The organism is Aporhodopirellula aestuarii (assembly GCF_023701485.1).
GTDB lineage: Bacteria > Planctomycetota > Planctomycetia > Pirellulales > Pirellulaceae > Rhodopirellula > Rhodopirellula aestuarii.
Genome location: NZ_JAMQBK010000030.1, coordinates 1 through 44,903 on the forward strand (window position 1 = coordinate 1; position 44,903 = coordinate 44,903).

Sequence of the window (44,903 nt, forward strand, 5' to 3'; positions counted from 1 at the left end):
TTCAACGTGCGATTGCCCTGCCCGAGGCTCGAGAAGAGAGCATCGCCCGCAGTGTTCGGTCTCGGGGAAACCGAGCTACGTGAACCGTGACGCTGCCCAGATCGTTAGCCTACTGTTTTCTACTTTTCTTGACGGCCTCATTAATCGCTTTGAGTTGCTTAAATTGAAAGGAAGCCAGTGGAGCATCTTTTCCTTTGGCATCGGCAAGCGCGACGGCCCATGTAATGGCTCCCCCCGCTTGAACAATGCGCATCGTCCAGTCAACCGCCTGCTCCGTCTCGAATGCGGGTTTTCCGGAGTTCCACGTTTCCTGCATGGGCGGGAAGAAATGTCCTAACGAACCATTGATATAGTTGTCCTTCTCAATCAGTTTGATCGCGACCTCATTCCCTTTCCAAGATGGACTGTGCCGTTTCATCGGCGTGGGGTGGCCTGCGGTGAAGTCGGATTCCGGACAGGTCAACAACTCGGGAGATCCCCCTACGTTGAATGTCAGGACAGCCTCTGGATTTCCGGCAAGCGCCGCCTTTTCCAACGCTTTAATGTCTCCGTAGGACGCATGGTCAAACCACCAGCCTGATATTTTCGTTCCGTAACGCAACGAATATTCTTTGACAATGATCTCAGCGACAGCTTGCTCAGGTGTCATCTCCCGAGATTTTGCGTACTCCTTCCACGTTTCGATAACACCCGGCAAGGCCTTGTCTGGATGTTTGCCCATCGTAGGGCCTTCCGTGGCGAAATAGACCATTACCTTGAAGTCTTGCTCGATGAGTGCGTCGAGCATTTCTCCAAACAGGTCGCGCTGAGGGACGATGTCAGGCGATACATGCTTGGCCAGTTCAGCATGTGGCGACGTGTAAAATGAACCGTTCGCTCCTTGCGTGATATTGATTTGCACCCATGCCGCAGTGTCCAGAACCTTGATCTGATCAATCATTTTCTGTACATCAAATTCAGCGAGCGCTTCGGCCTGTTTCATGCCTGGCATATTGAAGCGGAATCCCCATTTTCCTTCCATCCATGCTGCTCGACGGTCGGTGGGTTTAGCTCTGTCTTTGCTTTTTTCTGCACGTCTCCGGATATATTTTTGGTCTTTAGAGCTGAGTATTTCGATGGGGACCGATACTGTTTGGTTGTTATCAGCTCTGCGCAGGCGGACGATGTCATCCTCGCTGTCGACAAATTCTGCTTCGACAGAAAACTTCCCGTCAGCCGATTTCCAAACGCGAGGCTCTTCAGCGGAAGAACTTGCTGTCGCTGCGCAGAAAATGGTCAAGAGCGCGAGCAGCGTTAGCATCCATATCGGTCGTATTGAGTTCATCGAAAACAGAGTCGGCCTTCGATCGGATGTCATAGTGTGCGCTGCCGTGTCGAATAGATGGTTGCGGAAAAGTCGTCGTGTGCGGAGCTCGTTTCGAGAGCATTCTTGTTGCTCATCGAGACGGGCGCGAGCATCACCCCACGACTAACGAGCAAGCTGAATGTCGCTGACAGTTTGGTAGTTGTTTTCGTCGATCAACAGAAAGCAGAAGGCGTCGATTCCTTCCGGGATCTGAGCGGCGACCGTGTTGCCGGATGCGGCGATCGTGGCGGGCATCTTCATACCGATGCGCACATCGAATGATTCCTCACCACGCATCGCTTTCTGTTTACCCACACCCGGCGGATTGCGATAAATCACATACGCGGTCTTGATCGCGGGGCCAGAGCTTCTCAGCCTCACGCTTGCCCGACGGCTCTCCGCGATGAACGCCAACTTTTGAATCTCTGCGGACGGTTTCGCTTTGCCCTTAAACGCTGGATTGAGGTACGGGCCCTCCACTTGGTTTTCGACGAGTTGGCGTTCCAGGTTTTCTGAAAGCCGCTTGAGGACTGGAGCGTACTCGGGGTCCGCCGCCAAATCCTTCATTTCCTCAAGGTCGTGGCGTTGCCCATCTTGATAGAGTCGATACAGGCTGTAGTCACGCGTTTCGTAATTCTTGTAGAGCTTGAAATCCCCTTCACGAATGGCGGCTTTCATTGCGCCGATGTTGTGCGGGAAATGCCAAAAAAGATTCTCTCGTTCCACGCCTTGCGCATCCACAATCTGCTGGGCACTATCCAATAGGACCGGGGTGATGTCCAAACCGCTCAACTCCTTTTCAGCTTCCGCTGCAATTTGAGAGCGAGTCAGATTGAGAATCGTCGGAAAGAAATCGAGTTGGTTTACTAACCCGTCAAACTGTGTCCCCTTCGGAATCCCAGGCCCCACAACCACCATCGGGATACGAATCCCACCTTCTTCGTCATGAGCTTTTCCATACTTCAGCGGGTAATTGTCGGAGATGACCTCGTTGCCATGGTGCTCCGCCCCACCGTTGTCCGAGGTGAAAATCACGTAGGTTGTTTCGATCAGTTTCTTGCCGGGGCTACGTGGATCGTCCGTCTTTTCGAGATAGTCAACGATTCGCCCGAGGCTCCAGTCCACCGTGGTCACCATGGACGCGAAGTACGGATTCTGCTGCCCTTCCAAGGTCACATCACCCGGCTTTGGCGGGAACGGTTGTCCCAATTTGTCGCAGTAGTATTCGAGTAGCTCGCCATTGCGGGTCATCACCGGCCAGTGCACCATCCAGTGAGCTAGATACAGAAAGAAAGGCTTGTCCTCACTCTGCTGCATGAACCGCAGCGCGGACTCGGTGACATCATCGTAGGGATAAGAAATTCCATCCGGCTTTCTAGTGCTGACAGGCGGGTATTTCTTATCACTCAGCGGATACTTGGGATCATCAGCTGTCGCAAACCCCTTGGTTCGATCCGCCAATTTTCGATGCACGCCGCGTTCTTCGTGGCTGAACTCGAAACCAAAAAGGGACGAACTCAAACCAAGATGCCATTTACCCACATGACCGGTCGCATACCCATTGTCCTTGAGGGCCGTCGCCAAGGTGAGCGCATCCATCGGAAGGTGAGCACCAAGATACGGCTCAACGAATTCTTCCGTCGGCCTGCCTTTCGGGATATTGTCAAAGGTAACATGAGTGTACCTGAGCTTCCCCGGATGCTGGCCAGTGATGATTCCGGCCCGCGAGGGAGCACAAGTCGGCGCGGGGGAATACGCTTGGGTGAAGTTCATACCCTCCTTCGCCAGCTCAACAACGTTCGGCGTTTCGTAGGGACACGGATCGTCCAAATCATTGAGCTGGACGTCCTGCCATCCGAGATCATCGACATAGAAGATGAGGATGTTGGGCCGTTCGTCTGCCGCAGCAGAAATCGGATTCATTGCTGTCGCGGAAGCGAAGATCAGCAAAGCAAGCATTGCTGTTTTAAATCGTTTCATTTTCGTTTCACCATTGCCAGGTATTCATTCGTTTTTCAAAGTCTGGTTCGGTCATCTCTTGCGTAGTGGCCGAGGCTACGAGTCGCTGAAGTTCGGATGAAACAAACGGACTCGTGGCTTCGTCCACTTCCCTAAACTTAAGCGGTCCCAAACCACTAGTGCGTCGTTAACTTTTAATTTTTGGGTAGTGGATTTCGCCAGAAATCCCCAACTGATTGTCTCGACAGGACTTCTGGCGAAGTCCACTACCACCCAACCCTAATCCTCAAGGTTGACGAAGCACTAGAGAGTTGTTTCCTTTTTCGACTTCAGGAAATCTGCGGTGGCGATCGATGTCATCGGGTCGTTCTGTTCATCCAACTGTTTTCCAGCTCTGGGGACAGTTGTTTCAGCCTGGCGGCATGGACCTCGGCAGAGAGGCCGTACCGGGGAGCGCGGCCTCAATGGCGGCAGCAACGGCTTTGCTCTGTAACTCCTGCCCCGCACGATTGAAGTGGACATTTTTCGGGTGTTGCAATTCCTCAAGCCGCCCTTCACACAGCGCATAAAGGTCGTTCACTTCGATTTCATTGGCTTTCATTATTTCAAGTGCAATGTCGTTGTAGAGCTTGGCATCGGCCGGAAGCCGCGCCGGCTTCACGCCATCCGGATAGGGTGTCGTGGTGGCAAAGATCAGTTTGGCACCGGTGTCTTTGAGCTTGCCGACCAGTTCGGACAGATTTTTTCTGTAGGCCTCCGGGTCGGCTTGCTGCGGATCATCGAACGAGTTGGAGTTTCGACCGGTCTCAGCAAGCACATGTTTCAAGTCATGCAGCCCCCAGCTGAAGTGGATCACATCCCATTTCTGCCCTGCCAGCCATTCATCCATTTTTTGGAGACCCAACGTGGTTCCCTGACAATTTTCCGCCTTTTCCCCGTTTTCAGTATGCGGGCGGAAGACGTTGGCTCGGCCCTCAAGATCCTCACGCACCTTCAGGGTATAGGCGATAGAAATGGAATCGCCGAGAATCAGCACATTGGGCAGCTCGGGGTTTAGCTTAATCGCCCAGACCCCTTTGATTGTTTCTTCCACATCGGAGCCCTCTTCCGGCTGATAGGCCGCAGCTGCGGGCGGACCGTCGCGGGTCACAAGAATCGCGTTGAAGTGGACGTTTTTGAAGCCGTTGGCGGTGTGTGTCAGTTCCAGCGTCGGACCGGTTGCGGTGAAGGTGCCAACCGCGAATTGGCCCCAACCGCTTCCTTTGGACGGAAGCGTCACGGGTGCTACGTCACCAAAGCTCATGCCGCGCGAATAAAACTGATCGTTGAAGAAAACCTGAATTCGATAGGTCTCCCCTGGGGTCAGGCCGCTGATCATCTGAGTTCCGCGTGCGATGCCCGTTTGCGCATCGGCAACCGATTGGAGGAGGGTATTGAAATTCCGATCGCCCGTACTCGGCGCACGCTTGGATTTGTTGGGGGATACACGCTTGCCAGGTTTCGGCGTGAAGTCCAAGTCCGCGTAGCTCACGCCGGAGAATTTGTATGCGGACTTCCCACTCGCGCCGCCACCGGTGATGGAGACATGTGTCGGGCCTCCGTTGAGCGCCAGCACCACACCGCCTTCAATGAGCTGTGATTTATCGACGGTATCGATGGCCGATCCCCAGCTGATCATTCCCGGCGTCCCGGAGTCGCGAACCACTGCCGCCGGGGCTTCGTGCCCGTGCCCCGATTCCTCCGGCGCAGGCTTTTCGTCCACGCCGGGATCGTTCATCTCATCACTCAATGAGGTGAGCGCGGCGAGTAACTCGTTGAGTTTCGGAGCCAGCTCCGGATTGGCGGCAAGGTCGTTCATTTCGTGCGGGTCATCCGCAAGGTGATAGAGCCGCTCGACCCCGACGGTCGGATAGCAAAGCAGCTTCCAGCCGTCCTTGATAATCATACGCTGACGGTTCATGTACGCCCCGTAGATCTCCGAATAGCTATCTGCTTTTTCTCCGCGTAGCAGCGGAAGAATACTCCGAAAATCCACACCGTCCGTCCCCGCTCCTGCCAGCTCGAGCGAGGTCGGCATCACATCCTGCAGATAGATTGGTGCGTTAATGGTGGAACCGGCTTTGACATCCGGTCCCACCACAAGGAACGGAACACGCACGCTGTGATCATACATATTCTGTTTGCCACACAGCCCATGATGCCCGACGGCCAAACCGTGGTCTGCCGTGAAGAAGACGTAGGTGTTGTCGGCTTTGCCGGATTCTTCCAAGGCATCCAGAATACGCCCGATTTGATCATCCATGTGGGTGATCAACGCAAAGTACTCCTGTCGGTTCACTTTCACGCAGTATTCGGTGCGCGGATACGGCATCAACTTTTCATCCCTCATACTTTTACCGTAGGCCGCCTCAGCATAGGGATACTGCGGCAGAAAGTTTACCGGCATCTGAATGCGGTCGAGCGGGTAGCGGTCAATGTATTCCTTCGGCGCCTGCCGCGGATCGTGCGGCGCGTTAAAGGCTAGGTACATGAACAAAGGACTGTCCTCGGTGGCAGCCTGCTTTAAAAAGGCAACTCCGTCATCGGCGAGCACCTCGCTCCAATGTTTTCCACCTTTCCAGTATCCGCCGTGTTTCGGATCCCACGGTTTCCAGCCGGCCGCATAATCCGCTTCGTCCTTGGGGCGGTTATATCCGACGGGCGTCTGGTTCGGCATACCCGCACGAACATTCTTGGTGACATCGAAAATCGCGTTGACACTTGTGGGAACGTGCCATTTGCCAGTCATGTATGTTCGGTAGCCGGCGTGGTGCATTCGCTGCGACCACAGACGGCTGTCTTCCGCCTGTGCGTTGAGATTCGTCGCTTTGGCGTCCCAGAGAAAGCGACCAGTGTTCAGCATTGTGCGACTGGCCACACAAACGGCACCGCCCCAGGCTCCCATGTTGTAGGCATGGGTGAATGTGGTGCCGCGCCGAGCCAGCTTGTCGAGGTTTGGCGTATCGATATCGAGCATGCCATGTGCCCCGATTGTTTCGTAGCTCATGTCATCCGCAAAGATGAACAGTACGTTCGGCTTTTCTACCTCGACGTGCGGTCTCTCTGCCTCGGCAAACGACAAAGTTGCCGTCGATAAAACCAGCGTGCAAAATGCGATCAGCTTCATATTCATTTCTTTCACTTCAATCATCCCCGCCCTAATCGCTACGGCCACAACTTATATTAATTTGTCTTAAACCAACTGCGGCGAAGCACCGGGTCTTTTTCCAACTCTCTTGTCGCGTCACAGCTCGCAGAGCGACGGGGGATGGAGCCTCCTATAGATCCTGCTTGTGCTCCTCCAGCAGTTTCTTCAAGCGGGCCATCACCTCCGGATGCTCTCCGGCCACATTACGACTCTCTGAAATGTCTTCGGCCAGGTTGTAGAGTTCAAAAGCTTTCTCGTTCCGGATGAGCTTCCAATCACCGGCCCGCACGCCTTGGGTGCCATAGAAAAACGCCTCGTGCGGACTGACGGCATCGGCGCGGCCTTCGAGCAGCGGAACCAGACTTTTGCCGTCAATCCGGCTTGCTGGAAGCTCTGATCCGGTGAGGGTGGCGAGGGTTGGAAGCATATCAATGGTGGAGGCCACCTCGTTGCAGACTTGCCCGGAGGGGATGCGTCCAGGCGACCACATCAATGTTGGAACGCGCATGCCGCCTTCCCACGAGGAAAACTTGTATCCACGCAAAGGACCTGCAGAGCCTCCAACGCGTCGGTTTTGATTTCCCTTCACCTTGGCGTCGTCACTGCCTTTCAACTCCCATGGCCCGTTGTCGGACGAGTAGAAAACGAGGGTGTTCCGATCCAGACCGAGGCGTTTGAGAGTGTCCAGGATTTCCCCGACGCTCCAGTCAATCTCCTCGATGCAGTCACCATAAAGCCCGGCATCGCTCTTTCCCTCAAACTCGGGTGACGCATAGAGCGGGATGTGCGGCATCGAGTGCCCAAGATAGAGGAAGAACGGTATATCCACACTCTGCTCAATGAAGCGGACCGCCTCCTCGGTGTAGCGGCGGGTGAGCGTGTTTTGATCGGCCGGGAACTCAATGCACTGAACGTTCCGCATGAGCGGAACCTTATTTTTCAGCTTATGAGGCTGTCTCTCCCACCGGCTCAATCCTTCCTTCTCTTGCGGAAATGCGCTGGCCAATGATTCCGGCGTGACTCCTTCTCGATACAGGCAATCCTCAGCGTATGCCATCGCCTTAGCCGGGAACATGTCGTTGCTGTAGGGAATGCCGTAGTAGGAATCGAACCCCTGATTGATGGGCAAAAATTCCGGTGCGTCACCCAAATGCCACTTGCCGACCGCCGCCGTGGCATAGCCGGCCTCCTTGAGCATTTCCGCAATCGTTACATGCTTCGGATCCAACCCCTCGTTTTTCCAGTTCGGAAAGAGCGCACCGCCGATGCCAACGCGCTGCGGGTAACATCCGGTCAGCAACGCCGCCCGCGAGGCCGAACAAACCGATGAGGCCACATAAAAATCAGTGAACCGCATACCTTCATCGGCCATCCGGTCCAGATTCGGGGTTTTGATTTTCGGAGCACCATAGCAGCCGACGTCCTGATACCCCTGATCGTCCGTTAAAATGATAACGACGTTGGGCTTCTCAGCCGCGGCCGTCGCGCCCGCCGTCAGCGCGCCCGCCAGCAAAATCAATCCAGTGAATATTTTGAGAATGGTTCTTTTCAAAGTCATTTCTTGTTCTTTCTCTCATTTGGTTTCAGGAGCGATTCCTTGCCGGAATCACCCTGCTGTTTCATCCACTGGCTGATCGAAGTCTTCAACTCCTGAAGCTGCGATGCATATTCGGGGTTGTCCGCCAAGTTGTTCATCTCCCACGGGTCCTTCGCTAAGTCAAAGAGCTGGAACTCGGGATGCTTCCGATAACGATAAACAAGTTCTTCCGCTTCGGGGTTGCTCTTAGCTTTATCCAACCACGAGAGATACATCATGCGGACGTGACGATTGGGATCCTTCGTATCCTCATAACCGTAGTCAAAACCATTGATCACACGAACTGCAAAAAGGTTGTCCGGCGTCAGGTTCCACATCAGTTTGAAGCGTCCGTCAGTCACCGCGCGCGACACAAAGGGAGGCCCTTCCGGTCCGCTGGTATAGGTGAAGAAGGCCTTCTCACGATGTGTTGTTGTTTTCCCGTTAATGAGCGGCAGCAGACTTTTTCCATCCAAATCCGGCGGCTCGCTGCCGCCGCCGGCGTCGATCAGCGTCGGAAGAATGTCGCAGTACTGGCTCAGCGCATCCGTCGTCAAAGCTGGAGCCCCCGGCCATTTGATCAGACAGGCCGATCGCACGCCCCAGTCGAAATTGGTCCATTTCCCGCCCGGCATTCCTGCGCCGTTTTCATCCAGCACAATCAGTGCGGTATTGCGGTCGAGTCCAAGTTTTTCAAGTAGCGAGCGGGCTTTGCCAACCTGAGCGTCAAACAATCGAACCTCCGCCAAATGCTCACGATAAAGCTCCCGCGTTTTTGCCGTATCCACCATATGCGGCGGCAGTTCCAAATCGTCCAATTCCCATGGCGATATGTCACCGGAATCCCACGGAGCATGCGCATGAATGGAACAGAGGAAAAGACAGAACGGCTGATCGCTATCGCGCGTTATAAACTCTTCGACCCCGTCCCAACTCTCGCCGGGAGTATTCCGCGCATTACAGTTGCCCGGAAATCCCTTTACGAACTCGAACGGATAAACCGATTTCGGACTGAAATGTTTCTTGCCGGTCAGCCCGACGCGGTATCCAAGTTTTTCAAGATGCTGCACCACGCTCAACGTACCCGTTTTCGTCGCCTTGTGATTTACGTTGCATCCGTTGCGATGCGGCTGAAGACCGGTGTACAACTCCGCGCGCGTCGGGCCACAGATCGCCTCGGAAACAAACATGTTGGTAAAACGGATGCCCTCCTTCGCCAGTTCGTCGATGTTCGGGGAAGTATGCGGATTGGCTGCGCCATAGCAGCCCAAACTCGACGCACTGATATCATCGCCCACGATGATCAGAAAGTTGGGACGCACCGCCGGACCGGGCTCGGCGTAAACCGAACCTGCCAGCAACAAAGCAGCAACTGCAAAGATTCCTGTTCGCTTTTTCATATTGGTTTCATTCATTTCAATAATCCCCGCCTTGATTGTTACGTGCACAGGATTTTTGCATCGGCACTAAAGCGGAATGCGATCGTTATCGTGAGTGCTGCAATAATGATTGTTCTTCTATTCTCCCTGTAACAGGGCAGACGATCCGGCTATTGCATCTCATCGGCGGTGGCTACACCATCCTTGTTTTTATCGTAGGTGTTATCGAACTGCCGCTCAAAGATGGATGCAAACTCGGCGCGGGTCAGCTGACCGTTTTCATCCCGGTCTGCGCCTTGAAACGAGGCATGGGTATGCTCATCCGGAGTGAGAAGCCCGTCTTTGTTTTTGTCCTTCCGCTCGAAGCCGGCAGAAAAATAGTCGACAAATTCCGCCTTCGTGACTTTCCCGTCCTTATTCACATCCGCCGGCATCAGCTTTTCCGGAAGCGCCGCCGGTGACTTTTGGGTCGGTACAGGAGTCGATAATCCGCCCGTTGCCGACAGCGCCCGTTCCGAATACTTTTCTTTGCGGGAACCCATCTCATCAGCCATCTCAGGATAACTGACCAGAAAATTGTTTTTATCGATTAGGTTAATGACGTAATGCGTGGTGCCTTCCGGAAGCTCTGCGTTTACTTTCATACCGGACCGCAGAGTCGCGGGCATGCGAAACCACTCTTCGTATCGATGTCCGCCGTTCAGTGTGTAGAGCAGATTGGCCCGCACCACCTTTGCGCCGTTTTCCTCATACGAAAAATTGACCGTGTTCCCATTTTTCTTATGAGAGACAACCGCGGGAACCGTTTCCTTGTTTGGCAGGTCATGCTGATAGGCCGGGTTGTAATAGGGATAGCTGGCCTTCATTCCAGTCAGTATTTCAGTCAGCTCGGCATTCATCGCCTGCGCTTTTTCCGGCATGGACGCTGCGAGGTTTTTGGCTTCTTCAATATCACCGCGTTTCTGCGTTCCGCCTTCGGTTTTGTATAGGCGATAGAGCTCCAGCTCCGGAGAACCGGGATTGTTTATGTGGTCGTAGTTGCGCACGAGTTTGTAGTCGCCGACGCGGATCGTGCTCTCCAGCGCAATGCTATTGGGGAAGTGCCACATCATCGTATCGCGCACGGAACCATCGGCCTCTTGAACCAGCTCGGGGTTTGTCGCATCCTTTTCTAGCAGCGAAGATATGTCGCAGCCGTCGAAACGCTTTCCGTCGGGCTTCTGCGTACCGGTCCATGAAAGAATGGTCGGATAAAAGTCGAGCCCGTTGATCATCACATCAGACTCCACGCCTGCCTCAATACCCGGGCCGGTGATGATCAGCGGGACACGGGTTCCGCCTTCCATGGCAGAGATCTTTCCGCGAGCAAGCGGGTAGTTGTCGGTGATAATTTCGCCGGGATGCCCTTCCATGCCCCCATTGTCGGAGGTGAAAATGACATAAGTGTTTTCGCTCAGCATATGACCCGGCCAACGCGGGTCTTCGGTGGTTTCCAAGGTTTGGAACATTTTGCCGACGTAATAATCGAGTTCCTCAACCATCGCACAATAGAACGGGTTGGACTGCCCCTCGCTCTTCCACTCCTGAGGATTATCCGGAAGCTCCACGCCGAGCTTTTTAACGTACTTATTGAGCAGTCTTTCATTGCGGGTATGAATTGGCGTGTGTACCAACCAAGTGCAATAGAAAAGGAAGAACGGCTTGTCTTTGTTTTCACGCACAAAGGTCAGCGCATCCTCGCTGTTCTGGTGCGTTGTGAACCCGTTTTCATCGAGGCGATACGGATCGTCCGAGTTGTTCGTCGCAAACCCCGTCAACCGATGTGGTGTCATCTTCCTGGTCGTTCCAAGATTATGGCGGGTCCAGTCAAACCCCTGATCCTCCGGCTGCGGATAGGCGTTGTGATTAATAGCCATATGCCATTTGCCGCAGTGGCCGGTGGTGTAACCGTTTGCTTTGAGCGCCTCTGCGATCGTCACGGTTTCGACCGGCATGCGACCGCTGTACCACGGCGCCATCATGCGGTGCATGGTTTTGTTGTAGGGCGTCGGCGGCCCGCCACCGACGACGTGGGTCTTCTGGGCGCGGGCGGGATGATCCCCGCTCATAATGGCGCAGCGGCTCGGCGCGCAAGTCGGCGCGGGTGAATAGCCCTGCCAGAAAAGGACGCCCTTTTTTGCCAACGCATCGATATGAGGCGTCTCCATCGGCGACGGCTCATCGATGTCGTAGCACTTTAAATCCTGCCACCCGAGATCATCGGTCAGCAGCAGTAACACATTTGGCTTCGAGGGTCTTCCCTCTTCCGCGAAAGCCCCTTGCAGTCCACAAACAACACCTACAGTCAAAAGAACATATTTAAAATTCATTCTGATTCCTCATCATCATCTTCCTATTCATTCCTTTCATTTTAATAATCCCCGCCCTGATCACTGCGGGTACATGATTCGCGCCATGCGGCCAACTGCTTCGACATCTCTGCCACCTTTTCGGGGTGGGCGGATGCAATATCCTTTTTCTCGGACGGGTCGTTCAGTAGGTCGTAAAGCTCCCACGTTTTCCCGGCATTCTTGCTGTAAAGCTTGTACTGCTGGGTCGTCCACGCGAGCTGGCTTTGTGACTCGAATCCGATCGGTTGTTGCCTCTCGGTCAGTGTTCCGGCCAGTACCGGAAGCAACGAAATACCGTCGAGCGGACGCTGGCTCGCGTATTCCACTTTCAGCGCGTCCAGAATCGTCGGCAGATAGTCACTGGTCACCGCTGGGAACTCGGTTTTGGTTCCCGCCTTGACGCGGGCGGGCCATTCCAGAATGCCCGACACACGAACGCCCCCTTCATGCAGCGAACGTTTTCCATCGCGGAAGTGCCCCGCGCTTCCTGGCGCTCTGCCCGGAGACAATGCCCCGTTATCGGAGCCGAACCAAAGCATCGTGTTCTCGGCAACGGCCGCTTCCTGCAGCGTCTTGCGCAGCCGGCCTACCTGCTCATCCATGGCGGTAACGCAGCCATAATAATTTCGCTGATAGGAATCGTACTGCGAATACATTGCGGCATATTCCGGCCCGGCCACAACCGGCAGATGCGGAGCATGAAACCAGATCACCGCAAAGAACGGTGCGCCGTTCTTCGCCGCCTGCTCGATGAACGGCACCGCACGATCCATCAGCACGCGTGAATCACAACCCTCGAGATTATCGCGGACAACCTCACCCTTCTCATTCCAGTAATGGGTTCCATACGCAACCGCTGTTGATTTATCCGCAATGTAATCCCAGCCGTTATGATGATCTTTCAGCGGCTTCCACATCGGATCCCACGTCGGCACTTTCGATTCGGTGGAGAAGCAAACCTCAAAACCGTTTTTCCACGGCGGGGAGAATTCCTTCGTATTGCCCGGCTTGCCCCGGTTGGCATCCTTCATCTCGGTCGTCATGGTGCCCAGGTGCCACTTGCCGAAATGCCCCGTGGCATAGCCATGTTCATTCAGTAGCTCAGGCAGGGTCAGCTCCTCGCTTTGCAAATGTCCTTTGTTGGCAAAGTAGATGCCGTACCGGAATGGATGACGCCCTGTCAGGCACGAGCCGCGTGTCGGACTGCAAACGGGTGATGAAGAATAGAAGCGGTTGAACTGCAACCCCGCCGCCGCCATGGCATCGAGCTGCGGCGTTTTGATCGGTGACTCAGGGTTGAAGCAATGAACATCCCCCCAGCCCAGATCGTCCGCCATCATCAATATAATGTTGGGCCGCGGTTGCTCACCCTGTACCATCCCCGTCAAAAGAGAGGCAGCGACCATGATCAAGAAACCACATCTTCTATTACGTTTCATTAGACACCTTTCAAAAACAGGCCATGCAACAGCAGGGCTTTACACGACATGTTACAGTTCGGCCGAACTCCACTCTGGCAGGCCCGTCCTTCAGTTGCTTGTGACTGCGAATCGCCAGCGACTGATCATCTAGATCAACTCTCGGTAGGTTTTCATTGACCATCTATTTCATGGTCTATTTACCTAAAACGATTTTCACCATGTCCGGCAGTTCCGTTTTCATTGCCTCTGGCAGAACGATCCGAAGGGAGCCGTCACGATATTGAAAATCAATCGTCTCTCCTGTTCTCAGTAACGTGACCGATGCGGGGCGTTGGAGCTCGCGGATAAAGACAACGCCTTGATCGTCAGGCAGCGAATAAAAGAGATCCCCTCGCTTCGTGGTGTAGTTCTGAGTCTTGTCGAGCGTGGGGAGCGGCGCGTCGAGATCGACGTCATAAACGGCTTCGCGGGAATGCTTCATCCAGCCGGCCATTTCATCGCAGACCTCGTAATACCACTCCATCATCTCGCCGTTGCCGCGCGGCGGGATGTTCACCAGCAGGTTGCCGCCCAATGACCGACAGCGGATCAGCTCAGTCAGCAGCTTATTGGTATCCCAATGATTGGTTTCGCATTCCACGCCGTAATGCCAGTTTGGGGTAAACCTGTTTTCTGACTTAATGCAGAGTTCCCACCACCAGCCGGCCTCATTGGTCACTTTAACGTTTTCGCTTTCTCCGTGGTGCATGCCTTCCGGCGTAGCAATCAATCCGCGGGCCACAAAAATACTCGGCTGGAGTTTGGCCAGCTCGGCAGGGGTCATGATGCTGTTGCCATCCCACCACATCATGTCGATCGGGCCATAGTTGCTCATCAGTTCCCGGACCTGGCCTTCCGACTCTTCCTTTTCAGCCGGGCCGCTGCTGGCCATCAGAGAGGTCAGCTTGTTTGATGCATCAATTTTTTCATGCTTGTAGTTCATCCGGAAATCTTTATTCGGCGGATGCATGAACTCCCGATTCTTATAATCGTAATGCCAATTTGGACCGGAATAATACAACCCGACGCGTAGGCCGTGTTTGCGTGTTGCCTCGACATAGTCTTTGATCAGGTCGCGGCCGTTCATATGCTCGCCGGTGTCCCACGTTCCGTAATCACTCGGCCAAAGGCAGTAGCCGTCATGGTGGCGCGAAGTCAGCACCGAATAGCCAAAGCCAGCTTTGGCCGCTGCGGCCATCCACTTGTCAGGATCATATTTCTCGGGATTCCATGTCTCGGCCACGGCAAACATATCCTCGGGAAGCATCATCTTCCGTTTCGCGTTAGCCTTTGCCTGCGACCAGACCATCGCCCACGCATCCCCATTGTTGGGCGCCACACTGGGAGGCCCCCAGTGCAGGAACAACCCCAGGCCCGACTTGCGAAACCACTGCCATTCAGGATGCGCCGCAGAATCGATCTCTTTTCCAATCAGCTTGTGGTGAAGGTTCTTTCGGGCCCACGCCTGCACCTCTTTCGGCGTCTTACCGACCCAGGGACGCTCACCCGTTGATTGATGCGTCGCCTGCTCCAGCGCAAACGGATCTTCCGCCAGCGTCTTTTCCTCCGCCCGTGCAGTGCCCGCAACCGCCAACAGGGCGATCACCGCTATGATCATCTGTTTCGACATCTATCTTGATTCCTATTTGGTATCGTTGCCGACGGTGAAGCCGAACTTGTTTGAATCATGAGTATTCTTAATACTGCCATTCACACCGAGCCGCATACTCATCGCGGGTCTGTTTTCCATCCTTAATACTGTTGATGCTTGGAGCCTTGCAGCCAGTCGTTGTCAACATTATTCCTGCACCGCTGCGGCATATGTAGCAACCCATCCGATCACCCCGAATTTTATTTTGCTCTTCATGTCTTGTTTTTAAATCTGCTTCGGTCATCTATTCCGTAGTGGACGAGGCAACGAGTCCCGGATGTCCGGATGCAGCCCAAAAGACTCGTAGCCTCACCTCTACGATCTGACGCTGGTTACCGAGGAACACTCAACGCATCTGCTGAGTACTGGTGATTCTTCATGTAGTCCAGCTGGCTCTTTACCGCTGGGTAGCTCACCAGGTAATTGTTCTCGTCAATAATATTGAAAAAGTAATGCGTGGTTCCCGAAGGAAGCGACGCGACAACCGTTCCGCCTTCAACCTTTGCCGGAGCGGAAAACCATTCCTCATTCGGATCGCCACCTAAGCTCGTAACCATCAATTGGGCACGAACGACTTTGGCTCCGTTCTCCTTGAATTTTGCCCGAGCCACGTTTCCGACTCGTTCTTCGGAGGTGACCGTGGGGACGTTTTCTTTGTGCGGTAGGTCACCGTTATAGGCCGGGTTGAAATAAGCGTAGCTGGCGTTCATTTCGGTCAGAATTTCGGTCAACTGGGCGTTGAGTTGCTGAGCTTTTTCCGGCATCGAGGACGCTAGGTTTTTGGATTCTTCAATGTCTTCGCGATGTGACGCTCCGTCACGTGTTTCGTAAAGCTGGTACAGCTCCAACTCACTATCGATCTGCGGATTGTTGATAGTGTCATAATTTCACACCAACTTGAAATCGCCGACCCGGAGTGTGCTATACATCGCGACTCCATGCGGGAAATGCCACATCATGCTTTCTCGGACACGACCATCCTGTTGCTTGACGAGCGCAGGATCTTGAGGAGATTGGGTGAGCAGCGGATACAAATCACAGCCGTCGAAGTGTTGATTTTCGGGAGCGGCCGTTCCGGTCATCGATAAAATCGTCGGAAAGAAATCCAGGCCGTTGGCCATCACATCGGTTTGGGTGTTGGCGGGAATGTTCGGCCCGGCAATGATCAGCGGCACCCGAGTTCCACCCTCTTCCAGCCGTATCTTACCTCCGTCGAGCGGATAGTTATCTGTAATCACATCACCCCTCAATTGCTCCATGCCACCATTGTCTGAGGTGAACACGATGTACGTGTTCTCGCGAAGCTTGTGACCTGGCCAACGCGGGTCATCCGTCGTATCGAGGTAGCTCAACAGGTCACCAACGTACTTGTCAAACTCCTCAACCATGGCGCAGTAGTAGGGGTTCTGCTGCCCAGGAAGAGCGATTGGGCCCGGCGTTTGTGGGAACGGAAGCCCGAGCTTCTTGCAGTACTTTTCCAGCAACGCTTTGCTGCGGGTTTGGATCGGGGCATGCACCAAACGCGCCGCACAAAAAAGGAAGAAGGGCTGGTCGCGATGTTCTTCCATGAACACCACCGCATCCTCAAAGATTTCGTTTTTGGGATACCCATTGGCATCAAGTTTCCAGGGATCATCGGCAGCGTCGGACGAGAAACCTTTCACGCGGTTGGGTTTCATCTCTCTCGCCACACCCATACTTTCACGCGACCAATCGAACCCGACGTCTCTGGGCAACGGTTCTGACTTGGGCGTCATGTTCATGTGCCACTTGCCGCTATGCCCAGTCGCATATCCATTATCCTGCAGCACCTGAGCAATGGTCGTTTCGTCCATCGACAGGCGAGCCGTCTGCCAAGGGTCCATCACCCGCGAGGCCGCGAGGTGACGAGGCGCAGGAGGCGTGCCCCCACGAACATTGGTTTTCTGAGCGCGGGCTGGATGGATCCCGCTCAAGATGGCGCATCGTGCTGGGGCGCAAACCGGAGCCGGGGAATACCCCTGCCAGAACATGACGCCTTCCTTCGCCAGACCATCAATATGGGGTGTCTCGTAAGGGGAAGGTTCGTCGATGTCGTAACACTTGACGTCTTGCCAACCAAGATCATCAGCCAGCACAAGCAACACATTTGGCTTCTCAGGTCGGCCATCCGCAGCACAGGCGTGCCCCGCAATCATTGCCCCTACAGAGAGACAAACCGTTCGGACGATCATTAAAGTTTTCACACGTTTCATAATAGCGATTCTTCCCAAACGGTTAATGTTTTCCCTTTTCGCTGGTTTGTTTTCTCAGATCTTATTGAGCACCAGCATGCTGCGGTGGATTGCCGCACTCGGTCCAGCCCTGATTGTTCCATCCGGGAACCGCGGCGGAATCTTCAACTTCCACCATAAACGACGTCATCCTCCATGACACGGATACTTGCGTCGAACCGCTAACGATTTGCGACATTCCGCAGCCTGTTTCAACGTCAGCTTTAATGCTGGCGGGAGATTGTGGGCGAACGCTCCGCGGTCGCGCCTCTCTGTACCAACCGCGAAGCGTTCAGCCACATTTATCGCGTCTCTCACTACCGACCGCGGAGCGTTCGGCCACAATGTTTTCCAGCCAAATTGGGAGTTGATTCAGAATGCCGCTGGGGTGCCCAACGTTGGATCGATAGCCCTGGGCTGACAACGTCCTGCGTTGCTACTTTGCGTTTTGAGTTTCGCTGTGGTGCAGGAAGTGGTTGGCGTCGACGAACAGGAATCGGTAGGTCGATATTCCTTTTGGAATCTCGGCACTGATCGACCGCCCATCCGAATCGATCTCGGCCGGAAACTTCATGCCGAGCAGTTCGGTCGTCTGGTCAACGGATGAGTCGGTCTTGGCGGCTTCGCTCGCCTGCCCCCTTCTTTGCAACTTCCTCTCCAGCCTCTTCTTTTCCTTCTGCTCCTCTTTCGAAAGCGGTGACTCCTGCGAAGCTCCGCCGTAAATCACGTACGCTTCCTTCACAGACGGTCCGGTATCATCCACGGCAAGCGTTGCCCGACGGTTGGATGCATCGAACGACGCACTTGCAATTTGAGCTGCCGCTTTTGTCTTCTCTTTAAAAGCCGGGTTGAGGTAAGGCCGTTCTGCATCGTTGGCCGCTAACTCTGAGTTGAGCTTCGCGGCCAACCGTTGGACGACCGATGCAAACTCGGGATTCTTGGCCAGATCGTTCTGCTCTTCCAAGTCCAATCGCTGACCATCCTGATACAGTCGGTACAGCTCATAGTCGTTTGAATCGTACCGCCGGTACATTTTGTAATCGCCCTCGCGAATCGCGGACTTCATTGCAAGCGGGCCGTTGTGCGGGAAGTGCCAGAAGAGATGCGTGCGTTCCTTGCCAGAACGATCGTTAATCGCTTGGCTCTCTCCCATCAAGACGGGCGAGATGTCCAACCCGCTCAAAGCGTCGAAATTCTCCGGTGCGATCGAGGCCCCAGTTAGTTCGAGGATGGTTGGGAAGTAATCGAGTTGGTTGACGAGTCCATCGAAGCGACTGCCACTGGCGATGCCGGGACCGGTCACGACCATCGGTACCCGAATGCCGCCTTCCTCGGGGTGCTTCTTCCCATACTTCAACGGTGCGTTGTCCGAGATAATTTCCTTTCCACGAATCTCCGCGCCGCCGTTGTCGGATGTGAAGAAAATGTAAGTGGTCTCGATCAGCTTCTTACCGGGACTGCGGGGGTCATCGGTCTGCTTTAGAAAGTCGACAACACGGCCAAGGCTCCAGTCAACAGTGGTGGTCATGGCAGCGAAATACGGATTCTGCTGACCTTCACGTGTCATGTCTCCCGGTGGTGGAGGAAACGGATGGCCAAGCTTGTCGCAGTAATACTCGAGCAGTTCTCCGTTACGGGTCAGCACCGGCCAGTGAACCATCCAGTGGCAGAGGTTCAGAAAGAAGGGCTCCTGCTTGCTCTCGTCAATGAAGTCGATGGCGGACTGGGTCACTTCATCGAAGGGGTACGAGATTCCATCAGGCTTCTTCTCACTCAACGGCGGATACTTCTGTTTGCTCAGCGGATACGTCGGGTGATCAGCGGTGGCGAAGTCCTTAGTGCGGTCATCCATTCCTCGGTGCACACCTCGAGTCTGGTTCACAAAATCGAATCCGAAACTGGCCGCGGTCAGACCGACGTGCCACTTACCGGCGTGGCCTGTGCGATAACCATTTTGCTTCATGGCATCCGCCAACGTCATCAGATCCAAATCCAAATGCGATTGCAGATAGGGAGCTACTAATCGTTCCGTCGTCCGCCCGGCAGGCATGCTGCCAAGATCGACATGCGTGAGCTTGATCTTCGCGGGATGCTGTCCCGTGATGATTCCCGCACGCGAGGGAGAACAAGTCGGAGCAGGTGAGTAGGCCTGAGTGAAAACCATCCCCTCCTCCGCCAGCTTCACCATGTTCGGCGTCTCATAGGGACACGGATCGTCAATGTCATGGATCTGAGCATCTTGCCAACCAAGGTCATCGACGTAAAAGATGATCACGTTAGGCGGGGATGCCGTGGCAGACTGGATCAGTCCGAGCAGGAACAGCGGGCACAATGCCAATGCGGTTGACAGGTATTTCATAACACTTTCAGTAAGTTGCAGACAAATTTGAGATGGGGATTTCTGCACGTTTGTGATCAGAGCTTTTGGTGCGCAGGGACGTTGATTGTTTTAGTGCTTTTTTAGCGGATCGGCGCAAACCGTCCGGTCCCGAGTCACCGGACGTCTCGCGCCGTTCCGCTACATTTGGAACCCTGCAGTAGTTAGAGCAATGTCCCCACCGCGTACGGAATCACGAAGGGGCGAGGACGAAAACAATGAGCTGGGCGGCATTATTATGACGTCGCAGTTCTCGCGAAAGTTTGCAATACGGCGGGGATCCGCCTTCTGGCGAAGGCAGCAACGTTTGATCGGAAGAGCAAGATGTGCTTGGCCAAAGTGTCGAAGTTCTTCTAGAAATAGTGCTTTCCTAATGTCGTGGTTTCCCCTGCTACACGCAGCGTCAGTATAACTGACTCCAAATGAGTTTGCGCAAAACAAACGCTACCCCCTCAATTTACTGGAGACGATGTCATAGGTCCTGTTAGCGATGCCATCGAAATTGAAAAATCGAAGCCAGGATCTGGTGCGGAAGATTCGTGCCCGCAAGCGGTTCACCGAGATTGAAGCTGATCCCAGCGCGAGCCTCGTCCACGAAGGCAACCGGAATCAAATCAATTCGCCATCAACACGCCAGTGCTATTTGTGGCGGGCACCGGTCCGCTTTCGTGCATGGCCTTTCGAAGCATCATCACGACATCGACATCACCTTCTGCTAAGCTGAAAATCCGATTGAGCGGCCCTCCCGTCACGGAACAGATCGCCCCCATCAAACCTGAATCAATCTCGTCCGACTGCCTCTAGCCATCGTCTTTCTCACGCTCCGAACACCACATCGCGACGACTGCCCCTTCATGATCCGATTCTTCACTGCACTCCTGTTTACCGTTTCTCTTTCGTCATTGCTGTTGGCTGAGGATTGGCGGGTCTGGCGAGGCCCAACGCTGGACAACCACACACCGGCGTCGGCCATTGAGTCGATTCCAGTTTCTTGGTCCGAAACCGAAAACATCCTCTGGCGTAGCCCCATCCCCGGAAGTTGTCACGCGACTCCGATCGTCGTGGGCAAGAAAATCTTCGTGCTCACACACGAACCCGACAGCAAGACGATCTCGCTGCTGCAATACAGCCTTGATGACGGAAAGCAACTCGGTCACGTCGTGCTTCACGAAGACGTTGAGCCACCGAGCTACATGCACAAAAAGAACACCTGTGCTCCAGGGACGCCTTCGAGTGACGGTAAGACCGTCTTCGTCGCCGCTCAGGTTAACGATACGATTCAAGCCAGCGCGATCTCGCTCGACGGAGAGATACTTTGGCAGCGAACCGTCGCTCCCTATCAGCAAAGCAGTAAGTTTTGGTTTGGCTACGGTGCATCGCCGTTGTTGCTGCAAGACTCGCTGGTTGTCGCGGTGGATACCGACAACGAAGAGTCTGGGTTGTACGCGTTGGCGAAAGACAGTGGCGAGCAAGTTTGGAAAACACCACGTCCACAGGCCGCGAGCTATTCGTCACCAATCCTGGCCACGATTGATGGTCGACGGCAGATCCTGATCAGTGGCGGTTCCGTAGTGGCCTCCTACGATCCCAATAGTGGTGAACAGATTTGGGCCGTAACGGCAACCAGCGATGTCACTTGCGGAACGATCGTGTGGAAGGATTCGATGGTGTTCGCCAGCGGTGGCTATCCCGACGCAGGTACCTTCGGCATCAAAGTCTCCGGGACCAATGCGGAGGTTGTGTGGCAGAATAAGGCCAAGTGCTACGAACAATCGATGCTGGTCGCCGGTGAGTTTGTGTATGGAATCGCAAACAGCGGCGTCGGGTATTGCTGGCGAGCATCGGACGGAAAGCAAATGTGGCGGCAGCGGATCAAGGGCCCCCATAGTGCCTCACCATTGCTGATCGGTGACCGCATCTACGCCTCCGATGAGCGTGGCGAAACCTTGGTCTTCCAAGCCTCTCCGGATGACTTCATGCAACTGGCCAGCAACCGATTGGGAGACAGTTCTTTCGCGTCACCAGTCTACGCAGATGGCAAGTTGCTTCTACGGCATGCATCCACCGAGTCAGGCGAACGAAAAGAATTCCTGTACGCCATCGGCAAATCCCACGCAACTCCGTGAACGACGACAAGCAGCCGGATGTTTAGTGCGCCGGTGGACTCGTTCGAGCTAATAGCGGAAGCCGACCAGAGAACCTCTTCCAAACTCAATTTCAGGGGAGCATTCGTTGCTCATTACGGAATGAGTTTTGACTTTTCCGCACGTGGATTCGTGCCGCCCCGTTTATGACTGTGACGAGATTGCGTTGAGAACAAAGGCTTTCTGCTGCTCGACTAAGGCATCAAGTGATGCGACATCAATTTGCGTGGTGTTGTCGATGATGGCGAAGGTCGACGATGCATCGTTGTCGTCGGGTTGGTAAAAACTGGCTCCGAATAGTGACGCGCCTCGTAGGTCACTTCCCCGCAGATCGGCTCCGGAAAAGTCGGCTCCTTCGAGGTCCGCGTTTGCCAAGCACGCGCCGCGCAGGTCGGCGAGTTGCAGGTTAGCGTTGGAGAGATTGGCGTCTCGAAAATTCGCACTTTGCAAATTGGAGGAGCGAAAATCCGCGTGTCGCAGCAACGCTTCACGAGCATTCAAATGGCTCAGACCGCGATGTGCCGCATTGATACTCCGTAGATCCCGGCCGCTGAAGTCACGAGCCTCGATCACTCGAAACGCCTCTTGCTTGGTCAGGGTCGGAGCCATGTAGCGTTCCTCTCGCCACGGATCGGCTCCGTTGTGATAACCCGCCTCCGACTCCCAGTAGCCGAGTCGTTCTTCTTTCAAAAATTCGATCCGCCGGATCCACTTCACGCTCTTGTAAAAATACTTCCCCGGAACAACCATTCGCATCGGACCACCATGCTCCGTCGAAAGCGGACTGCCGTCCGCGGTCATGGCGACGATCGGGTTGAGCTCCAACACTTCATTTAGCAGCATCGATGTCGAATGATCACGTTCACTTCTCGCGACAAACGAAACCACCTTCGCTTCGTCGGTCCAAATCGGCCCGCCAGTCCCCTGCAGCAAATCGTTCAGCAACACGCCTGTAAACGACATCGCGGGTTTCGACCAACGTGTCACGCAGTGCACGTCGACCCGCCGCGTTACCTGCGTCATCGCTAAAAGTTCGTCAAGTGAAAATATCAGCGGGCGAATCACGCAGCCGCAGATCTCAAGCGACCAAGGTGATTCGGTGTCGCCCGGATGGCGTTCGCCAACAACCGGCCAGCGATCGCCGCGGACGAGTTGTTGATTCGGTGGGAGCGGATTGGTGGTCATGGCGGCATGTTAACGGATGGCCAAGACTCAAGGCAATCGACACCGCGACGCCCGCTCTTCACGGGACATTGATTGTTCTTGTGCTCTTATTAGCGGAACGGCGCACTAATTAAATCGATGTTGCCGGAAGGGCGCAGTATCGCCGACGTCATTTTGCGAACTAGGTAAGGTCGCTGCGATCATGGGCGGCAGACATCGACGTGTGTGATGGCATTCAGCCAATTTGACGGGCAGGCATAATCGCGTGCCTGAGATTGCACCAAAAACTTTGCGGCATAGGGATGCCGTGCCAACAAGGAACTGCGAAGATACACCAAGGTGTCGAGTCAAACGTCGCAGCAATGAGGAGATTTGAAATGATCAAAGAGGTCTTTCCATACCTACGTCTACGAAACGCGGCAGCGGGAATCGAATTCTACAAAAAGGCGTTTGGTGCGACAGAACGAATGCGGCTTTCGGAACCATCCGGACGAATCGGACATGCCGAGCTGAGTTTTGGATCCTTTGCCGTCATGCTGTCAGACGAATACCCCGAGTATGGTATTCAGGGGCCGGAGGCATTTGGCGGTACCGGCTCGTCGATTCATCTTCACGTCGACGATGTGGATGCGATGACCGAACAGGCCGTTGCCGCGGGCGCCAAACTCATCATGGAGCCCAAGGACCAGTTTTACGGTGAACGATCTGCCAAAGTACTCGATCCTTTCGGACATGAATGGTTGCTTGGCACACACATTGAAGATGTCTCCTACGAAGAAATGCAACGTCGGTTCGACGAAATGTGTGGAAAGACCACGTCAGACGAGGCACCCGGAGCGTAACGATCGTCTCGCGGAATGTTTTCGTTCACTAGTTGGATGGCGACACTTTTTGGAAGACGTATTAGATTTCTCGCCACCCACGTAGCAGAGTCGCTCGGAGGCTCGGGAATCGGGTAAGGCCCGGAATCCTCGGTCTCGGACGGGCTGTGGAGTTTTTAGTGTGGCCGTTCGCTCCGCGAACGAGCGTTCCCGTAAGCTTCGTTTGCATAGCAAACGGCCACATTGCTTCGCCCCCGGCGAATAGATTCACAGCCTCGGAGAGACCGAGCTACGTGAAGAGTCGCGATATCAAGCTAATCAGTTTTGGAAACTCTCAACTAAGGCTCAGGGAACGTTAAAGATAAAAAAGGTGTTGAGCGGCAAAGTCGCTGTGGTTACCGGGAACGGCACCTGTCATCGCTTCGCGACCTGATGTTTGCTGGGGGGCGACGCCGAACTCGGACTGGCGTCCGGGACTATCACATCCCGTCGCTATCGCGACTCAGAATAAAAGCCAAACTCGCATCCCCTCAATCCCCACGTCTTCCCAAGGATTCAGCAGATGAGGCAAACGCCAAAACGGCATGAAGGACTTTTTCCAATGATTCCTGTTTACCGATGCTTTGAAGTCGATATGAGACCAAGCATAGGCAGTCCGAACGCCTCCACCATGCCAATCGCGGGACGCTCATCCGCGACCGTCGATCATCGCGCTAGTTGAGTTTCGGATCTTGAATTGGCCAACTTAACAGCGTATTTCCGTCAGCGTCCTGGAGTTGCAAGTTGGCAATAGTTGCCTTGCCGGGGCCATCTCCGACGTCGATACGCAATTGGTGAATCCGCGTGCTAGTCTTGATCGCGATGTCGATGTCCTGCCAGTCTGATCCCGATTGGACGTCGAACGCGATCCGCTCACCGTTTGGGAGATTGGTCTTTGCGTCGGTCGTGTAGAACGCCTCGCCAGTCAACTTCGCGTCGTTTTTTAGCTGAAAGGCCACTCGATACGGGCCATCGACGAGACTCAAACCACGCAGATCCATGGCGATTCCGGGGTCGTCGCCGGTGAACGTCAGCCTCAGTTCATTGCTGACGACCTCCATTTGAGTATTCTTCCTCGCCCGAATTTTGCTCAGCGGAGTCTTGGTGTTCGCTCGAGGCTTTGCGGCCGGCTTGGCACGCTTCTTCATGTAGTATTCCGGCTCCGTGGCATCGAAAAAGGTCCACTCACGATGGAGGTGTGGGCCAGACGTTTCGGTGGGTTCGGCGAACGCCTTGGCGGGCGCGTGCAAAACGTTTTTGGCCATCTCATTCCAGGTGGCGATCATCATCGCAAGCCGTTCCGGTTCGCTGTCGGCCAAGTTGTTGAGTTCGCAGCGATCGTTCGCGACGTTGTAGAGTTCCCATTGTTCGCTTTGAAAGCTGACCAATTTCCAGTCTCCGTCTCGCAGGCCGCGATCGGATGCGAACAGCAAGTGGATTGGTGGCCGACTTTTGATTTGCTGACCGTTGAAGACTGGTTTCAGCGAGATCCCAGAAACTGGACGCAACTCGCGTTCTTGCCATGATGTCGGAATTTCGCTGTCGGTGATGTCAGCGAGCGTCGGAAGAACATCGATCAGGTGAGCGGGTTGGTCGACGATCGCACCGACAGGCTGTTTCAATCCCGCCGGCCAATGAACGATCGCCGGAGTGGAAATGCCGCCTTCAAATTGATTTTGTTTGTAGTAGCGAAACGGACTATTCCTTGCCCACGCCCAAGCGGTCGAATCGCCCAAAATGGTGTTGGCGTTGGTGGGTTCGACATCCAACAGTGCCGGTCGACGGTCATACGGGCACGCTCCGTTATCGGACACGAACAGGATGAAGGTGTTGTCGAGTTCATCGTTCTTCCTCAAATCGGCAATTAGCCGCCCGACCTCTTGATCGACACGGTCGATCATCGCGGCCAGCGTCGTCATTCGATTGGCTTCGTAGTCGCGTTTCCATTGCTCCAATTCGCTCCACGCGGGAATGTGCTCGGGTCGTGGGCTCGGCTCGAGCGATTCGGGTAGGACGCCTAGCTGTTTCTGTTTGGCGATCCGGCGATCGCGGATAACATCCCACCCCTCGTCGTACTTGCCTTTGTATTTCGCATAATCTTCAGGCAACGCGTGCAGTGGAGCGTGCGGGGCATTGAACGCGACATACAGGTACCACGGTTGCTCGCGATCTCGAGCTTCGTCGAGGAACTTCAGCCCATAGTCAACATTTGCCGTCGTCGTGTAGAAGCCTTCTTGGGGGACTTGCCACGGTTCGCCATTGAGACGGAAGGTGTTGTCACCGGCGAAGTAGTTACAGGCACCACTGAGGTGACCGAAATACTTTTGAAACCCGAAGTCGGTCGGCTGCTTCTGAAGGTGCCACTTCCCCGTCATCAAGGTCGAATAGCCCGAATGGGCAAGCACTTCGGCGGAGGTGACGGCGTGGTTGAGTGCCGCGTCGCCCGCCGCGATGCAGTACTGGCCGGTCAATAAGCAGACTCGAGATGAATGGCATTTTGCGGTGTTATAAAACTGCGAAAACCGCATCCCGCCGCTGGCGAGTGCGTCCAAATTGGGTGTTTCGATCTCGCTCCCGTAACATCCGATATCCGAAAATCCCAGATCATCGACCATCATCACCAGCACGTTTGAACGCTCAGCGTTGCATTGCTGTCCGTTCTGCACGATGCAAGACGAAACCATCGCACAAGCGACGATTAGAAGTTTCTTCATCAGTGGGCTCTCAATTCGGTTTCTGCGGGAGGGCGGTGCACGTTGAGCGCCTCGAGTTTTACGAGAACACTTACGATGCACCATGGTAACACACATGTTTTCACGGCGAAGTTTAGCAGGCTGCTACCAACGTTTGGGCCGTTGGCAGGCGTCGCGTTGGCGGTCGTACTCGCTAAAAAAACGTGTCGGCCGCCACCCGCGTTGCGACAAAGGCGGCTGGTTCAATGAGTGGGTTCGCTGGCACGCTTTCGTCCACACATCGTCATGCCAGGGTAAGTCGATAGAGTGAAATTGCAAAGGCGACCACGTGAAATCGCATTTGCAACATATCTGTCAGTGGGATCTGCGAGCGACTACAATCGGGTGGGGCGCCGTTCTGCATTGTTTTAGGGGAAAGGAAGCCGCCTCAACGGAATTCATCTTGCCGATTTGTTTGTTCATCCAATGTAGAGAAAAAGGCGTCCTATGAGCCTGCAGATAAAGTGTCCTGGTTGCCAGTCGACGTTACAGATTCCAGACACGGCGCGTGGCAAACAGGTCCGATGCAGTTCGTGCCAGAAAGTATTGAAGGTTCCCGAAGGGGCAGCTCCCTCACGGCCTGCTTCGTCGCCCACCGCTCCGGCTCCCGCTTCCACCGGCACGTTGCAAATTCGCTGCCCTGGGTGCCAAGCGACTCTTAAATTGCGAGCGGCAATGGCTGGCAAGGTTGTGAAATGCAGTCAGTGTCAGACTCAACTGAAAGTCCCCGGCGGAGCGGCAACGGGTCAGCCGGCGGCCAGACCGTCAACGCCCGCACCTCAGCCCGCCCCGGGCGGGTTTGGCAACGATGATATTTTTGGAAACCTGCCTTCGGTCCCATCACCCACCGCGGGCGGGCAACCACGGGCTTTTGCTGGATCGCCAGCGCCGAAGCACTCGCCGGCTCCCATGAATCCTTATCGCGTTCAAGCACCTGGCGGTGGAGCACGTCCGCACGGCGGCTCGAGCGGTCTTCGCAGCGGGCGGGCATCCTGGCTTTACACCGTTCCCGGCGTATTCATGGCGGTTTGGGCTGTGCTCGTGATCGCGGTCGGAATTTTTCAGTTCGGCGTGATTGGGTATCTCGTTTTTTCCGGACAACTCAACATGCAGCAGGTCGACATGGGTCGCTTCGCCGGGCAGAGTGCCGGGAGGTTCTTGGCAATCGCACTCCAGGTCGCGGTCGTCGCCGGTAGCATCGGGATGATCCAACGCTCCAATCTCAAATCGGCCCGCACCGCTGCGGTCATCTCGGCGATCCCCTGTTTTGGCTGCCTCGTCTTTCCAATCGGAATCTGGGCCTGTGTACTGCTATTTAGCGACAAAGCCGAACGGGATTTCGCCTAGCCCACGGATTGCAACTCGAAATCAACTTTCAACGCCTCGCGACGGAATCATTATCGGCGCGAGACTCACGGTTTTACTCCGCGTCTTTAAACGGGTTTCGCTCCGGCGGTTCTTCGTGCCCGACGTTCTTGAGCATTTGTTGCACGAACACGTTGAGCAGCGGAACGCGGTGCCGCACCCAAACATGCGTCGCCTCAGGCTTGCATCCCAACCGAGATTTCGCATCCAGCGCCGTTCTGCCGAAGGAGATCCGTCGACACCGCCAGCGAATCGCTTGCTCGATCACGGCCAGCAGCAGGCGATGATAAATCGGCAGGGTCGCGTTGGCGTCGTAGTCCATGCCGAGATAAAAGCCGATCGCGGTGTCACCGTCACGGATCACGGTTACAAAGCCGACCAATCTTCTATTTTGCCGTATGCCGAGAGCGATAAAATCATCACCGAGCGCATCGGCCATTCGCGGCAACGTCGAGGGTTGCAACGAAAACAAACAGACATCTGCTCTCTGTGCAACGGATTGGTACAACGAATACAGCGCTTGTGACTCGGCGTGCAGATCTTCGACCGGCGTGACTTCGAATGATTCATGATCAAAGGGCTTGAACACCTTCCGAGCGGCGGCCCGATAGCGTTTGGTCAAACTGCCGAGATAGTCATCGAACGACTGCCAACTTTCGGGAATCGTCAAGACCATGTTGGGTTCAGTCTCGAGCGATGTGTAGCGAAACGCAGCCAATTCGCCGGCCGATTGACGGTGATTTTCAAAAAGATCTTTGACGATCACGTAGTCGGTTTGGCCGTGGAGTCGGTTGGCTCGGCGGATTCGATAGAGACAATCGGCAACGCCAGGCCATGATTTGGTCGGATCACACTCCGGTGCGAATGCCACGCCGTCGGGCCCCCAGGTGTGTACGTTCCCGCACATTGTGATTCGACGTTTTAACAACGATAGCGATTTACGTTTCCATTCCGACGGCAACAATTTCAGTTGATCGGCTTTGTTCCGGAAAAGTTGTTCGCCACAAACGTCAAACGACTGCGTCGCGACAGCGGCAACAGGTCGACCGTTGTCGTAGACGATGGCGAAATCACGAACGATTTGACCGACAAAGTCATCTTGGGCATTCCGCAGGAACCGCCTGCTCATGAAGATCGATCCACCCTCGGTGACTTCGTCCCAATGACGCGCGTTGACGTAATCGATTCTGCTCGCGATCGCGAATTGAAATTGGCTCGGACGACGAGTGCAGGGTTCGGATGGAACATCAACGGCCATGAGTGCAGCCTTTCTCGTGCAGGGCAAACTTTAGGCATATCGTACACCGTAGCGCTCCCACGCGGGGGACAACCAAACGATGGATCGCCGGGACAATCCGAGGTCACTTCATCTGACAGCAAAGGAATTTCGAACACACCGTTTTGTGAACGTGGTTTCGTGAACGTGAACGCGCAGCAATTCATTACTTCAGCATGCGGAAGTCAATCCAGTTTCCCCGTCAACAATCTGCCGCTCCGAGTCATACGCCGATTTCGGATGTTCCACCGGACCTCCCGTCGATCGCAGTGGAAATTGATGAGCACGGCAGTTTCCTGGTACTCGGTCCTGATTGGCAGCGTGAAGCTCCCGGGAAACAAAGCTTGCTCGAATCGCTCAAGGATGCGATTGGCGGGCAATCCGAACCGATGCGACTTGTGGTGCAGGTGCATGGAGCGGCCAAACTTCAGTACCTCGTGGATTGCCTCGATGCGGGATCGATTGCCGGTTTTGCGGAGACGCGAGTGAGCGTCGCCGACACACTCGACTGAACCGCCCTGTCGACACGCCCCGCTCCCACGGGGATTTGCCTGGAGATTCTGCGGGTTTCGCGGTGACTTTGCAGGTTGTGTGGACACGCCACCCTGAGACTGAAACTTGCCGAATTTCTCGCGATCGTCGCGTGCCGAGCGTGCGAACTGTGACTCTTTGTCGCTAGAAACGCGTTAGGCCAGCTGAATCGATACGTAAACGGTGCCGATCGAGCGTCCATAAGGGTTGGCAAGGCGCCGCTCCGCCGAAAGACGAGGGATTTCGGAGGCTGGCAAACACAATTAGATTACTAAACCAGTGTGTTCAGCCTCGTTTTTGCGGTTGATTCGCTGAAGTCTCGGTTTCCGGCCCACCATCTATTTGTCCAGCCCCACAGTATGACCACCAGCACGAACCTATCGGCCCCGCGTTTGCCTGACTCGCCATCGGCGTCCACGAACGCCATCGATTTCGTCGACGGGTTCGCCCGGCGTCACATCGGTCCTTCCGAAAGTGAACTCGCCGAGATGCTCTCGACGCTCGGTTTTGCGACTCTCGATGAGTTGTCTGATGCGACGGTGCCGGCGGACATCCGGCTCGATCAACCGCTGGACATTCCCGAACCGCGCGGCGAACGCGAAACCTTGCAAGGTCTGCGGGCAATCGCGGGCAAGAACAAGGTTTACCGTTCCTGCATCGGAATGGGATACACCGGCACGGTCACCCCGCCAGTGATCCTTCGCAACGTTTTGGAAAACCCGGGCTGGTACACGCAGTACACACCCTACCAAGCAGAAATCGCCCAAGGTCGACTCGAAGCGTTGTTGAACTTCCAGACGATGATCGCTGACCTGACGGGGCTGCCACTGGCCGGTGCGAGCTTGTTGGACGAAGCGACCGCGGCGGCAGAAGCGATGGGCATGTGCATCGCGATTGCCAAGCACAAGAAGAAAGGCTTCTGGGCCTCGGACGATTGTCATCCGCAAACGCTCGCACTCTTGCAAACCCGAGCCGCCGGTTTGGGTGTTGAATTGAAGATCGGTCCCATCAGCGAAATCGATTTCAGCTATGGCGAAGGCGGCCTTTGCGGCGTGCTCGTCCAATACCCGACCACCGACGGACGCATCAACGATTACGGAAAACTTGCTGAGGAAGCGAAGTCGCACCAATGCTTGACCGTCGCCGCTGCCGACTTGTTGTCGCTGACCCTGATCACTCCTCCCGGCGAATGGGGCGCGGACATTTGTGTCGGCAGCGCCCAACGCTTTGGCGTTCCCATGGGACTTGGCGGACCTCACGCCGCGTTCATCTCCACGCACGATGAGCACTCACGCAAATTGCCCGGTCGGATTATCGGTGTGTCAAAAGACAGCCACGGCAATCCGGCTCTCCGGATGGCGATGCAAACCCGCGAGCAACACATTCGCCGCGACAAAGCGACCAGCAACATCTGCACCGCGCAAGCCTTGCTCGCCATCATCAACTCGTTCTACGCGGTCTACCACGGTGCCAACGGGCTGACCAACATTGCCCGCCGTGTTCAAGGCTTCACCGCCGCTCTGGCGAAAGGCCTCGAACGACTCGGTCACAAAGCCACGCATGACGGTCCGGTCTTTGACACGATCCGCATTCAACTCGGCAAAGGCCGAACACACGCGGCGCGTCAGGTTGCTGATGCGGCCCGCGAACGACACATCAACCTTCGTGAATACGACGACGGTTCACTCGGTGTCACGCTCGACGAAACAACCGACCGCGCACTCGTCGCGGATTTGTTGGCCGCATTTAACTTTGGTCACTATACCGGGTTCGATATCGACGACCTGCTTTCTGACGCGCAAGCCGACGGGCTGTGTGACCTGACCGGGTTCGCACGCACGAGCGATTTCCTGACGCATCCAGTATTTAATGAGTACCGCAGCGAAACGAAACTGTTGCGATACATTTTCAAACTGATGGGCCGCGACCTCTCGCTCGCACACAGCATGATCCCACTCGGATCGTGCACGATGAAGTTGAACGGGACCAGCGAAATGATTCCGGTGACATGGCCTGAATTTTCAGACATTCACCCGTTCGCACCGGATACCCAATGGCGTGGCTACACGCAGATGTTCCGTGAGCTTGAGTCCTGGTTGTGCAGCGTGACGGGATTCGCGGCCGTCAGCCTGCAGCCCAACGCGGGTGCACAGGGCGAGTACGCGGGTTTGCTTGTGATCCGCGCCTACCACGAACACGAAGCAGCGAAGGCTGGCAAAACAAACGTGCGCAACGTTTGTTTGATCCCAACATCGGCCCACGGAACCAATCCGGCGTCGGCGGTGATGGCGGGAATGAAAGTCGTCCCGATCAAGTGCAACTCGCGCGGCGATATCGACGTCGACGACCTGAAGGCAAAGGCGACACAATACAGTAACACGCTTTCGTGTTTGATGATCACGTACCCGTCCACCCACGGCGTGTTCGAAACGACGATCCGGTCGGTCTGCGATTTGATCCACGAGCACGGCGGTCAAGTTTACATGGACGGCGCAAACATGAACGCGCAAGTCGGTTTGACCAGCCCTGGTAAATGTGGTGCCGACGTCTGCCACTTGAACTTGCACAAGACATTCTGTATCCCGCACGGCGGCGGTGGCCCTGGCATGGGCCCGATCGGTGTGGCACCGCAGCTCGCCCCGTTCTTGCCGGCACACCCTGTCCAGCGCCCTGATACGGCGGGCGAATTTTCGATCGGCCCCGTCTCGGCCGCTCCGTACGGTAGCGCCAGTATTCTTGCGATCAGTTATGTGTACATCGCGATGATGGGTGCGTCCGGGTTGAAGAGAGCAACGCAAGTCGCGATCCTCAACGCCAACTACATGGCCAAACGGCTCAGCGAACACTTCGACATCCTCTACACCGACTCATCCGGCTACGTCGCTCACGAGTTCATCGTCGATTGCCGCGGCTTTGAGAAGTCCGCAGGTGTCCAAATCGAGGACATAGCCAAACGACTGATGGACTACGGCTTCCACGGCCCGACGATGTCATGGCCGGTTCCCGGCACGCTGATGATCGAACCGACCGAAAGCGAAAGCAAAGATGAATTGGATCGATTCTGCGACGCGATGATCGCCATCCGAGCCGAGATCCAAAGCATCCAAGACGGAAAGCTGGACGCCAAGGACAATCCGCTGAAGAACGCTCCTCACACTGTTAACGCAATCGGCAGCGATCACTGGACTCACCCCTACACCCGCGAGCAAGCGGCGTGGCCGCAAGCGTGGCTGCGAGACGCAAAGTTTTGGCCCACCGTCGGCCGCATCGACAACACCTACGGCGACCGCAATCTCGTCTGCAGTTGCCCACCGATGGACGATTATTCCTAACGACCTTCGTTTGAGAGGGTCGAGTTTGAGGCTAAGGGAGCGCCCTCCCCGGACGCTTCCGCGTCCGACCCTCCCGCAAGCGGGAGGGTGAAGTCAAACAGTGCAACCTCTTTACGTGACTTCAAGGCATCGGGGAATCCGCCTACGCAACGGACTTCTGACAAAGTCGCCCTGCCTTTGACGACAGGTAGGGAAGGATTGCATGAGCCTATTTGAGCGTTCGCCTGGACTGCTAAATCATTGCGAAGACTTGGAATGACAAGGTGACGTAAATTCTGCCGCCATTCTTCGTCGCGATAGCGACGGCAGGTGAAAGCGGGATTTCAAACGTAGCGGAACGGCGCGAGCCGTCCGGTGACTCGGGACCGAACGGCTTGCGCCGTTCCGCTAAAAAAGCACAAAAACCATCGACGTCGCGTTTCGACTTCTTTCGCTTTGTTTCGTCAGACCACTGACGCACGTCTGTGGCTGTGATATGTCGTCACTATCGTGACTCACCATTCGCGAGCCACTGGATTCAACCTGACGCGATGACGATTGCGACACATCTCGTCCGTAACAATTTTCTGGCAGTCTACTAATTGCCTTGTTGAACGTGGGAACCATGGTGCGCAGCTTCCGACACTTTCACCGTCGCTTCGCACCCGGATGTCATTTCACACCGACCGTTCTTGGTTCTGCTACAACGGGGGAAGCTCGCTGCATCGCCCCTGCGACGGAATGCCGCAAATCGGTAACGCAGCGTCGCATTTAGTTCTTGATTGGCGATTTCTCGCCAATCACACTCAGCCACTCCCACCTGCCCCACCCGAGACGAGATAACCTCGATGTCGTCCCCACTTCAGAAAACCCTACTCGGTTTGTTCGCCGGGTTGTTGGTACTGCCTTCTCCCAAGCCCGTATCCGCGGAATCATCACGCCCCAACATCGTTGTGATCTACACCGATGACCAAGGGTACGGAGACGTCAGCGTCCTTAACCCAGATGCGAAATTCGAGACGCCGAACTTGGATCGGTTGGTCAAGGAAGGCATCGCGTTCACGAACGCGCACAGTGCCGATTCCGTTTGCACGCCGTCTCGCTACGCACTTCTGACGGGACGCTATCCATGGCGGACGACGCAAAAGCGTGGTGTGATGGGCGCCGAAGGCGATTGCATGATCGTCGATGGACGCGTCACCTTGGCATCTCTCCTGAAGGAACAGGGATATCAAACAGGGATGGTTGGGAAATGGCACCTGGGGATGGACTTCCCCGGCGTCGCGGGCGACCGCGATTGGTCGCAACCGATTCAAAACATGCCGCTCGATAAAGGGTTCGACTATTACTACGGCATTCCGGCATCGCTCAACTACGGCGTCCTGGCTTGGTTCGAAGGCCGTCATGCGAAAGTGCCTCCGACGTTGTTGACTAGTAAGAAAAAGAATCCACGTCACGTCGATTACCGCATCATGCCGCCGTACGACCCGATCCCGGAGTCAACCGGAGAGAAGCGGGCGAGATTGCGTGGCCTCGAAGTCGCACCGGACTTCATCGACAACGAATGCCTGACTCGTTTTACCGACAAAGCGATTGCGTGGATGGACAGCAAAGCGGAAGCGTCAAAACAGGGCCAGCCGTTCTTTTTGTACCTGCCGTTCACATCGCCACACTATCCGGTATGCCCGCTGCCTGAATTTCATGGCATGGGGGACGCGGGCGCGTACGGTGAATTTGTAATTGAAACCGATCACCGCGTTGGCCAAATCCTAGACTTCCTCGCTAGCAGTGGACTCGACCAGAACACGCTGATCCTGTTCTCGAGCGACAACGGCCCCGAGAAATCATGGGAGGGACGAATCCCGCAATTTGGGCACGACAGTCGCGGAGGTTTTCGAGGTGGCAAACGCTCGGTTTATGAAGGTGGACATCGTGTGCCCTTCATGGTGCGTTGGCCCTCCGGTATAGCAGAGCCCGGACGTCGATGTTCTGACTTGATCGGACAAGTCGATGTGCTCGCGACGGTCGCGGAAATTGTCGGTGCGTCGTTGCCCGCCAACGGTGGCGAGGACAGCCAGAGTTTTGCACCCGTGTTGACGAATCCCGATTACGACCACTCGCGTCTCCCGTTGATTAACCACGGCAACAGCGGTGCACAATACCCGTATTCCGTCACCGAATCGAACTGGAAATTGGTTCTAGGCGGGAGGGACAAAGTGACCGAACTTTACGACCTCGCGACCGATCCTGCCGAAGCCAAAAACATCGCCGCCCAGCACCCTGAGCAGGTCCAACGCCTGACGGCACAGATCAACCAGATCATTGCATCGGGCAGAACAACGCCCGGACCAGCTCAGAAAAACGACACCGGATATTGGCCTGACCTGAACTGGATGACCCAAGAACAATTCGATGAATTGGCAGAAACGCAACAATGAACCAGTCACTTCTAATTTGGCATCGCCCTAGCAACCGTTGGCTGACATTCATGCGAAACACAATGACCGTTTTGGTCGTCGCGAGCGTTTGCTTGCTCAACATCGCGCGATGTGCGGCGTTCGAACCCGACGAACAGCTCGTTTACAAGACCATCGATGACGTCGAACTCAAAGTGGATGTCTTCCATCCCAAAGGTCATCAACCGTCTGACAAGGCGGCAGCGATCGTGTTCTTTTTCGGAGGCGGTTGGAACGGTGGATCAACGGCTCAATTTCACGAGCAGGCGAGCTATTTTGCCGATCGCGGGATGGTCGCCTTCTCAGCGGACTATCGAGTAAAGAGCCGTAACAAGACGACACCGTTCGAGTGCGTCAAAGACGGCAAGTCGGTCATCCGTTGGTTGCGAAAACACGCCGCCGAATTGGGCATCGATCCGAATCGAATCGTCGCCGCGGGCGGTTCAGCGGGCGGGCATGTTGCTGCATGCACCGGCGTGATCGAGGGGCACGATGAAGCGGGTGAAGACCTCTCGGTTAGCTCCGTTCCGAACGCGATGATTCTGTTCAATCCCGTAATCGACACGACGGCAAAGGGATACGGGTTAAGCAAAGTGGGTGAGGATCGACAAACTGAGATTTCTCCTTGCCACCAAGTCCGCCCGGGAATCGTCCCGACGGCGATCTTTCACGGAACGGCGGACACGACCGTTCCGTTTGAAAACGCGGAACGGTTTGCAAAACTGATGAAGGAAGCCGGCAACCGTTGCGAGCTGGTATCGTTCGAAGGTCAGGGACACGGATTCTTTAACAGCAAGAGCTTCCGTCCCAAAACTAAAGATCTGTCGCACTATCAACGAACGATCGACGCCAGCGATCAGTTTTTGCAGTCTCTTGGATTCCTCGACGCCAAAGCCACCGAATAGCGTCTCGTGATGGATTACGGACGGCGTCGTTCCAACGATGCCACGCGGTCCATCACCGGGCACGAGATTTTCCCCACCTCGTACTAGAAGAGAACCTAACCGATGCAGTTCCCCCAACGAGTCATCGCGGTTGGTACCGCTGCTTTTCTTGCATTTTGGTTGACTGTGGACTCCCATGGTGAGGACCCCGCTTCGCCCGAGAACGCCACGTCTCCGCACGCGGTCATCGTCGTTGGGACGTTGCACTACTCGCCCGAGTTAACGATGCCCGTGTTTGCGGAGGAACTCGAACGATTTGGATTCCGCGTGACCGTGGTGAAAGGCGAGGGTAACCCAGAAAAGAAGACGACCGACGTTCTTCCAGGCATTGAAGCCCTGGCCGATGCGGATTTGGCGATCTTCTTCATGAGATTCCTGCAACTTCCTGATGAAGAGTGGCAACCGATCGAAGACTACGTTCGGTCGGGCAAACCCGTCATCGGGTTGCGGACGGCCAACCATGGTTTCAAGTACGCAAAAGATCATCAGCGGTTTAGCTGGAACGACGACTTCGGACGCCGCGTTCTGGGAACGCCTTATATCGTCCACCAAAGTAGCAGCACGAAGATCAACGTAATCGACGAGGCACGGCAGCACCCGATCATGACGAACGTCGTCAAGTCAGAGTGGGTATCTCCGGGAACGCTCTACCTCACACGTCTGCAAGACGGTTGCATCCCGTTGGTCAGAGGCAGTGGCGAAGGGAGAGCCCGGGTTCTCAAGAAACCCTTTGCGACGATCGAGGTCAACAAGAGCGAAACCGACGTCGTGGCTTGGGCGTGGGAAAACGAGTGGGGTGGCAAAGTCTTCGGCACTTCGTTTGGACATCCCGGCGACTTCGCCGAGGAGTCTTTCGTGCGAATGCTGGTCAACGCGTGCCACTGGGCCGTCGACCTCCCGTTGCCTTCCGCCGACGCGAAAGTCTCTACGTGGCAAATTGCTCGCGTGGACAAAAAATAAACCTCTCGCTCTCGACCTAATTGCATTGCGTCTACCGCCCGGCGGTAGCGGAATGATGTCATCTTCCTTCCCATGAACTTGAGACGACCTCGAGAATGATTCGCACGTACCTCATTGCGCCAATCGTCTGTTGCGTCTTGGCAACTTCCGTCTTGCGAGCCGACTCGCCCATTCGCCCTGGTGATCGCGTAGCGGTCGTAGGCAACACATTTGCCGACCAACTGCGTATTCACGGATATCTGGAAACTCTGTTGCTGCAACACACAACAGACCAACCGATCTCGATCCGCAACCTGGGTTGGGGTGGCGATATGCTGACCGCGCGCGACCGGCCGACTAATTTCCCGTCGGAAGCCTCCACGCTGACCGCTCATCGCACCGATGTCATTGTCGCCTGTTTCGGGATGGGAGAATCGTTCGCTGGTGAGGCAGGTATCGATAAGTTCAAAACCGATCTGCGGAATTTTATCGAGTCGCATCGAGGACAGAAATACAACGGGAAATCGGTAGTGCGGCTGGTACTCGTTTCACCGATTGCGTACGAGGATCTAGGAGACCTGACTCCGCATCGAGAAAACCGCAACCGTGACTTGGAATCCTACACGCAGGCAATGCAAGAGGTCGCTGAATCCGAGAACGTTCCTTTCGTGGATCTGTTTGAGTCATCGCGATACCTGATGGACGAACGCGAAGGCCCTAACCTCACCAACAACGGAATTCTTCTAGACGAGTACGGTTACTGGGCGATCAGCCAATCCTTCTTCGATCAGTTATTCACAGCGGCGAGCGACAACCAACCGTGGCAAATCCGCGTGGACGTCGCCGATCAAACGGCCAGTGGTATCGGCGTCGAAGTTGCGGACCTGTCTGTCGACGATTCGGTCGTCGCATTTTCGATTAAAGAGAATATCGCTCCACGGCTTCCGCCTCCGACCGACCAAACCTTGCCTCCTCAATTGGAGTTCGCTCGCGACACGATGTCGGTCGAAAACTTGGGATCTGGTTCTTATGAGTTAACCGTTGACGGAACCCCCGTCGTGACGGCGACCGCCGAGCAGTGGGCCAAGGGTGTCGCAATCGATTCATCGCCGGCACATCAGGAAGCGGAAGCCTTACGCGCGATGGTGAACGATAAGAATCTGCAATTCACGTACAGTTGGAAGGCGCTCAATCAGGTTCATATCGTTGGGGAGCGACGCAGCTCTCCGAGCGGAAGGGCGTTGCCTGGCGAAGTGATCCAGTTCAACGAGCTTGCCAACGAGATCGACAAAAACCTCGTCCATCAGGTCAAACACGCGACTCGAAAGTGGCGTTTGACCCGCACATCGAAATAGACATCCCGCAATCGATCATCCTTCAATTGACGAACTCATGACACTCTCCACTCAATCGATGCGTCGCTTCCTTTCACCGCTGGTCCTCCTCGTCGTTGCGATGTCAGGCGTCACGCCCGCGCAAACGCTGTCACCTATCAAGGCGGCGAATCAGCGGGGTGCGGATCTTGATCTGATTAACAATCACGACCCGGCTTCAGAACTCGAGAACTTTGAGTTGCTGCCCGGATACCAAGCCAATCTTTTCGCCTCAGATCCGATGTTGGCAAATCCCATCCACATGCACTGGGATTCGAGAGGTCGGCTTTGGGTGGCGTGTTCATGGGCCTACCCTCAAATCGCTCCCGGCGAAGTCGCCAATGACAAGATCATTATTCTCGAAGATACCGACGGAGATGGCGCCGCGGATAAGTCGACCGTGTTCGCGGAAGGTCTTTACCTACCAACGGGAATCGAGTTTGCCAACGGTGGGTGTTACGTCGCGCAGTCTCCTGACATCTTCTTTTTGAAGGACACCGACGGTGACGATGTCGCCGACGTGAAAGAGTTGGTGCTCACCGGATTTGGTATCGAGGACAGCCATCATTCGATCAGCGCGTGGCGACGTGGTCCGGGCGGATGGATCTATTTCCAAGAAGGCATCTTTTTGCACGCTCAAGTCGAAACGCAATACGGCGTTGTTCGGAACTTCAACGGTGGTGTCTACCAGCTCAATCCTCGTACGCGAGAACTGCGGATGTTCTGCACCGGCACCGGCGGCAACCCGTGGGGACACGTCTTTGATCGCTGGGGCCAATCGTTCATGGTAAACAATCCACGAATCATGTATCTGTCGCCGTGGACGGGCAACAGCGGCGACAAACTGCAAATCAAACCGCTCATCAGTACTGAAAAACAATGCGGCGGTGACTTGGCAACGGGATCCCATGTTGGTGAAGACTTGCAAGGACAACTCTTGACCTGTCGTTTTAAGAGCCGAGCGGTCGTGCGGTATGAATTCATCGAAGATGGTGCCGGATACAGCGCGAATGTGTTGCCTCCCTTGATGACATCAAAACATCCCAATTTCCGTCCCGTCGATGTGAAGGTTGGGCCCGACGGCGCGATTTACGTGGCCGACTGGTACAACTCGATCATCAACCATGCCCAGCATGACTTTCGCGATCCGCGCCGTGACCACGAACACGGACGGATTTGGCGGATCACCAACAAGGAAAAACCGCTCGTTAAGCCAACGAAGCTCGAAGGGCTTTCGATCGCAAAACTCGTCGACAAACTGAGCAGTCCCGAAGATTTTGTTCGTCATCAAGTCCGCTACGAACTGAGTTTGCGAGATCCGGACCAAGTGTTGGCCGCGGTCGAGACGTGGGTCGATTCACTCGATTCCAATCGCCCCGAACACGATTTGTGTCTCGTTGAAGCCATGTGGGCGGTTCAGAATGTGGGACGTGCGAGTGAGAAGATACTCACTCGCGTTCTCAATGCCCAAGACGGTCACGCGCGGTCAGCCGGAGCACGCGTGATCCGGTATTGGCACGAAGATCTTTCCGACCCAATCGCGATGGTTGCGAAGGCGAGCGGTGATCCGTTTCCACGCACACGCATGGAGGCGGTGCTTTCGGCGGGCTTCATACCCAAAGCCGAAGCTCTCGTGGCGGCGCTCCACTCGATCGACCATCCCGGAGACAAATTCCTCGACCAAGCCTTGCCACAGACGATGAAGGCACTCGAACCCTACTGGCGTCCGGCTTTGGAGTCGGGACGATTGCTGTTTGCCAAACCCAGCCATCAAGATTATGTCGAACGAGGCGCCGGGGTCGGTTTGGCGCAACGACTTACCGCGTTCATGGCCGACGACATGCCGACCGCGGATGAGATCAGCGAGATTCAAACGCAATTGCGCAAATCAGGCGGCGAAGAAGAGATCCGAATGATTGTGAGTGCACTGACCAAGGGCGACGGCCTCCCGTCGACTGAGGCGACGGTCGCGATGCTCGATTCGCTCAAACAAATGGCGAACGTCAAAAATCCTTCCAGAAAACTTGCCCGCAGCGTTCGAGGTGTCAACAAACTCATCGCCAGTGCGAGCGAGCGAGTCGCGGTCGCAGCTGCGAACTGCTCGGGTGCATGGGGCATGGCCGGTCGCGGTGAGGTCGAGGTCCTTCAAGACACTCAACGCCCTCAATCCGTTCGGCAGGCCGTGGCGATTGCACTCGCCAAATCGAATCCACGCAACGCGGGCGAGCTGACACAACTCGCTCGCCAGGGAGATCTGGCCGGACGCATCGCCGCCATCGTGGGACTAACGCATCGCGATCTGAAAACCAGTGTTGAGTTGGCCGGCCAATTGTTCGAGGAAGACCCTGGCGACTTCGACACCGTGCCGATCGTCGAAGCGATCATCGGGCAAAGAGAGGGTGCCAAACTGCTCAGTGAAATGCTCACCGGCATCGAAATCCACCCCCAAATTGCTGGCCGACTCCGTGCGTTTCATCGCGAGACCGGCTCGCTGCCCAATGAAATTGCCGAACTGCTTCAGCCTGCTGAGGGTGAATCGCTCAGTGCGAGATTGATTGCCGAAGATGCTTCGCAACTGGCTGCCGACGTTGCCCTGCATGGTGACGCCGCACGGGGCGAGATGATCTATCGCCGAAAATCTCTCGCCTGCACGAATTGCCACGCGATCGGGTCAGCGGGCCCCGAGATTGGTCCCAACCTTGTCGCAGTCGGAGCGGCGGCGAAACCCGGTTACCTCATCGAGTCGATTCTCAAACCAAACGCCGCGATCGCGGAACACTTTGAGAACAAACTGTTCTTGCTATCGGACGGTTCGGTGCAAACCGGGATCGTGACGTTCCAAAACGACAAAGAGGTCGTCGTCCGTGACGCGGCGGCGGGTGGGAAGGAAGTTCGGCTCGATGCGGAAGAGATCGAGTTTGAACGCCCCCAACCGTCGGCAATGCCAGCTGGGCTCGCCGACCAACTCAATGACCGATCTGAATTTCTCGATCTGGCAAAGTTTCTTTCAGAACTTGGGACACCGGGCCCGTACGCCAACAACGAAGCCCCCGTGATCCGAAAGTGGCGGCTGATGGCGGCACCGGGTTCAGATACGCTTCCCAGTGACAACGCGGAGTGGACGCCCGCCTATAGCAAAGTCGATGGCGTGTTACCGATGGATGAATTCCCGCCAAGTGATGCAGTATTGGCTCGCGGATTCTTTCAAGTGCTGGTGGCTGGCAAGTTGCGATTAGAAATCAACGAAACCAGTTATCTCGAGGTTTGGATCGATGACACGAAAGTGAGCGACCCGTCGGCCGCCATGTCGCTCGAACGCGGACGTCACACGATCACGTGTCGACTGCGGCCGGACGAACAGAAAGAAGGTTTGCGAGTGGAACTCAAACCCGCCGACGCCACCGTCCGCTTTCAAGCCGAAGGCGGACAGTGAGTGTTTGCGGGATTTGCGGGATTTGAAATGTAGCGAAATGGCGTGAGACGTATTGTAACGCGGGACCGGACGGCTTGCGCCGTTCCGCTAAGACGAACCGGCCCCGGACTGGCGTCTGGGGGCGGCTCGCATGTTGTCGCTATCGCGAGTAGGAATCGAATCGAAACGAAACTTGCAAAGCCCTGGCTAACCCAAGCAGTCGGTCAACCTTGACGTTGCACCGTTAGGCTCTGGCCAAGAATTCACCGGTGCGGGTGTCGATTTTTAATCGCTCACCCTCTTTGATGTACTCGGGAACTTGGACGATTAGTCCTGTTTCGAGTGTCGCCGGTTTGCTGCGTGACGTCGCTGAGTTGCCTTTCACGCCGGGATCACACTGCGTGATCGTCAGCTCGACGGCGGTGGGCAGTTCCAGTCCCACGCACGCGTCGTTGTAGATCATTGCACGAATGCCTTCCAACCCTTCGGTCATGTAGGGGAGTTCCTCCTCCACATCGTCGAGTGGAACTTCGAACTGTTGAAAGTCTTCTTTGTCCATCAAAAACAAGTGCGTCATGTCGCTGTACAACATTTGGACTTCTCGGCGTGAGAAGTCCGCTTCATTCATGACGTCGGTGCCCTTCATCGTGATGTCGACTTTGTTGCGGGTGAGCAAGTTGCGGGCTCGGAACTTATAGAGCGTCGCGGCTCCCCGCGCCGACGGTGAACTCACTGTGATTCCTTTGATCACACACGGGTTGCCTTCGTGGACCACGACGGTCCCCGTTTTTACATCTTTAGCGAGCATTTTGTCTTTCGAAGGAAGGGTTGGGATGAACCGCGGCAGTGCCTCAGTTCAGCGGTCGAACGACCGAAGTGCTACGGTAATAATCCATTAGCGTCTCCGGGGAAAGGACACCTCCACCCACACCACTTTTGTTGACGCCGCCGTACGGGACACCCTGGGCAAAAACGTTGTGGGCGTTGATCCAACTGTTCCCCGCCACCATCGCTTCGGCGACACGGTTTGCCCGCTCTTCGTCTTTAGTCCAAACGCTGTTGGCCAACCCATATTCGGTGTTGTTGACCATCTCGATCGCTTCCTCTTCGGTCTCAAACGTGGCGATATACGCGACCGGTCCAAAGATTTCTTCGCGGGCGGCCACGTTGTCGAGCGATCCGCTGAGGAGGGCGGGTTGGATATAGTTGCCGCTGTAGCCTTCGACTTCCGCCGCACCGCCACCGCACAAACATTTCGCCCCTTCCGATTTTCCTTTATCGAGGTAACCGAGCACGCGGGAACGCTGGTTCGGGTTAACGACCGGCCCCATTTCGCTGTTCGGATCGAGCGGGTGGCCGACGCGAATCTTTTCCATCTTGGCGACGCACTGTTTGGTGAATTCCTCGTAGATATCACGGTGGACCAACCACCTCGTCGCGTCACAGCAAACTTGACCGGAGTGAAACGTAATCGCACCAACGAGCTTTTCAGCGGTCTCGGCAACATCGACGTCGTCAAAAACCACCGCGGCACCCTTGCCACCGAGCTCGAGTTTGACCGGCACGAGATTGCGTCCACACGCTTCGCCAACCATTTGGCCGACTTCGGGTGAACCGGTGAACGACATGCGTTTGATTTCTCGGTTATTGGACAATGCCGCACCCGCGGTGGCTCCACGACCGGTGACAACATTGATCACGCCATCGGGCACGCCTGCTTCCTTCGCCAACCGGGCCAAGTAGATTGCCGACAAAGATGTGTCTTCGGCGGGTTTGATGATCACGGTGTTACCGGCAGCGAGTGCCGGAGAGATGCCCCATCCGATCAACAGGAACGGGAAATTCCACGGGAAGATAAACGCGCAAGCACCCCAAGGCTGCCGGTACTTCCACGCTTCAAATCCGGGAGCGTTGATTTTCTCGCGCAGTTCGACTTTGTCCGCCAAACCGACGAAGTAGCGCAGCGTATCGACGAAGTTCTGCACGTCGCCTTGAGCTTGGGCTTCGATCTTGCCAGCATCAAGAGCCTCGATCTGGGCGATGATCGGTTTGTGTTTTTCGACGGCGTCGGCTAGACGCAACAGGATCGAACTCCGATCGGCTTTCGATAGCGACGACCATGCGGGGAAGGCCGCCTCGGCCATAGAAACAGCACGGTCGATCTCGGCAGGACTCAGGTCGTGAATTTCGGCGATCTTTTCACCGGATCCCGGATCAGTCGTCGCAACCGTCTTCCCGCTCGACGCTGGGAAATTCTTGCCGCCGACAAAACTCGGGAACGGGCTCTGGCTCAGGAACGCTTCGACTTCAGGAAGCAGGCGGGTCGTGGCGGCGACGCTCATGGTTTGTTCTCGCGTATTGGAGGGGACGTGTATGGACGTGTTGATCACTCGCACGCGTTCCACCCGCTTTGCAGCGGTGAGGATCCCGCATGGAGACAATCAACGATTTTGGGAGCTCCCCTTAAGTATACAGACTTTGCCAACAGGGGCGGGAGGCTTGCGCGACCGAAGTCATCCAAACCGAAAGGTCGTCCTCCGGCGCTCAGCGATCCGCCGTATTAAGCAGGTACATAGAAGTGATTCGGTATAACGAGAATTCCGCTGATCGCGATCGGTTCGGCGTAGGCCGGACCAAGGAGCCTAAGCGACGCAGCTCCGGCACAACTGAGCAAGTGAATGCCGGAACTCGCAAAGCCTCGGTCCGGCCTACAGTTCGCGGCAGTTTCGCCAGATGATTCCTGCATACCTGCTTAGCTGGCTCCAGAGTTTCCCGAATGGTTAGTCACGATCGTGACAACATGTGATAGCCACGGACGTG

The 44,903-nt window shown here is 55.5% G+C and carries 26 protein-coding genes; 10 read left to right on the plus strand and 16 right to left on the minus strand.

The window, feature by feature from the left end:
* Window positions 1-109 precede the first annotated feature (109 nt).
* From NB063_RS11630 to NB063_RS11680, 11 genes are all read right to left on the minus strand, one after another.
* A complete protein-coding gene (locus NB063_RS11630) occupies window positions 110-1,300 on the minus strand; it encodes an SHD1 domain-containing protein (RefSeq protein ID WP_250928899.1) in 1,191 nt (396 codons plus the stop codon).
* Window positions 1,301-1,468: 168 nt separating this feature from the next.
* Complete coding sequence (locus NB063_RS11635; RefSeq protein ID WP_250928900.1) at window positions 1,469-3,325, minus strand: sulfatase; 1,857 nt, start codon at window positions 3,323-3,325, stop codon at window positions 1,469-1,471.
* A 388-nt stretch (window positions 3,326-3,713) separates the two neighbouring features.
* Window positions 3,714-6,494, minus strand: a complete 2,781-nt coding sequence (locus tag NB063_RS11640; RefSeq protein WP_250928901.1) for a sulfatase-like hydrolase/transferase — start codon at window positions 6,492-6,494, stop codon at window positions 3,714-3,716.
* 127 nt (window positions 6,495-6,621) lie between these two features.
* A complete protein-coding gene (locus NB063_RS11645; RefSeq protein WP_250928902.1) occupies window positions 6,622-8,049 on the minus strand; it encodes a sulfatase family protein in 1,428 nt (475 codons plus the stop codon).
* A complete protein-coding gene (locus NB063_RS11650) occupies window positions 8,046-9,482 on the minus strand; it encodes a sulfatase family protein (RefSeq protein WP_250928903.1) in 1,437 nt (478 codons plus the stop codon). Before NB063_RS11650 ends, NB063_RS11645 begins: the two co-directional genes overlap by 4 nt.
* Before the next feature lie 134 nt (window positions 9,483-9,616).
* Window positions 9,617-11,815 (minus strand): sulfatase-like hydrolase/transferase, encoded by a 2,199-nt coding sequence (locus tag NB063_RS11655; RefSeq protein ID WP_250928904.1) that lies wholly within the window; start codon window positions 11,813-11,815, stop codon window positions 9,617-9,619.
* 41 nt (window positions 11,816-11,856) lie between these two features.
* Window positions 11,857-13,275, minus strand: coding sequence for a sulfatase family protein (locus tag NB063_RS11660; RefSeq protein WP_250928905.1), 1,419 nt, complete (start codon window positions 13,273-13,275; stop codon window positions 11,857-11,859).
* 175 nt (window positions 13,276-13,450) lie between these two features.
* Window positions 13,451-14,926: an alpha-L-fucosidase gene (locus tag NB063_RS11665; protein WP_250928906.1), complete on the minus strand. Its 1,476-nt coding sequence runs from the start codon at window positions 14,924-14,926 to the stop codon at window positions 13,451-13,453.
* A gap of 353 nt (window positions 14,927-15,279) precedes the next feature.
* On the minus strand, window positions 15,280-15,795 hold the full coding sequence (locus tag NB063_RS11670) for a hypothetical protein (RefSeq protein WP_250928907.1): 516 nt from the start codon (window positions 15,793-15,795) through the stop codon (window positions 15,280-15,282).
* A 39-nt stretch (window positions 15,796-15,834) separates the two neighbouring features.
* Window positions 15,835-17,181 carry a sulfatase gene (locus NB063_RS11675; RefSeq protein ID WP_250928908.1) on the minus strand — a complete coding sequence of 449 codons (1,347 nt, stop codon included), beginning with the start codon at window positions 17,179-17,181 and terminating at the stop codon, window positions 15,835-15,837.
* A gap of 454 nt (window positions 17,182-17,635) precedes the next feature.
* Entirely contained in the window at window positions 17,636-19,558 is a 1,923-nt protein-coding gene (locus tag NB063_RS11680; protein ID WP_250928909.1) for a sulfatase, read from the minus strand.
* Window positions 19,559-20,430: 872 nt separating this feature from the next.
* Here NB063_RS11680 and NB063_RS11685 point away from each other — a divergent pair.
* Entirely contained in the window at window positions 20,431-21,702 is a 1,272-nt protein-coding gene (locus NB063_RS11685) for an outer membrane protein assembly factor BamB family protein (RefSeq protein WP_250928910.1), read from the plus strand.
* 162 nt (window positions 21,703-21,864) lie between these two features.
* Here NB063_RS11685 and NB063_RS11690 read toward each other — a convergent pair whose 3' ends face one another.
* A complete protein-coding gene (locus NB063_RS11690) occupies window positions 21,865-22,905 on the minus strand; it encodes a molybdopterin-dependent oxidoreductase (RefSeq protein WP_250928911.1) in 1,041 nt (346 codons plus the stop codon).
* A gap of 356 nt (window positions 22,906-23,261) precedes the next feature.
* On the opposite strand from NB063_RS11690, the gene NB063_RS11695 reads away from it, so the two are divergent.
* The gene (locus tag NB063_RS11695) at window positions 23,262-23,726 is read left to right on the plus strand and encodes a VOC family protein (RefSeq protein ID WP_250928912.1); all 465 of its coding nucleotides are present in this window, start codon (window positions 23,262-23,264) and stop codon (window positions 23,724-23,726) included.
* Window positions 23,727-24,418: 692 nt separating this feature from the next.
* Here NB063_RS11695 and NB063_RS11700 read toward each other — a convergent pair.
* Window positions 24,419-26,458 (minus strand): arylsulfatase, encoded by a 2,040-nt coding sequence (locus NB063_RS11700; RefSeq protein ID WP_407652609.1) that lies wholly within the window; start codon window positions 26,456-26,458, stop codon window positions 24,419-24,421.
* Between the two features lie 465 nt (window positions 26,459-26,923).
* On the opposite strand from NB063_RS11700, the gene NB063_RS11705 reads away from it, so the two are divergent.
* The gene (locus tag NB063_RS11705) at window positions 26,924-27,823 is read left to right on the plus strand and encodes a zinc finger domain-containing protein (protein WP_250928913.1); all 900 of its coding nucleotides are present in this window, start codon (window positions 26,924-26,926) and stop codon (window positions 27,821-27,823) included.
* 73 nt (window positions 27,824-27,896) lie between these two features.
* Here NB063_RS11705 and NB063_RS11710 read toward each other — a convergent pair whose 3' ends face one another.
* Window positions 27,897-29,099: a GNAT family N-acetyltransferase gene (locus tag NB063_RS11710; protein ID WP_250928914.1), complete on the minus strand. Its 1,203-nt coding sequence runs from the start codon at window positions 29,097-29,099 to the stop codon at window positions 27,897-27,899.
* 194 nt (window positions 29,100-29,293) lie between these two features.
* Between NB063_RS11710 and NB063_RS11715 the strand changes: the two genes are divergently transcribed.
* From NB063_RS11715 to NB063_RS11745, 7 genes are all read left to right on the plus strand, one after another.
* Complete coding sequence (locus NB063_RS11715) at window positions 29,294-29,629, plus strand: hypothetical protein (protein WP_250928915.1); 336 nt, start codon at window positions 29,294-29,296, stop codon at window positions 29,627-29,629.
* A gap of 378 nt (window positions 29,630-30,007) precedes the next feature.
* Window positions 30,008-32,980, plus strand: coding sequence for an aminomethyl-transferring glycine dehydrogenase (gcvP, locus tag NB063_RS11720; RefSeq protein ID WP_250928916.1), 2,973 nt, complete (start codon window positions 30,008-30,010; stop codon window positions 32,978-32,980).
* Window positions 32,981-33,807: 827 nt separating this feature from the next.
* Window positions 33,808-35,397 (plus strand): sulfatase-like hydrolase/transferase, encoded by a 1,590-nt coding sequence (locus NB063_RS11725; protein WP_250928917.1) that lies wholly within the window; start codon window positions 33,808-33,810, stop codon window positions 35,395-35,397.
* Window positions 35,394-36,320 (plus strand): alpha/beta hydrolase, encoded by a 927-nt coding sequence (locus NB063_RS11730; RefSeq protein WP_250928918.1) that lies wholly within the window; start codon window positions 35,394-35,396, stop codon window positions 36,318-36,320. Before NB063_RS11725 ends, NB063_RS11730 begins: the two co-directional genes overlap by 4 nt.
* Before the next feature lie 102 nt (window positions 36,321-36,422).
* Window positions 36,423-37,319: a ThuA domain-containing protein gene (locus tag NB063_RS11735; RefSeq protein WP_250928919.1), complete on the plus strand. Its 897-nt coding sequence runs from the start codon at window positions 36,423-36,425 to the stop codon at window positions 37,317-37,319.
* Window positions 37,320-37,414: 95 nt separating this feature from the next.
* The gene (locus NB063_RS11740; protein ID WP_250928920.1) at window positions 37,415-38,653 is read left to right on the plus strand and encodes an SGNH/GDSL hydrolase family protein; all 1,239 of its coding nucleotides are present in this window, start codon (window positions 37,415-37,417) and stop codon (window positions 38,651-38,653) included.
* Between the two features lie 37 nt (window positions 38,654-38,690).
* A complete protein-coding gene (locus NB063_RS11745) occupies window positions 38,691-42,104 on the plus strand; it encodes a PVC-type heme-binding CxxCH protein (protein ID WP_250928921.1) in 3,414 nt (1,137 codons plus the stop codon).
* 223 nt (window positions 42,105-42,327) lie between these two features.
* Here the strand turns inward: NB063_RS11745 and NB063_RS11750 are convergent, their stop codons facing one another.
* Both NB063_RS11750 and NB063_RS11755 read right to left on the minus strand, forming a co-directional pair.
* Complete coding sequence (locus tag NB063_RS11750) at window positions 42,328-42,891, minus strand: elongation factor P (protein WP_250928922.1); 564 nt, start codon at window positions 42,889-42,891, stop codon at window positions 42,328-42,330.
* Window positions 42,892-42,934: 43 nt separating this feature from the next.
* The gene (locus NB063_RS11755; RefSeq protein ID WP_250928923.1) at window positions 42,935-44,425 is read right to left on the minus strand and encodes an aldehyde dehydrogenase family protein; all 1,491 of its coding nucleotides are present in this window, start codon (window positions 44,423-44,425) and stop codon (window positions 42,935-42,937) included.
* Window positions 44,426-44,903 lie beyond the last annotated feature (478 nt).

Bases quoted from the DNA above. Each gene is read 5' to 3' on its own strand.
- NB063_RS11630 (WP_250928899.1), bottom strand. From the start codon at position 1,300: ATGCTAACGCTGCTCGCGCTCTTGACCATTTTCTGCGCAGCGACAGCA.
- NB063_RS11635 (WP_250928900.1), bottom strand. From the start codon at position 3,325: ATGAAACGATTTAAAACAGCAATGCTTGCTTTGCTGATCTTCGCTTCC.
- NB063_RS11640 (WP_250928901.1), bottom strand. From the start codon at position 6,494: ATGATTGAAGTGAAAGAAATGAATATGAAGCTGATCGCATTTTGCACG.
- NB063_RS11645 (WP_250928902.1), bottom strand. From the start codon at position 8,049: ATGACTTTGAAAAGAACCATTCTCAAAATATTCACTGGATTGATTTTG.
- NB063_RS11650 (WP_250928903.1), bottom strand. From the start codon at position 9,482: ATGAATGAAACCAATATGAAAAAGCGAACAGGAATCTTTGCAGTTGCT.
- NB063_RS11655 (WP_250928904.1), bottom strand. From the start codon at position 11,815: ATGAATTTTAAATATGTTCTTTTGACTGTAGGTGTTGTTTGTGGACTG.
- NB063_RS11660 (WP_250928905.1), bottom strand. From the start codon at position 13,275: ATGAAACGTAATAGAAGATGTGGTTTCTTGATCATGGTCGCTGCCTCT.
- NB063_RS11665 (WP_250928906.1), bottom strand. From the start codon at position 14,926: ATGTCGAAACAGATGATCATAGCGGTGATCGCCCTGTTGGCGGTTGCG.
- NB063_RS11675 (WP_250928908.1), bottom strand. From the start codon at position 17,181: ATGAAACGTGTGAAAACTTTAATGATCGTCCGAACGGTTTGTCTCTCT.
- NB063_RS11680 (WP_250928909.1), bottom strand. From the start codon at position 19,558: ATGAAATACCTGTCAACCGCATTGGCATTGTGCCCGCTGTTCCTGCTC.
- NB063_RS11685 (WP_250928910.1), top strand. From the start codon at position 20,431: ATGATCCGATTCTTCACTGCACTCCTGTTTACCGTTTCTCTTTCGTCA.
- NB063_RS11690 (WP_250928911.1), bottom strand. From the start codon at position 22,905: ATGACCACCAATCCGCTCCCACCGAATCAACAACTCGTCCGCGGCGAT.
- NB063_RS11695 (WP_250928912.1), top strand. From the start codon at position 23,262: ATGATCAAAGAGGTCTTTCCATACCTACGTCTACGAAACGCGGCAGCG.
- NB063_RS11700 (WP_407652609.1), bottom strand. From the start codon at position 26,458: ATGAAGAAACTTCTAATCGTCGCTTGTGCGATGGTTTCGTCTTGCATC.
- NB063_RS11705 (WP_250928913.1), top strand. From the start codon at position 26,924: ATGAGCCTGCAGATAAAGTGTCCTGGTTGCCAGTCGACGTTACAGATT.
- NB063_RS11710 (WP_250928914.1), bottom strand. From the start codon at position 29,099: ATGGCCGTTGATGTTCCATCCGAACCCTGCACTCGTCGTCCGAGCCAA.
- NB063_RS11715 (WP_250928915.1), top strand. From the start codon at position 29,294: ATGCGGAAGTCAATCCAGTTTCCCCGTCAACAATCTGCCGCTCCGAGT.
- gcvP (WP_250928916.1), top strand. From the start codon at position 30,008: ATGACCACCAGCACGAACCTATCGGCCCCGCGTTTGCCTGACTCGCCA.
- NB063_RS11725 (WP_250928917.1), top strand. From the start codon at position 33,808: ATGTCGTCCCCACTTCAGAAAACCCTACTCGGTTTGTTCGCCGGGTTG.
- NB063_RS11730 (WP_250928918.1), top strand. From the start codon at position 35,394: ATGAACCAGTCACTTCTAATTTGGCATCGCCCTAGCAACCGTTGGCTG.
- NB063_RS11735 (WP_250928919.1), top strand. From the start codon at position 36,423: ATGCAGTTCCCCCAACGAGTCATCGCGGTTGGTACCGCTGCTTTTCTT.
- NB063_RS11740 (WP_250928920.1), top strand. From the start codon at position 37,415: ATGATTCGCACGTACCTCATTGCGCCAATCGTCTGTTGCGTCTTGGCA.
- NB063_RS11745 (WP_250928921.1), top strand. From the start codon at position 38,691: ATGACACTCTCCACTCAATCGATGCGTCGCTTCCTTTCACCGCTGGTC.
- NB063_RS11750 (WP_250928922.1), bottom strand. From the start codon at position 42,891: ATGCTCGCTAAAGATGTAAAAACGGGGACCGTCGTGGTCCACGAAGGC.
- NB063_RS11755 (WP_250928923.1), bottom strand. From the start codon at position 44,425: ATGAGCGTCGCCGCCACGACCCGCCTGCTTCCTGAAGTCGAAGCGTTC.